Source organism: Sphaerisporangium sp. NPDC051017 (assembly GCF_040683095.1).
Lineage (GTDB): Bacteria > Actinomycetota > Actinomycetes > Streptosporangiales > Streptosporangiaceae > Sphaerisporangium.
In genome coordinates this window covers 1-57,671 of sequence record NZ_JBFBCI010000028.1, presented here as the reverse complement: position 1 = coordinate 57,671, position 57,671 = coordinate 1, and the positions used below count along the sequence as shown (strand labels likewise).

General features: G+C 69.8%; 52 protein-coding genes and 2 pseudogenes (1 of these 54 running past the window's edge). 26 read left to right on the top strand and 28 right to left on the bottom strand.

All coding sequences use genetic code 11. The annotated features are described in order from the left end of the window. Positions 1-527, bottom strand: a pseudogene (locus AB0M95_RS22390) (polyprenol monophosphomannose synthase) (its annotated part extends 214 nt beyond the left edge of the window); the annotation flags it as partial. A gap of 656 nt (positions 528-1,183) precedes the next feature. Between AB0M95_RS22390 and AB0M95_RS22385 the strand changes: the two are divergent. Continuing rightward, positions 1,184-1,708 carry a hypothetical protein gene (locus AB0M95_RS22385; RefSeq protein ID WP_363767692.1) on the top strand — a complete coding sequence of 175 codons (525 nt, stop codon included), beginning with the start codon at positions 1,184-1,186 and terminating at the stop codon, positions 1,706-1,708. A gap of 120 nt (positions 1,709-1,828) precedes the next feature. Here AB0M95_RS22385 and AB0M95_RS22380 read toward each other — a convergent pair whose 3' ends face one another. Continuing rightward, positions 1,829-3,091, bottom strand: coding sequence for a HAMP domain-containing sensor histidine kinase (locus AB0M95_RS22380; RefSeq protein ID WP_363767689.1), 1,263 nt, complete (start codon positions 3,089-3,091; stop codon positions 1,829-1,831). Beyond that, positions 3,088-3,777 (bottom strand): response regulator transcription factor, encoded by a 690-nt coding sequence (locus AB0M95_RS22375; protein ID WP_363767686.1) that lies wholly within the window; start codon positions 3,775-3,777, stop codon positions 3,088-3,090. Before AB0M95_RS22375 ends, AB0M95_RS22380 begins: the two co-directional genes overlap by 4 nt. Before the next feature lie 196 nt (positions 3,778-3,973). Between AB0M95_RS22375 and AB0M95_RS22370 the strand changes: the two genes are divergently transcribed. The 6 genes from AB0M95_RS22370 (at position 3,974) to AB0M95_RS22345 (ending at position 9,517) form a co-directional block, all read left to right on the top strand. Then, entirely contained in the window at positions 3,974-5,062 is a 1,089-nt protein-coding gene (locus AB0M95_RS22370; RefSeq protein WP_363767683.1) for a peptidoglycan-binding protein, read from the top strand. Continuing rightward, on the top strand, positions 5,059-5,784 hold the full coding sequence (locus AB0M95_RS22365) for an ABC transporter ATP-binding protein (RefSeq protein ID WP_363767680.1): 726 nt from the start codon (positions 5,059-5,061) through the stop codon (positions 5,782-5,784). The genes AB0M95_RS22370 and AB0M95_RS22365 overlap by 4 nt, the downstream gene beginning before the upstream one ends. Next, positions 5,781-6,980, top strand: coding sequence for an ABC transporter permease (locus tag AB0M95_RS22360; RefSeq protein WP_358512397.1), 1,200 nt, complete (start codon positions 5,781-5,783; stop codon positions 6,978-6,980). The genes AB0M95_RS22365 and AB0M95_RS22360 overlap by 4 nt, the downstream gene beginning before the upstream one ends. A 104-nt stretch (positions 6,981-7,084) precedes the next feature. Continuing rightward, the gene (locus AB0M95_RS22355; protein ID WP_363767677.1) at positions 7,085-7,588 is read left to right on the top strand and encodes a hypothetical protein; all 504 of its coding nucleotides are present in this window, start codon (positions 7,085-7,087) and stop codon (positions 7,586-7,588) included. A gap of 178 nt (positions 7,589-7,766) precedes the next feature. Further along, entirely contained in the window at positions 7,767-9,050 is a 1,284-nt protein-coding gene (locus AB0M95_RS22350; RefSeq protein WP_363767674.1) for an ArsB/NhaD family transporter, read from the top strand. A 29-nt stretch (positions 9,051-9,079) separates the two neighbouring features. After that, positions 9,080-9,517: a CBS domain-containing protein gene (locus AB0M95_RS22345; protein WP_358512406.1), complete on the top strand. Its 438-nt coding sequence runs from the start codon at positions 9,080-9,082 to the stop codon at positions 9,515-9,517. Positions 9,518-9,647: 130 nt separating this feature from the next. Here the strand turns inward: AB0M95_RS22345 and AB0M95_RS22340 are convergent, their stop codons facing one another. From AB0M95_RS22340 to AB0M95_RS22330, 3 genes are all read right to left on the bottom strand, one after another. Further along, the gene (locus tag AB0M95_RS22340; RefSeq protein WP_363767670.1) at positions 9,648-12,845 is read right to left on the bottom strand and encodes an efflux RND transporter permease subunit; all 3,198 of its coding nucleotides are present in this window, start codon (positions 12,843-12,845) and stop codon (positions 9,648-9,650) included. A 191-nt stretch (positions 12,846-13,036) separates the two neighbouring features. Continuing rightward, entirely contained in the window at positions 13,037-13,711 is a 675-nt protein-coding gene (locus AB0M95_RS22335) for a response regulator transcription factor (protein WP_363767667.1), read from the bottom strand. A 94-nt stretch (positions 13,712-13,805) separates the two neighbouring features. Further along, entirely contained in the window at positions 13,806-15,068 is a 1,263-nt protein-coding gene (locus AB0M95_RS22330) for a sensor histidine kinase (RefSeq protein WP_363767664.1), read from the bottom strand. A gap of 467 nt (positions 15,069-15,535) precedes the next feature. Here AB0M95_RS22330 and AB0M95_RS22325 point away from each other — a divergent pair, with 467 nt between their 5' ends. Together AB0M95_RS22325 and glpK are read left to right on the top strand one after the other, a co-directional pair. Beyond that, positions 15,536-16,348: an MIP/aquaporin family protein gene (locus AB0M95_RS22325; protein WP_363767661.1), complete on the top strand. Its 813-nt coding sequence runs from the start codon at positions 15,536-15,538 to the stop codon at positions 16,346-16,348. A gap of 63 nt (positions 16,349-16,411) precedes the next feature. After that, positions 16,412-17,929 (top strand): glycerol kinase GlpK, encoded by a 1,518-nt coding sequence (glpK, locus tag AB0M95_RS22320; RefSeq protein WP_363767658.1) that lies wholly within the window; start codon positions 16,412-16,414, stop codon positions 17,927-17,929. Positions 17,930-18,239: 310 nt separating this feature from the next. On the opposite strand, the gene AB0M95_RS22315 is transcribed toward glpK, so the two are convergent. Continuing rightward, positions 18,240-20,612, bottom strand: a complete 2,373-nt coding sequence (locus AB0M95_RS22315) for an FG-GAP-like repeat-containing protein (RefSeq protein ID WP_363767655.1) — start codon at positions 20,610-20,612, stop codon at positions 18,240-18,242. A gap of 536 nt (positions 20,613-21,148) precedes the next feature. Between AB0M95_RS22315 and AB0M95_RS22310 the strand changes: the two genes are divergently transcribed. After that, entirely contained in the window at positions 21,149-21,781 is a 633-nt protein-coding gene (locus AB0M95_RS22310; RefSeq protein WP_363767652.1) for an HNH endonuclease family protein, read from the top strand. Positions 21,782-22,137: 356 nt separating this feature from the next. Here the strand turns inward: AB0M95_RS22310 and AB0M95_RS22305 are convergent, their stop codons facing one another. From AB0M95_RS22305 to AB0M95_RS22285, 5 genes and pseudogenes are all read right to left on the bottom strand, one after another. Beyond that, a complete protein-coding gene (locus tag AB0M95_RS22305) occupies positions 22,138-23,013 on the bottom strand; it encodes a DUF3037 domain-containing protein (protein ID WP_363767649.1) in 876 nt (291 codons plus the stop codon). A gap of 17 nt (positions 23,014-23,030) precedes the next feature. After that, complete coding sequence (locus tag AB0M95_RS22300; RefSeq protein ID WP_363767646.1) at positions 23,031-23,261, bottom strand: hypothetical protein; 231 nt, start codon at positions 23,259-23,261, stop codon at positions 23,031-23,033. A gap of 17 nt (positions 23,262-23,278) precedes the next feature. Beyond that, positions 23,279-23,821, bottom strand: coding sequence for a HipA family kinase (locus AB0M95_RS22295; protein WP_363767643.1), 543 nt, complete (start codon positions 23,819-23,821; stop codon positions 23,279-23,281). 123 nt (positions 23,822-23,944) lie between these two features. Continuing rightward, a pseudogene (locus AB0M95_RS22290) lies at positions 23,945-24,076 on the bottom strand (IS5/IS1182 family transposase); the annotation flags it as partial. Positions 24,077-24,130: 54 nt separating this feature from the next. Beyond that, complete coding sequence (locus AB0M95_RS22285; RefSeq protein WP_363767640.1) at positions 24,131-24,727, bottom strand: TetR/AcrR family transcriptional regulator; 597 nt, start codon at positions 24,725-24,727, stop codon at positions 24,131-24,133. Between the two features lie 130 nt (positions 24,728-24,857). On the opposite strand from AB0M95_RS22285, the gene AB0M95_RS22280 reads away from it, so the two are divergent. Next, complete coding sequence (locus AB0M95_RS22280) at positions 24,858-25,754, top strand: zinc-binding dehydrogenase (protein ID WP_363767637.1); 897 nt, start codon at positions 24,858-24,860, stop codon at positions 25,752-25,754. Positions 25,755-25,884: 130 nt separating this feature from the next. Here AB0M95_RS22280 and AB0M95_RS22275 read toward each other — a convergent pair whose 3' ends face one another. Beyond that, a complete protein-coding gene (locus tag AB0M95_RS22275; RefSeq protein WP_363767634.1) occupies positions 25,885-26,457 on the bottom strand; it encodes a hemerythrin domain-containing protein in 573 nt (190 codons plus the stop codon). 216 nt (positions 26,458-26,673) lie between these two features. Here AB0M95_RS22275 and AB0M95_RS22270 point away from each other — a divergent pair, with 216 nt between their 5' ends. Continuing rightward, positions 26,674-28,113, top strand: a complete 1,440-nt coding sequence (locus AB0M95_RS22270; RefSeq protein ID WP_363767633.1) for a WGR domain-containing protein — start codon at positions 26,674-26,676, stop codon at positions 28,111-28,113. A 92-nt stretch (positions 28,114-28,205) separates the two neighbouring features. On the opposite strand, the gene AB0M95_RS22265 is transcribed toward AB0M95_RS22270, so the two are convergent. The 4 genes from AB0M95_RS22265 to AB0M95_RS22250 form a co-directional block, all read right to left on the bottom strand. Next, positions 28,206-29,078, bottom strand: a complete 873-nt coding sequence (locus tag AB0M95_RS22265; protein ID WP_363767630.1) for a carbohydrate ABC transporter permease — start codon at positions 29,076-29,078, stop codon at positions 28,206-28,208. Between the two features lies 1 nt (position 29,079). Continuing rightward, complete coding sequence (locus AB0M95_RS22260; RefSeq protein ID WP_363767627.1) at positions 29,080-30,153, bottom strand: sugar ABC transporter permease; 1,074 nt, start codon at positions 30,151-30,153, stop codon at positions 29,080-29,082. 136 nt (positions 30,154-30,289) lie between these two features. After that, the gene (locus tag AB0M95_RS22255; protein WP_363767624.1) at positions 30,290-31,543 is read right to left on the bottom strand and encodes an extracellular solute-binding protein; all 1,254 of its coding nucleotides are present in this window, start codon (positions 31,541-31,543) and stop codon (positions 30,290-30,292) included. 45 nt (positions 31,544-31,588) lie between these two features. Then, complete coding sequence (locus tag AB0M95_RS22250) at positions 31,589-32,704, bottom strand: substrate-binding domain-containing protein (protein WP_363767622.1); 1,116 nt, start codon at positions 32,702-32,704, stop codon at positions 31,589-31,591. A 160-nt stretch (positions 32,705-32,864) separates the two neighbouring features. Between AB0M95_RS22250 and AB0M95_RS22245 the strand changes: the two genes are divergently transcribed. The 6 genes from AB0M95_RS22245 to AB0M95_RS22220 all read left to right on the top strand — a co-directional run bounded on the left by AB0M95_RS22245 (position 32,865) and on the right by AB0M95_RS22220 (position 38,743). Then, entirely contained in the window at positions 32,865-35,081 is a 2,217-nt protein-coding gene (locus AB0M95_RS22245; protein ID WP_363767619.1) for a glycogen debranching N-terminal domain-containing protein, read from the top strand. A gap of 153 nt (positions 35,082-35,234) precedes the next feature. After that, on the top strand, positions 35,235-36,605 hold the full coding sequence (locus tag AB0M95_RS22240; RefSeq protein WP_363767617.1) for an ATP-binding protein: 1,371 nt from the start codon (positions 35,235-35,237) through the stop codon (positions 36,603-36,605). Positions 36,606-36,623: 18 nt separating this feature from the next. Next, complete coding sequence (locus tag AB0M95_RS22235) at positions 36,624-36,905, top strand: hypothetical protein (protein WP_363767614.1); 282 nt, start codon at positions 36,624-36,626, stop codon at positions 36,903-36,905. 292 nt (positions 36,906-37,197) lie between these two features. Then, positions 37,198-38,025 (top strand): DUF4253 domain-containing protein, encoded by an 828-nt coding sequence (locus tag AB0M95_RS22230; protein WP_363767611.1) that lies wholly within the window; start codon positions 37,198-37,200, stop codon positions 38,023-38,025. A 261-nt stretch (positions 38,026-38,286) separates the two neighbouring features. Continuing rightward, on the top strand, positions 38,287-38,484 hold the full coding sequence (locus AB0M95_RS22225; RefSeq protein ID WP_363767608.1) for a DUF5302 domain-containing protein: 198 nt from the start codon (positions 38,287-38,289) through the stop codon (positions 38,482-38,484). A 121-nt stretch (positions 38,485-38,605) separates the two neighbouring features. Further along, positions 38,606-38,743 carry a hypothetical protein gene (locus tag AB0M95_RS22220; RefSeq protein ID WP_363767605.1) on the top strand — a complete coding sequence of 46 codons (138 nt, stop codon included), beginning with the start codon at positions 38,606-38,608 and terminating at the stop codon, positions 38,741-38,743. Between the two features lie 27 nt (positions 38,744-38,770). Here AB0M95_RS22220 and AB0M95_RS22215 read toward each other — a convergent pair whose 3' ends face one another. The 4 genes from AB0M95_RS22215 to AB0M95_RS22200 form a co-directional block, all read right to left on the bottom strand. Then, positions 38,771-39,442 carry a hypothetical protein gene (locus AB0M95_RS22215; protein WP_363767602.1) on the bottom strand — a complete coding sequence of 224 codons (672 nt, stop codon included), beginning with the start codon at positions 39,440-39,442 and terminating at the stop codon, positions 38,771-38,773. After that, positions 39,439-39,747, bottom strand: a complete 309-nt coding sequence (locus AB0M95_RS22210; RefSeq protein ID WP_358512472.1) for a PadR family transcriptional regulator — start codon at positions 39,745-39,747, stop codon at positions 39,439-39,441. Before AB0M95_RS22210 ends, AB0M95_RS22215 begins: the two co-directional genes overlap by 4 nt. Positions 39,748-39,902: 155 nt before the next feature. Beyond that, positions 39,903-41,066 (bottom strand): acyl-CoA dehydrogenase family protein, encoded by a 1,164-nt coding sequence (locus tag AB0M95_RS22205; protein ID WP_363767803.1) that lies wholly within the window; start codon positions 41,064-41,066, stop codon positions 39,903-39,905. Between the two features lie 172 nt (positions 41,067-41,238). Beyond that, complete coding sequence (locus AB0M95_RS22200; RefSeq protein ID WP_363767599.1) at positions 41,239-41,835, bottom strand: hypothetical protein; 597 nt, start codon at positions 41,833-41,835, stop codon at positions 41,239-41,241. A gap of 555 nt (positions 41,836-42,390) precedes the next feature. Between AB0M95_RS22200 and AB0M95_RS22195 the strand changes: the two genes are divergently transcribed. After that, positions 42,391-43,512: a S8 family peptidase gene (locus AB0M95_RS22195; protein WP_363767596.1), complete on the top strand. Its 1,122-nt coding sequence runs from the start codon at positions 42,391-42,393 to the stop codon at positions 43,510-43,512. A 114-nt stretch (positions 43,513-43,626) separates the two neighbouring features. Continuing rightward, positions 43,627-44,100 carry an SSI family serine proteinase inhibitor gene (locus AB0M95_RS22190; RefSeq protein ID WP_363767593.1) on the top strand — a complete coding sequence of 158 codons (474 nt, stop codon included), beginning with the start codon at positions 43,627-43,629 and terminating at the stop codon, positions 44,098-44,100. A 1,649-nt stretch (positions 44,101-45,749) separates the two neighbouring features. On the opposite strand, the gene AB0M95_RS22185 is transcribed toward AB0M95_RS22190, so the two are convergent. From AB0M95_RS22185 to AB0M95_RS22175, 3 genes are read right to left on the bottom strand one after another with little or no spacing between them, the layout of a single operon-like run. Beyond that, on the bottom strand, positions 45,750-46,379 hold the full coding sequence (locus AB0M95_RS22185; protein ID WP_363767590.1) for a DUF4276 family protein: 630 nt from the start codon (positions 46,377-46,379) through the stop codon (positions 45,750-45,752). Continuing rightward, entirely contained in the window at positions 46,376-47,500 is a 1,125-nt protein-coding gene (locus AB0M95_RS22180; protein WP_363767587.1) for an AAA family ATPase, read from the bottom strand. Before AB0M95_RS22180 ends, AB0M95_RS22185 begins: the two co-directional genes overlap by 4 nt. 35 nt (positions 47,501-47,535) lie before the next feature. Next, entirely contained in the window at positions 47,536-47,730 is a 195-nt protein-coding gene (locus AB0M95_RS22175) for a hypothetical protein (protein ID WP_363767584.1), read from the bottom strand. A gap of 1,142 nt (positions 47,731-48,872) precedes the next feature. Between AB0M95_RS22175 and AB0M95_RS22170 the strand changes: the two genes are divergently transcribed. The 5 genes from AB0M95_RS22170 (at position 48,873) to AB0M95_RS22150 (ending at position 53,961) form a co-directional block, all read left to right on the top strand. Further along, entirely contained in the window at positions 48,873-49,262 is a 390-nt protein-coding gene (locus AB0M95_RS22170; RefSeq protein ID WP_363767581.1) for a hypothetical protein, read from the top strand. A gap of 5 nt (positions 49,263-49,267) precedes the next feature. Beyond that, positions 49,268-49,564 (top strand): hypothetical protein, encoded by a 297-nt coding sequence (locus AB0M95_RS22165; protein WP_363767578.1) that lies wholly within the window; start codon positions 49,268-49,270, stop codon positions 49,562-49,564. A 502-nt stretch (positions 49,565-50,066) separates the two neighbouring features. Next, positions 50,067-50,798: an NUDIX domain-containing protein gene (locus AB0M95_RS22160; RefSeq protein ID WP_363767575.1), complete on the top strand. Its 732-nt coding sequence runs from the start codon at positions 50,067-50,069 to the stop codon at positions 50,796-50,798. Next, the gene (locus AB0M95_RS22155; RefSeq protein WP_363767572.1) at positions 50,795-51,952 is read left to right on the top strand and encodes a 5'-methylthioadenosine/S-adenosylhomocysteine nucleosidase; all 1,158 of its coding nucleotides are present in this window, start codon (positions 50,795-50,797) and stop codon (positions 51,950-51,952) included. Before AB0M95_RS22160 ends, AB0M95_RS22155 begins: the two co-directional genes overlap by 4 nt. Beyond that, positions 51,949-53,961, top strand: coding sequence for a hypothetical protein (locus tag AB0M95_RS22150; RefSeq protein ID WP_363767569.1), 2,013 nt, complete (start codon positions 51,949-51,951; stop codon positions 53,959-53,961). The genes AB0M95_RS22155 and AB0M95_RS22150 overlap by 4 nt, the downstream gene beginning before the upstream one ends. Before the next feature lie 141 nt (positions 53,962-54,102). On the opposite strand, the gene AB0M95_RS22145 is transcribed toward AB0M95_RS22150, so the two are convergent. Further along, positions 54,103-55,455 carry a cytochrome P450 gene (locus AB0M95_RS22145; RefSeq protein WP_363767566.1) on the bottom strand — a complete coding sequence of 451 codons (1,353 nt, stop codon included), beginning with the start codon at positions 55,453-55,455 and terminating at the stop codon, positions 54,103-54,105. Positions 55,456-55,767: 312 nt separating this feature from the next. Between AB0M95_RS22145 and AB0M95_RS22140 the strand changes: the two genes are divergently transcribed. Then, complete coding sequence (locus AB0M95_RS22140) at positions 55,768-55,959, top strand: DUF397 domain-containing protein (protein WP_363767563.1); 192 nt, start codon at positions 55,768-55,770, stop codon at positions 55,957-55,959. Positions 55,960-56,072: 113 nt separating this feature from the next. Here the strand turns inward: AB0M95_RS22140 and AB0M95_RS22135 are convergent, their stop codons facing one another. The 3 genes from AB0M95_RS22135 to AB0M95_RS22125 all read right to left on the bottom strand — a co-directional run. Then, positions 56,073-56,801, bottom strand: coding sequence for an AAA family ATPase (locus tag AB0M95_RS22135; RefSeq protein ID WP_363767560.1), 729 nt, complete (start codon positions 56,799-56,801; stop codon positions 56,073-56,075). Positions 56,802-56,805: 4 nt separating this feature from the next. Further along, a complete protein-coding gene (locus AB0M95_RS22130; protein ID WP_363767558.1) occupies positions 56,806-57,351 on the bottom strand; it encodes a hypothetical protein in 546 nt (181 codons plus the stop codon). After that, the coding region (locus AB0M95_RS22125) for a transposase (protein WP_363767555.1) at positions 57,336-57,671 on the bottom strand (336 nt) is incomplete at its 5' end. The genes AB0M95_RS22125 and AB0M95_RS22130, both read right to left, overlap by 16 nt.

Genomic DNA, 57,671 nt, shown 5'->3' with positions numbered 1-57,671 from the left:
AGCTTGAAACCGGCGGTGACGTCGCGGACGCGCAGGTGGAGCAGCACGCGGACGTAGAAGTTCGCCCACGCCGACAGGGCCTTGCGGCGGAACGACCAGTCCTCGGCGAGTTTGCCGCCCGTGGCGTAGCGGCTGCCGATGACGACATCGGCCTCGGTGGACAGCAGCGTGCCGAGCATCTGCGGGATGGCCTCGGGCGGGTGGGACAGGTCGGCGTCCATCTGCACCACGTAGGCTGCGCCCTGGTCGAGCGCGTGGCTCATGCCGTGGACGTACGCGCGGCCGAGGCCCTGCTTGCCGGGGCGGTGCAGGACGGACAGCCGGTCGCGGCCGTACTCGTCGGCGGCGAGACGCTCGGCGAGGTCGCCGGTGCCGTCGGGGGAGTTGTCGTCCACGACGAGCACGCGCAGGCCGGGCAGGGGCAGCGCGAACAGGGCGCCCAGGATGACGGGCAGGTTGCCGGCCTCGTTGTACGTGGGCAGCACGATGGTGATGGCCGCGGACGCCCAGGGTTCCGGCAGTCGCACGGCGTTCGCGGCCCGGACGGCGGCGGACGGACCCGCCTCGGTCGCCCCCGGACTGGTGCCGGAGACCGCCTCGGACGCAGCTTCGGACACGGCCTCGGGCACGGTCTTGGATACGGCCTCGGGCACGGTCTTGGGCACGGCTTCGGGCACGGTTTCGGACACGGCTTTGGGCACGGTGCCGGATGCCGCCTCGGACGCAGCCTCGGACATGGTGCTGGATACGGCCTCAGGCACGGTGCGGGACACGGTCTCTGGCAAGGTGTCGGGCGCTGCCGCGGGGACGGTGCCGGGCGCCGCCTCGGGGGCGGGTTCCGGCGCGGTGCCGGGTGCGGTTCCTGGCACGACACCGGGAACGGACTCGGAGGTGGCTCGTGAGTCGCGTGGGGTCATCATTCCGGTTTCTGTTCGGGGCGTGAACTCACGGGCGGTCCCATCGCGGCACTGGTCAGGACCAACCGGTACCAGACGACCCTATCTGGCGGAGCACCCGAAGGTGTCCTCCAGCGGCGGCCCGGGACTCCCGATGGCCTGGACTCCCGATGGCCTACCCCTCGGGCTCCCTCCCGGTGGATGGCTTACCCCTCGCTAATCCCCGCCTCCGTAGACATGGGCTTGCCCGCCAGGCGTCCGGCCTGGGGCTCGAGGAGGAGGACGAGATGAGTGTCCGGCGGTTGGCCCTGGTGGCCGGTGTGGTGGTCGGCGTGGTCCCCGCGCTCGCGGTGGCCGGGTGCGGGGCGCCGAAGGAGGGGACGGGGGTCGCCTCGGCCGGGAACGGAACCAGCGCGGCGAGCGCGTCGCCGTCGGCCACGTCGTCGAGCGATCCGTTCAAGTTCGCCCAGTGCATGCGCGAGCACGGGATCGACGTGAAGGACCCGGAGCCCGGCGGCAGGATCCAGCTACGGATCACGGGCGGGGACAGGAACAAGATGGAGGCCGCCCAGAAGGAGTGCGGCAAGTACATGCAGGGCGGCGAAGCGAAGAGGGCCGACGATCCCAAGTTCCGGGACGCGGCGCTGAAGTTCGCGCAGTGCATGCGCGAGCACGGTGTGGACATGCCCGACCCCGCCCCGGGGGAGGGCATGATCAAGATCCCCAAGAGCGCGAACATGGACGGCAAGAAGTTCGAGGCGGCGCAGAAGGCGTGCGAGGAGTTCCTCCCGGGCGCCCCGAGCCGGCCGTAGGACGGTCGGGCTCGGGGACGGGTCGGCCGTCCGCGCGGCGGGAGACCTCACGTGCCGCCCCCGCCGGGGCGGTACACCCGTCCGCGCCGGGAGCGCGGTGACGATCGCGGGGGAGTACGTTCACCGTGCGGGCTCGGGGACGCGGGCCGCGGAGGGCAGGCGCACGGTGATCGTGAGGCCGCCCTCGGCGCGGGGCGCCGCCTCCACCTCGCCGCCGTGGGCGGTGACGATCGCGCGGACGATGGACAGGCCGAGGCCGGATCCCTGGGCCGAGCCGACGCGCTCGCGCAGCCGGTGGAAGGGCTCGAAGAGGTCGGCCACCTCGTACGCCGGGATGAGCGGACCGGTGTTCGCCACCCGAATCACGACATCTCCGTCTTCGGTGCCCACCTCCACCTCCACCACCCCGTCCTTCACGTTGTACTTGAGCGCGTTCTCCACCAGGTTGAACACGCACCGCTCGATCAGTACCGGATCGCCGTCCGCCACGCCCGGGCCCAGCCGCTCGGTGACGGTGATGTGCCTGCGCCGCGCCGTGGGCTCCAGCAGCTCCACCACCCCGAGTGTGACGTCCTCGATGTCCACCGGCTTGCGGGCGACCAGCTCGTGCTCGGACCGGGTGAGCATCAGCAGACCCTCGATCAGCCGCTCGTGCCGCGCGTTGGTGGCGAGCAGCGCCTTGCCGAGCCGGGTGAGGTCCTCGGAGGCGTCCGGCTCCTCCAGCGCGACCTCCAGCAGCGTCCGGTTGATCGCCAGCGGTGTGCGCAGCTCGTGCGAGGCGTTGAGAGCGAAGCGCCGCTGGGCGTCGAAGGCCCGCTGGAGCCGGTCCAGCATCGCGTCGAAGGTGTCGGCGAGGCGTTTGACGTCGTCCTGCGGCCCGCTGAGCGCGATGCGCTCGTGCAGGGTGCTCTCCGACAGCCGTTCGGCGGCCTCGGTGACGCGGTGCAGCGGGCGCAGCACCCGGGCCACGACCACGTACCCGAGGATGATCGCCAGCGCCCCGATCCCCACCATGACGAGCGCCGAGTTCTGGAACAGGTCCTGCAGCACCTGCGCCTTGCCCTGTTCGATCCGCGTCACGAGGGCCTTGGGGAGGCTGACGGCCAGGAACTTCCGGTCCGCCTGCCCCGGCGTCGGCTCGGGGAGCGGGGCCGACGGCAGGGACAGGTAGAACTCGCGGTCCAGCGCGCGGGCCGTGAGCAGGTACGTCACCCACAGCAACGTGGTGCCGGCCGCGAAGAACAGGCCGGTGTAGATGAGCGTCAGCCGGCCCCGCAGGCCGGGCGCGCGCCGCAGCGCCCCCGGCACCCGAACCGTCCGCAGCCCCGCCCGTACGCGAACCGCCCGCGGCGCCCGTACGGCGGACGGCACCCGTCCCGTCACGGTTCCCTCCCATCGCTTCGCGCCCCCGCGGGCCGGCCCACCCGGTACCCGACGCCGGGCACGGTCTCGATGACCTCGGCGCCCAGCTTCCTGCGCAGCGTGGTGATCGTCACCCGCAACGCCCCCGTTCCCGACTCGATGTTCTCGTCCCAGGCCCGCGCCACCACCTCGCGCGGCGACAGCGTGGCCCCCTCCGCGCGCATCAGCTCCGTGAGTACCGCGAACTCCTTGCGGGTGAGCGCCACCGCGACCCCGTCCCGGGCGGCCGTGCGCGCCGCCAGGTCCAGCCGTACGCCCGCGACTTCGAGGACGGCCGGCCGGGCGGGCGCGGTCCTGCGGGCCAGCGCGCGGATCCGCGCGGCCAGCTCGGCGAACGCGAACGGCTTGACGAGGTAGTCGTCGGCCCCGAGCGACAGGCCGCGGACCCGATCGCCGACGCGCGCGGCGGCGGTCAGCATGAGCACCCGGCTCGCCGACCCCGCCTCCGCCAGCCCCTGGCACACCTCGTCCCCGTGGAGTCCGGGCAGGTCCCGGTCCAGGACGACGACGTCGTAGTGCACGTACGCGAGCCGGTCCGCCGCGTCGGCGCCGTCGTAGGCCACGTCCACGGCCATGGCCCGCCGCCGCAGCCCGTGGACGATGGCGTCGGCGAGCTCCTCCTCGTCCTCGACGACGAGCACACGCATCTTCCCAGCACCCCAATCCACCGGTTCACGACGGCCTCGCGCGAGACCGCGACTGACCAGCGTGGACCATCCAGCGTTAGGCACTGGTAAGCGCGCGGGAAGCGCCGCCGGACTTATCCGCCGCTAATCGGCGCGCGGCTAGAAAACCGGCTGTGCCGACGGGCGTGGGTCCCGTGGCGCGCGGAGGTGACACGTTATGGGAGTTCGGCGCCTGGCCGCCCTGTCGGCCGGGATCGGGGTGACGGTGGCCCTGGCCGGGGCGGCGACGGCGGCGGCGGTGATGAACGCGCGGCCGGGCACGGCCGAGCCGTCCGGGAAGCCCCTGCCGGCGGGCACGGCGGAGGTCGTACGCGGCGACCTGGTGGACACGACCTCGGTGGACGGCAAGCTGACGTACGCGGGCGAGCGCCGGGTGTACGCGGGGGCGGCGGGCACGGTGACGGCGGTCGCGAAGAAGGGGACGACGGTGGCGCGCGGCCGCCCCCTGCTGAAGATCGACCGCAAGCCGCTCGTGCTGATGTACGGGACGCTGCCGCTGTACCGTCCGCTGCGCCTCGGCGTATCGGACGGGCCCGACGTGCGGCAGCTCGAACGCAACCTGAAGGCCCTCGGGTACGGGGACGACATGACGGTGGACGAGGAGTTCACCTCCGCCACCCGGCAGGCGGTCCTGGACTGGCAGGAGGACCGGGGCCTGCCCGAGACCGGGACGGTGGACGCGGCCCAGGTCGTCTTCCTCCCCGGCCCGGTGCGGGTGTCGGGCGCGGATGTCGAGGTGGGGGACCCGGCGGCCCCGGGACGCCGGGCGCTGTCGGTGACCTCGACCCGCCGCACCGTCCACGTCGACCTGGACACCGACGACCAGTCCATGGCCAGGAAGGGGGCCGGGGTGACGATCGAGCTGCCTGGGGGCGCGCAGGTCAAGGGGAAGATCAGCGAGGTCGGCACGGTGGCGGTGGCGTCCGGCGGCGACGGTCAGCCAGGCGGGGGCGGCGGGGGCGCGACGATCGACGTGGAGATCTCGCTCGCCTCCGCCAAGAAGGTCGGACGGCTGGACCAGGCGCCGGTCACCGTCGCCATGGAGAGCGAGCGCGTGAAGAACGTGCTCTCGGTGCCGGTGGACGCGCTGCTCGCGCTCGCCGAGGGCGGGTTCGGCGTGGAGGTCGTGGACGGTTCGTCCACCCGCGTCGTCGCGGTGAAGACCGGCGCGTACGGCGGGGGCCGTGTCGAGGTCTCCGGCGACGGGCTGGCCGAGGGCATGAAGGTCGGGGTGCCGGCCCGGTGACCGCCATCGTCCGCCTCACGGACGTGCACAAGACCTACGCCGGGCACGTCGAGGCGCTGCGCGGGGTGAGCGTGACGGTCGAGCCGGGGGAACTGCTGGCCATCGTCGGGCCGTCCGGGTCGGGCAAGTCCACACTGCTCCACATGATCGGCACGCTGGACCGTCCCACATCGGGAAATGTCAGCATCGCGGGGTACGAGGTGGGGGAGCTGTCGGACCGCGAGCTGTCCGCGCTGCGCGCCCGCCACATCGGGTTCGTGTTCCAGCAGTTCCACCTGTCGCCGGGGACCTCCGCACTCGACAACGTCGCCGACGGCCTGCTGTACAGCGGCCCCGGCCTGCGGGAACGGCGCGAGCGGGCCGCCGCGGCCCTCGAACGCGTGGGCCTCGGGCACCGGCTCGGCCACCGGCCCCACCAGCTCTCCGGCGGGGAACAGCAGCGGGTCGCCGTGGCCCGCGCCGTCGTGGGGGACCCGCCGCTGCTGCTGGCCGACGAGCCGACCGGCAACCTCGACTCGGCGGCCGGGGCCGAGGTGCTGGAGGTGCTCGGGGCCCTGCACACCTCCGGCACGACGATCGCGGTCATCACGCACGACGGCGAGATCGCCACCTGGGCCCCGCGCCGGGTGCGGGTCAAGGACGGCCTGATCGCCTCCGACGACGGCCCCGGCACCGGCCGACGTCCCCCGGCGAGTGCGAGGCCGGGAAGGGGGTCGGCGTGAGGGCGAGGGCCGGGCTCGTCCCGGCGCGGCTCGGATCGCGGGACGTGGTGCGGGTCGGCGCGGCCGGCCTGCGGACGCGGCCCGCGCGCGTCGTGCTGTCGGCCCTCGGCATCGCGATCGGCATCGCCACGATGGTCGCCGTCATCGGCATCTCGTCCTCCTCGAGGGAGGAACTGCTGCGCCGGCTCGACCGCCTCGGGACGAACCTGCTCACCGTCGAGCCCGGCCGCACCATGTTCGGCGACGACGCCGAGCTGCCGGAGGAGTCGGTGGACATGGTCCGCAGGATCGGCCCGGTGACCACGGCCGCCGCGACGGGCGCCGTGGAGGCCACGGTCCGCAGGACGAACCGCATCCCCGAGGAGGTCACCGGCGGCATCGCCGTCCAGGCGGCCACCATGGAGCTCGCCGCGACCCTGGAGGGAACCGTCCGCCAGGGGACGTGGCTGAACGCCGCCAACGCCGACCGGCCCGCCGTCGTGCTGGGTTCGCTCGCCGCGCGCCTGCTCGGCATCGATCGGGTGGGGCCGCGGGTGTGGATCTCGGGTCGCTGGTTCACGGTGGTCGGCATCCTCGACGCGATGCCGCTGGCCCCGGAGATCGAGCGGTCCGCGCTCATGGGCTGGCCGGCCGCCGAGCGCTACCTGGGCTTCGACGGGCACCCGACCAAGATCTACGAGCGGTCGGACGACGCGTCGGTGGAGGCCGTACGGGCCGTGCTGCCGCGCACGGTCAACCCCGAGAACCCCGACCAGGTGGACGTGAGCCGCCCGTCGGACGCGCTCGCGGCCAAGGCCGCCGCGGCGGGGGCGTTCACGAACCTGCTGCTCGGGCTCGGCGCGGTGGCGCTGCTGGTGGGCGGGGTCGGTGTCGCCAACACGATGGTGATCTCGGTGCTGGAACGCCGCCGCGAGATCGGCCTGCGCCGGTCCCTCGGGGCTACGCGCGGGCAGGTACGGCTCCAGTTCCTCGCCGAGTCGTTGCTGCTGTCGGCCCTCGGCGGGGCCGTGGGGACCGTACTCGGCGCGGGGGCCACGACGGCGTACGCGCTGGTGAAGGGATGGCCGGCGGTGGTCCCGTCCTGGGCGGTGGGCGGCGCGCTGGCGGCGACGCTGGTCATCGGCACGGTCGCCGGCCTCTACCCGGCGATGCGCGCGGCCCGCCTCTCGCCGACCGTGGCGCTCGCCGGAACCTGAGCGTGGCGTCGTGCTCGCCGGGAGCCGGGACCTGAGCCGTGCTCGCCGGGGGCGTGGGCCGGGTGTCGCGCTTGCGGGGACCTGACCGGGGTAAGCGCCCGGTAGTGAAGGTGAGACGCCGCCCGGGCGTCCCGCCTCGTGAGCCGGGCCTGCCGTACGGGTCCGTCCGGCTCACCGACGTCCTGCCGGATCGCTGGACCGCGCCGGCCGGGGCGGGGACGGGTCTCGCGCCCGGCCCTGCTCCGGCCGGCCGTCCCGGACTCAGGGGAAGTGCCATGCAGAAGTTCTCGCTCGTAGCCGTAGGCCGTCTCCAGATGAACCGCGCGGCGGATTCGTCCGGAGGGCACGCGGCGGACACGGTGGTCGGCGGGCACGAACGCGTCCTGCGCCAGACGGTGATCGCCCTGGTGCGCGGGGCGAAGATGAAGGACTTCGAGAACCCCGGCGAGGGGTCCTTCCACGTGCTGCAGGGCCGGATCCGCGTGAGCGCGCGCGGCACGTCGTGGGACGTCCTGGCCGGTGACCTGCTGGAACTGCCGGAGAGCCGCCAGAGCGTGGAGGCGCTGGAGGACTCCGTGCTGCTGTTCACGGTCGCGAAGACCGGCTGAGCGCAGCCGGACCGCGAGCGGCGGATCCGGCGTCCGGCGGGCCTCCAGGGCGTGGCGGCGCCGCTCCGGGGGGAGCGCGAAGTGGACGTTGTGCTTTAAGGTGCTATTGGTGTGCCGGGAAGTCTGGTCGGCGTCGGGTCTTTGACGTTGCTCGCGCCGATTCTCCGGGAGGCTCCCGATGACCGCCATCGCGGCCGTCGCCGTTTTCACCGTCGCCTACATCCTGATCGCCACCGAGCGCATCCACCGTACGGCGGCGGCGCTCGGCGGCGCGGGGCTGATGCTGCTGATCCACGCCGCGAACGCCCGCTCCGCCTTCTTCTCCGAGCACTCCGGCGTCGACTGGAACGTGATCTTCCTGCTGCTCGGCATGATGGTCATCGTCGGGGTGCTCCGGCAGACGGGCGTGTTCGAGTACGTCGCCATCTGGGCGGCCAAACGCGCCCGGGGCAGGCCGTTCCGCCTGATGGTCATGCTCGTGCTGATCACCGCCGTCGCCTCGGCGCTGCTGGACAACGTGACGACCGTCCTGCTGGTCGCGCCCGTCACGTTCCTGGTCTGCGACCGGCTCGCGCTCCCCGCGGCGCCGTTCCTGATCGCCGAGGTGATGGGCGCCAACATCGGCGGCACCGCGACGCTCGTCGGCGACCCGCCCAACATCATCATCGCCAGCCGGGCGGGCTTCACCTTCAACGACTTCCTCGTCCACCTCGCGCCGCTCGTCGTGGTCCTGCTGGTCGTGCTGCTGGCCCTGTGCCGGTGGCTGTTCCGCTCCGCCTTCGCCTACGACGCGGCGCGCGCCGCCGAGATCATGAAGCTGCACGAGCGGGAGGCCATCCGCGACCCGCGGCTGCTGTGGCAGAGCCTCGCCGTGCTCGCGGTGGTGGTCGCCGCGTTCGTCCTGCACCCGGTGCTGCACTACGAGCCGTCCGTCGTCGCGCTGCTCGGCGCCGGTCTGCTCGTCGCCGCGACCAGGGTCACCGTCGAGGACGCGCTGCGCGACGTCGAGTGGGCGACGCTGGTGTTCTTCATGGGCCTGTTCATCATGGTCGGCGCGCTGGTCGAGACCGGTGTGATCGGCCAGGTCTCGCAGGCCGCCGCGTCGGCCACCGAGGGCAGGCTGGGCCTTGCCTCCATGGGGTTGCTCTGGGGGTCGGCCGCGCTGTCGGGCATCGTGGACAACATCCCCTACGTCGCCACGATGAGCCCGATCGTCGCGGACCTGGCGCACGCGGCGGGCCCGCGCGGCGACGTGCTGTGGTGGGCGCTGGCCCTCGGCGCAGACCTCGGCGGCAACGCGACCGCGGTCGGCGCGTCGGCGAACGTCGTCGTGCTGGGCATCGCCGCCCGCAACGGCGTCCGCATCGGTTTCTGGGAGTTCACGAAGTACGGTCTCATCGTCACCGTGGTCACGATCGGCCTGGCCACTCCGTACCTCTGGCTCCGCTACCTGGCCGGTTAAGCTGGTCGTACGGGCGAAGGAGGCCCCTGGTGCACGCGCGTGATCTTGTCGTCGATTTCCCCGCAGTGGCGATGGACACCCCCGCGGTGGAGGCCGCACGGCTGCTGGCCGAGCACGACCTGCCCGGCCTGATCGTCGTGGACGGGGACGCCCGGCCGCTGTGCGTGCTGCCGGGCACGCAGGTGCTGCGCATGGCGGTGCCGCGCTACTGCCAGGACGATCCGGCGCTGGCCCGCGTCGTGGACGAGGGCCACGCCGACCTGTTCGTCCGCGCGCTCGGCTCCCGCACCGTGCGCGAGTGCCTGCCCGAGCAGCCGCGCGAGCTGCCGATCACCGACCCGGACGCGACCGTGCTGGAGGTCGCCGCGCTGATGGCCCGCACCCGCAGCCCGGTGGTGGCCGTCGTGGAGGGCGGCCGCCTGACCGGCGCGGTCACCCTCCACGGCCTGCTCGACCACCTGCTCTGAGATGTTGTTCGGGGCGCCTAGAGAGGCGCCCCGAACCGCCGAGCCGGAGGCTCGGCCATGAACACAGGTCAGGCGAGCGTGGACGTCGGGGAGGGAGACCGGCGCGCGGTCTCCCTCCCCGAGTGGTCGATCAGGACCTGCCCGCCCCCGTGACCGCGTGCCTGGCCGGGGCCTCCTCGACGGGTGCCGTAACGCCCTGGCGCCGCAGCCGCTTGGCCTGCCGCTTCTCCTTGCGGGTCTCGACCATCGTGTAGAGGGTCGGGACGAGCAGCAGCGTGAGCAAGGTGGAGCTGATCAGGCCGCCGATGACCACGATGGCGAGCGGCTTGCTGATGAACCCGCCGCCCCCGGTGACGCCGAGCGCCATGGGCAGCAGCGCGAACACCGTGGCCAGGGCCGTCATCAGGATCGGCCGCAGCCGTCGCCGTCCGCCCTCGACCACCGCCTCGTGCAGCGGCATGCCCTGCTCGCGGTACTGGTTGATCAGGTCCAGCAGGACGATCGCGTTGGTGACCACGATGCCGACCAGCATCAGCATGCCGATCATGGCGGCCAGGCCCAGCGACGTGCCCGTGACGAGCAGCAGGCCGATGGCGCCGGTCGCCGCGAACGGGATCGACACCAGCAGCACCAGCGGCTGGATCAGGCTGCGGAACGTGCCCACCATCACGAAGAACACCAGCGCCACGGCCGCGACCAGCGCCAGCCCGAGGTTGCCGAACGCCTCCGCCTGGTCGGCGCTCACGCCGCCGATCGAGTAGGTCGCCCCCGTCGGCAGCTTCAGTGCCTTCAGCTTGGTGGTCAGCTCCTGGGTGGTGGCGCCGAGGTTCGAGCCCGTGGCCTTGCCCGAGATCGTCGCGCTGCGGTCGCCGTCGATGCGCGTGACCTCGACGGGGCCGTTGACCCGGTCGACGGTGGCGACGTCGCCGACCGTGACGTCCCCGGCGATCTTCAGGTCGCGCAGGGCCTCCACGGATGCGGGCACGTCCCCGCCGCGCAGGATCACGTCCGCCGCCCCGCCGTCCAGGGTGATCTGGGTGATCGTGCTGCCCCGGAACGCCTGGCTCACGGCCTGGCCGACGGCGATCTCGCTGAGGCCCTTCTCTGCGGCCTTGCGGCGGTCTACGGTGACCTCGACGCGCGGCGAGGTGTCCGCCATGCTGCTGGTCACCTCGGCGACGTTCGGCACCGCGGCCATCGCGTCCTGGACGGTCTTGGTCGCCGTCCGCAGCGTGTCGAGCTCGGACGCCCGGACCACGACCTCCAGCGCGTCGCCGCCGAACCCGCCGGACTGGCCCACGCTGATCTCGCCGATGCCCTTGATCGTGCCGAGCCGGTCGGTGAGCCGCTTTTCGACGGCGCCGGCGTTCGTCCCGTCGCGCAGGGTGATGGAGTGGCTGGCGCTGGCCTGCCCGCCCCCGCCCCCGTCGAACAGGCCGCCCCCGCCGCCCACGTTCACCTGGTACGACTGGACCTCCTTGGTGCCCGCGATCACGTCCTCGACCCGCTTGGCCATGGCGTCGGCGGAGGCGAGGGAGGTGCCGGCGGGGAAGGTCTGCCGCACGCTGACCGTGTTCTGGCCGGAGTTGTCGATGAAGCTGGTCTGGAGCAGCGGCACCAGCGCCAGCGTCCCCACGAAGATCACCAGCGCGCCCGCGATCGTCGAGATGCGGTGCCGGGTGACGAACCGGATCATCGGGACGTACGCCCGCTGCAACCGGCTGTTCCGCTCCTTCTCGTCGGCCGCCCGCCGGATCGCCTCGGCGTCGCCGCTCTTCGGCGGCTTCAGGAACCAGTAGCTCAGCACCGGGACGACCGTCAGCGACACCAGCAGCGAGGCCAGCAGCGCCACCGTCACCGTGATCGCGAACGGGCTGAACAGCTGGCCCACCAGCCCGCCGACGAAGGCGATCGGCAGGAACACCGCCACCGTCGTCAGCGTGGACGAGGTGACCGCGCCCGCGACCTCCCGGACGCCGTTCTCCGTCGCCGTCCGCCTGTCCTCGCCGTAGGACAGGTGGCGTTTGATGTTCTCCAGGACGACGATCGAGTCGTCGACCACCCGGCCGACCGCGATCGTCAGCGCGCCCAGCGTCAGCATGTTGAGCGAGAAGCCCTGCGTCCATAGGGCGATCAGCGCGACCAGCACCGACAGCGGGATCGACAGCGCCGTCACGATCGTCGAGCGCACCGAGAACAGGAACACCAGGATCACCAGCACGGCCATGGCCAGGCCCAGCAGGCCCTCGGTGGTGAGGCTCTCGATGGACTTCTCCACCGACGGCGCCTGGTCGAAGATGATCGTGAACTTCGCGTCGCCGCCGAGCGACGCCTCCAGGTCGGGCAGCTTGTCCCGCACGGCGTGCGAGATCGACACCGCGTTGCCGTCCGGCTTCATGGTGATCGCCACGGCGAGGCTCGGCTTGCCGTTCGTCCTGGTCAGCGTGGTCGAGTCGGCGAGCCCCTGCTCGACGGTCGCGACGTCCCCGAGACGGACGGGCTTGGGCTGCGCGGGCGGCGCGGACACGGCCTGCGCGGGCGGGGCGCCCGGCCGCTGCGCCTGGCCCTGGGCGCCCGGAACGGCGGGGGCGGCGGGCAGGTACAGGTCGCGGATGTCCTTCACCGAGCCGAGCGCCGTCCCGACCTGGACGGTCAGCGACTTGCCCGAGTCGGTCAGCGAGCCCGCCGGCAGCGGGGTGCCGGCCGACTGGATGGCGGTGGCGATCGCCGCGGCGGACAGCCCGTGCTCGGCCAGCTTCTTCTCATCCGGGGTGATCGTGACCACCTCGTCGCGGGTGCCGGAGACCGTCGCCTCCCGGACCCCGTCGATGCCGGCGAGCGCGGGCACCACCTCGGTGCGCAGCTTGTCCGCGAGCCGCCGCTCGTCCTGCGTCGAGGCCACGGCGAGCTGGACGACCGGGATGTCGTCGGTGCTGCCGGTGAACACCAGCGGGTCCACCCCGTCCGGGAGCTGGGACTTCACCCGGGAGACGACCTGCTGGATCCGGTTCTGCGCCGCCTCGAGGTCCTCCCCGAATTCGAACTGCACCTGGACGGTCGCGTTCGACTCCCGGGACGTCGAAGTCACCCCCGTGACGCCCGCCACGCCGCGCACGCCGTCCTCCAGCGGCCGCGCCACGCGGTCCTCGACGATCTGCGGCGCCGCCCCCGGATACGGCGCGATGATCGATACGGCGGGAAACGACAGCGAGGGCAGCAACTGCTGCTTGAGCGCCGGGATGGTAAAGAAACCGAACGCGGCCACCGCGATCGTGATCAGTGCGACGAGCCCCCGGTTTGCGAGGCTCAGTCTTGCGAGTATCGACATCGGTCCACTTCTCTGTTCGGGCGGTGTCATGGCGGGCCTGCGCGTCGGTCACCACCGGACGATGACGTCGCCGCAGGCCCACCCTTACAAGGCTCGTGGCCGGGACGAGCGCGAAAGGTCCGCCGATCGGATGGTCTTCATGTACCGCGAACGTCGTACGCCCGGCGGCGCACTACCACGCGCGGGGGGTCTCAGGACAGGGACCTGGGGCGGACCAGGCCGGTCTCGTAGGCGATGACGACGAGCTGGGCGCGGTCGTGGGCGCCGAGCTTGAGCATCGCGCGGTTCGCGTGGGTCTTGGCCGTCATGCGGCTGATGCGCAGGCGGTCGGCGATCTCGTCGTTGGTCAGGCCGCTCGCGACCAGCGCCATGACCTCGCGCTCGCGGTCGGTGAGCACCTCCAGGCTCTTCGGCGTGTGCTCGGCCGAGGCGCCGGGCGCGGCCAGGAACCGCGCGATGAGGCTCTTGGTGGCGCCGGGGGACAGCAGGGCGTCGCCGCGCGCCACCACGCGGATCGCGTCCTGCAACTCGCCGGCCTCGACGCTCTTGCCAAGGAAGCCGCTCGCCCCGGCGCGCAGCGCCGCGAAGACGTACTCGTCGATCTCGAAGGTGGTCAGCACCAGGACCTTCACGCCCGAGAGCTCCTCGTCGGAGGTGATCGCCTGCGTGGCGGCGAGGCCGTCCATCTCGGGCATGCGGATGTCCATCAGGACGACGTCGGCGCGGGTGGCGCGGGCCAGCCGCACGGCCTCGTGGCCGGTGTCGGCCTCGCCCACCACCTCCAGGTCGGGCGCGGAGTCCACCAGGACGCGGAAACCGGCGCGCACCAGGGCCTGGTCGTCGGCCAGCACGACCCGGACGGTCATCGCGACTCCTCGCCCCACGCCGTGGGCTCGTGTGTGGTTCGGCCGTGGGCCGCAGGCTCGTGAATGGTTCGGTCGCGGCGGGTCTGGTGGGCGGTCAAATCGCGCTCGTCTCAGGGGCGGGCAGGACGGCGTGGACGCGGAAGCCCCGGCCGGGGGCGGGCCCGACGCTGAACGTGCCGCCCACCGAAAGGGCGCGCTCACGCATGCCCAGCAGGCCGTGACCGGTGCCGTTGGGGCCGTCCGTGCCCTCTGCGCCGTTTGTGCCGCCTTTGTCGCCCTGATTCGGGACCCGGCCGCCGTTGCCGTCGTCGGTGACGTCCACGGTCAGGTCCCGCCGCCCGTAGGTGATGCGCACGCGGGTGGACGCCTCGCCCGCGTGCTTGCTGACGTTGGTCAGCGCCTCCTGGACGACACGGAACGCCGTCAGCTCGACGGGGGAGGGCAGCGGCCGGGGCGTGCCCTCCAGGCGGCAGTCGACCTCCAGGCCCGCCGCCGTGAACGAGGTGATCAGGTCGGGGAGCCGGTCGAGGCCGGGAGCGGGTTCGGTGGGCAGGTCCTCCGCGGCGCCCGGCTGGCGCAGCAGGCCGACGGTCGTGCGCAGCTCGTCGAGCGCGGCCCGCCCCGCCTGCCGGATGTGGCCGAGCGCCTCGCGGGCCTCGCGCGGCCGCGCGTCCATCACGTGCGCGGCGACCTGCGCCTGCACGTTGATCAGCGCGATGTGGTGGGCCAGGACGTCGTGCAGCTCCCTGGCGATGCGCAGCCGTTCCTCCATGACCCGCCGCCGCGCCTCCTCCTCGCGGGTGCGCTCGGCCCGCGCCGCGCGCTCCTCGATCGCGGCGATATGGGCGCGGCGGCTGCGCAGCCCGTCCCCGGCGGCGGTCGCCATGCAGATCCACGCGACCTGCCCGACGACCTCCGGCGGCATCGACGCCAGTTCGGAGGCGACGGCGCGGGCGAGCGCGAGGACCACCGCGCACACCGTCCCCGCCGTCCAGGCGACGCGGCGCGAGCTGTGCGCGGCCAGGGTGGCGACGGCGAGGGCGGGAATGAGGTCGAGCGGGCTGCGCGCGCCGCCGGTGAGGATCTGGAGCACGACCATGCTCACGACCTCCACGGCCACGACCAGGCGGGGCCGGACGCGCCGGAACACCAGCGCGGCGCACATCACGGCGACGAGGGCCACGATCTCCGCGGTGAGCGGGACGATCTCCCTCGGCCGGTCGGACGGAGGGCCCACGACGACCACCGCGAAGGTGAGCAGGGCGATGCCCGTATCCACCACGTAGGGGCGGGAGCGGAGCGCTTCGCGCAGCCGGGTCACGCTGAGGGCCTCGCGCAGCCGGGTCACACGTGTCACGCCCCTACGGTAGGCGGCGCGCGGGACCGCTCACCTCGTCCCCGAGGACCGAACGCCCCTACCACGATCGCGGTACCCACCGGCCAAGGACCTCCGGGCGCGGTAGGCGACACTCCGGGCACCCGGCGGCGGTCAGGTGTGGAAATTTTCCCGCGACCGTTCATACTCGGGAAGGGTGATCGGTGCGGAGACCGAAACATCGCCGGACGTGTTCCACCCTGTCCGGCTTTCGCGGCAAAAATTTCTTGATCCGGGCGTGGACGTGGCTTTCGCCGCCATGGGTGCACTGTTGGTGCAGGTCACAGGCATGGCGACCCTCACGCGTCCCTCACGGCCCACCCCGGCCCACGCCGCGTCACCGGTCCCCGCCTCCCATGACGAGCCCCGGCGATCTCACCGGCGGGAGGGACGAGGAGACCGACGTCAGAGCACGCCCAGCCCCACTGGCACGGAGAGGACGGCAGAGCATGGTCAAACCTAGGGAAGCCCCCACCCTGGCCGGCGAACTCGCCGCGGAGTTCGCGGGAACACTGATCCTCATTCTTTTCGGCACGGCCGTCGTGGCGCAGGTGGTCGCGGGCGGCATCGGCGACCACGACAGCATCGCCTGGGGCTGGGGCCTCGGCGTCACCCTCGGCGTCTACGTCGCGGGCCGGATCAGCGGGGCCCACCTCAACCCCGCCGTCACCGTCGCGCTCGCCGTCTTCAAGGGCTTCGCGTGGCGCAAGGTGCTCCCGTACTCGGCCGCGCAGGTCCTCGGCGCGTTCGTGGCCGCGCTCATCGTCCGCTGGAACTACGGCGAGGTGCTCGCCAAGTTCGACCCCGGTTTCACCCTCAAGAGCCAGGGCGTCTTCTCCACGCTGCCCGGCAACGGCGCCCTGCCCGTGCACGAGTGGGGCGCCTTCCGCGACCAGGTCATCGGCACGGCGATCCTGCTGTTCCTCATCCTCGCCGTCACCGACGTCAACAACAGCGCGCCCGTGGCCAACCTAGCGCCGTTCGTCGTCGGCCTCGTCGTCGTCGCCATCGGCATGGCCTGGGGCACCAACGCCGGGTACGCCATCAACCCCGCCCGCGACTTCGGGCCGCGCCTCGCCTCGTGGCTCACCGGATACGCGTCCGCGTGGCGGGACCAGTACGGCAACCTCTACTTCTGGGTACCGATCGTGGCACCCCTGATCGGCGCCGTGCTCGGAGCCGGCCTGTATCAGACGCTCGTGGCCCGGTACCTCCCCCGCTCGAGCGAGCAGGAGCCGGGAAGGGTCCCCACCGAAGCCTGAGGCGCCCGGCGCCGCAATTCCGGCCCCCGCCCGCCGGAGGCCGCATAAGGAGGCAAACGATTCATGGCTGACTTCGTCGGAGCAGTCGACCAGGGCACGACCAGCACCCGCTTCATGATCTTCGACCACGGCGGCAACGAGATCACACGCCACCAGCTCGAACACGAGCAGATCCTCCCGCAGGCCGGCTGGGTCGAACACAACCCCGTGGAGATCTGGGAACGCACCCGCGCGGTCATCGAGACCGCGCTCGGCAAGGCGAACCTCACGGCGGCCGACCTCGTCGCGCTCGGCATCACCAACCAGCGCGAGACCACCGTCGTGTGGGACCGCAGGACCGGCCGTCCGTACTACAACGCGATCGTCTGGCAGGACACCCGCACCGACCGCATCGCGAGCGCCCTGGAGCGCGAGGGCAAGGGCGAGGTCATCCGGCGCAAGGCGGGCCTACCCCCGGCGACGTACTTCTCCGGCGGCAAGATCCAGTGGATCCTCGACAACGTCGAGGGCGTACGCGAGGCCGCCGAGGCCGGGCACGCCGTCTTCGGCAACACCGACACCTGGCTGCTGTGGAACCTCACCGGCGGCCGGGACGGCGGCGTGCACGTCACCGACCCCACCAACGCCAGCCGCACGATGCTGATGAACCTCGAGACGCTCGACTGGGACGACGAGCTGCTGTCCTTCTTCGGGATCCCGCGCGGCATGCTGCCCGAGATCCGCCCGTCCTCCAACCCCGGCCTGTACGGCGTCACGCGCGCCGGCGGCCCGCTGCACGGCGAGGTGCCGCTGTCCGGCGACCTCGGCGACCAGCAGGCCGCGACGGTCGGGCAGGTGTGCTTCGGCGTCGGCGAGGCCAAGAACACCTACGGCACCGGCAACTTCCTGCTGCTCAACACTGGCAACGAGCCGGTCAGGTCCCGGCACGGGCTGCTCACCACGGTCTGCTACCAGTTCGGCGACGAGAAGCCGGTGTACGCGCTGGAAGGCTCGATCGCCGTCACCGGGTCGGCCGTCCAGTGGCTGCGCGACCAGCTCGGCATCATCTCCGGCGCCGCGCAGAGCGAGTCCCTGGCCCGCCAGGTGGACGACAACGGCGGCGTGTACTTCGTGCCCGCGTTCTCCGGGCTGTTCGCGCCGTACTGGCGGTCCGACGCGCGCGGCGCGATCGTCGGCCTGTCGCGGTACAACACCAACGCGCACATCGCCCGCGCCACGCTGGAAGCGATCTGCTACCAGACCAGGGACGTCGTCGAGGCCATGGCCAACGACTCCGGCGTCCGCCTCGACGTGCTGCGCGTGGACGGCGGGGTGACCGCCAACGACCTGTGCATGCAGATCCAGGCGGACGTCCTCGGCGTGCCGGTGTCCAAGCCGGTCGTCCCCGAGACGACGGCCCTCGGCGCGGCGTACGCGGCCGGGCTCGCGCTCGGCTTCTGGAGCACCACCGAGGAACTGAAGCGCAACTGGAACGAGGACCGCCGCTGGCTCCCCGCCTGGTCCGACGAGCGCCGCGAGGAAGGCTACGCGGGCTGGAAGAAGGCCGTGGAACGCACCCTGAACTGGGTCGACGTCGACTGAGAAACGCAGACGACCACCTTCCGGCGGGCCCTACCCCGGCCCGCCGGAAGGCCCCGGCCCACGACCATCCGTCCTCTACATGCCGGCCGGAAGCTTTTTCGCGGGTTCTCCCGGTCACCAGAGCGAATGCCGCCGTGAGTTTCGGTGGGAGGACAGTGACGTGGAGGGCCCACGCCGCACGACTCGCGGCATCGATCGACTCGGCAGCGGTACGGCCTGGCTGTGCGCGCCGACGAAGTTGCCGGAGGCTGCCAGGCCGCACTCGCTCTTGCGGCGAACTATCTGGACCGGGCCGTCCGTAGGACGGCTTCTAGTTGCCGCCGCGGTTCAGCCAGGCGCGGACTGCGCCGCCGTCGTAGACGACCAGATAGTCGGCTTTGCCGTCACCGCTGATGTCGGCGAACTGGACGTACGGGCGGGGGTAGTTGGACGCCTGGGCCCAGTTGTAGCGGGCCTCGAAGCTACCGTTGCCCCCGCCACCGCGGTTGAGGAAGGCGTGCACCGAGCCGTCTGCGCCGACCTGCAGGTAGTCGGCTTTGCCGTCACCGTCGCCGTCGGCGAACCGGACGGCTTCCAGCGATGAGCTCCGTGTGCCGCCGGCCCAGTTGAGCCACAGTCGCCAGTCTGGGGGCTGTGGCTCGCTGCTCAGTTGCCCGCTGTTGGGGTCCCACATGTTCTGGTACACGTGGACCGCGCCCTCCGCGCTGACCCGCAGGATGTCGTCGCGTCCGTCCCCGGTGACGTCCGCGAATCGGAGGTTGTTCCGGCTGAACGATTCCTCGCTGAAGACGATCCCCCAGTGGACGAATCTAAGCTTGTTGTCCGGCCCTGGGAAGTTGATGTAGGCCCGTACCTTGCTGTCGGAACTGACCAGGAGGTAGTCGTCGCGTCCGTCCCCGTTGAGGTCGGCGAACCGCACCTCATCCCCATTGACATCGATCGGTTTGGACAGGTCGTCCTTTGCCGGGGCGTACGTGCCCACGTTCACCCAGTCGGGTTGCCCGGGGGTGCCGACGGTGTTCACCGATGCGCGGAAGCTGCCGTCCGCGGCGACCTGAAGGTAGTCGGCCCGCTGGTCGCCATTGAGCTCGGCGATGATCGTGCGGCCTATCCTGGTGCCGTATCCGGGCGCGATCACGCCCAGCGCGCGCCATCCCTCGCCGAGAGCTGTCCCGCTGGACCCGATGGGAGAGCCCGTGCCATCGCCGGACCCGACGTTAGAGTCCGTTGGGCCGTCGTCGACGGGAGAGTCCGCCGGGTTGCAGCCGTCGGCTGCATTCTCGGGCAGCGGGGTCTGAATCCAGCCCTTGGCATCCGCCGCCGATATGGCGCTGTACCAGGCGGCGGCCATCTTGGCGTAGCCCGCGTCCGTCGGGTGCGCGTCGTTCTCCAGTCCGTCGCTGACCAACACCCGGCTCATGTCCACCAAAAGTACGTGCTTGCCCTCGCTTTGCAGGTCCCGCACCATGCCGGGCAGCGCCGCGTTGTATGCGTCGATGCGCGGCTGTAGCCCGGCCTTGCCGGTCGGGATGAGCTTGGCGACCAGCACCGTGGCACGTGGCGAGTCTGTCAGCGCCTGGTTGATCAGCTTCTTGAGCCGGGTGGGCGCGGACGACAGGTAGTAGTCCTGGTTCATGTCGTTGGTGCCGGCGTGCAGGGTGATCACGTTCGGCTGATACCGCGGCACAGTGCAATAGGCGAAGGCCGCGATCTCGCCGATCCGCTTGCCCGGGTGACCCTGATTGTCCGGGTCACTCATCGAGCCGGCCTTCACCGACCCGACGAAGTCAACGCTGCTCCAGGTGTCCTTCAGGTAGGCGTACAACTCGTCGCGGTAGCCGTTCCCATCGGAACTCTCCACGCCGTAGGTGATCGAGTCTCCGAGGGGCATCACCCGCAGCGAGATGTCCTGCTCGGGGTGGGGACGCAGCCCGCCCCAGTCCCTCATCGCTTCGTCGAGGAGTCCCTCCAGTTCCTCAAGCTCGTGGCCGAGATGATCCGCCCCGTCGGCGGCACTCCTTCCGAGCCAGGAGTCGACCCAGGGCACCCTGGACCTGATCCAGGTACCGACGTTCTTGAAGGCCTTGGCGACATGGTCCTTCGCCCACGGGGAGAAATACTTCTCCCACAGGGCGCCGATGGCCAGTCCGATCAGCCCGGCGATGATGATGTCCCTGATCGACTCCTTGGAGCCCAGGGTTCCGGCGAACCCGTGGTTCACGATCGCCGTCACGATGCCGGTAACGGCGCCTTGGAGGGGGGTGCAGATCACCGGAATGGTCGCGGCGCCCACCCCGGTGGACGTCAAGCCCGCGATGCACAGCACCCTGAGCCCGTACCCCGCGGCGTAGCCGATCAGCGAGGCGGCGACCCCCGACCAGAAGCCGGCGGTGGTGATCTCCCCGGCCGGGATGGTGATGGCCAGGCCGCCCGAGGTCACGTCCACCGTGCCCTGGAAATTCGGCCACTCCGAGGTATTGACGTTGGTGTCCACCTCGCTCTCCGCGAGCGTCTGCTTGATCGCGTTGCCCAGTCCGCCGTGCTCCCTGATGTCCGCCTGCATCTCCGGCACGATGTCCCGCAGGTCGGCAGGATCCACGCCGATGTCCGAGGCGTTGAGGGTCAGGGTGATGTCCCCGGCAGCTGTCGCCGGGGGGGTCAGGCCCAGTAGCAGAGCCACCACGATGGACATGATCAAGGCCACACGGCCAGTCGTACTTCGCGTATTCACGCACACCTCCACATTCGGGGAGAATCATCTCCAGACCAGACAAGATTGACGTGAACGCCCCGTTAACACTCGCGGGGTGGTTATGACGACCGGCGGCCAGGTGGCCGCCGGCCCGCGAGAAAACCGGATGTGACGTGGCGCGTGTCGTCGATGAAGACGAGTTGGTCGGGCACCGCACACTCCCCGGTCGGGCTCTCGGCGTGGCGGCGGAGAGGTTGGGTTGCCGGGGTTAACCAACAATTCGTGGTGGTGTTAGATCGCCGTTGATGGGCGCGATGGGTGACGTTGGGTGATGTTCGGGGGGTTTGGGCTGTTCGGTGGCTTGTGGGGAAAAGCTAGCGGCAGTACCTTACCAAGCCGACCGATTCGTGTCAGCAAAGCCTGATATTTCCCGATAATCCACGCGGTGTAATCGTCCGATCTGTCTCGTCAACCCCCTGGACCTGCGGCTTCCCGCGCAGCAGGCCCGGAGACAGAAGGAGAGACTCGTGAGACGAGTCCTGTTCCTGGCTGTGGCCACCGTCCTCGCCTTCGTCGTCACCACCGTGGCGACCTCCCCCGCGAACGCGTTCACCCCGCCGAACATCCCGTCCCTCAGCACGGCGACCGCCGAGCTCAACGCGCTCAAGGTCGACATCGAGCGGAACGCCGGCACTTACGACCGCAACCTGTTCCCGCACTGGATCACGATCTCCGGTACCTGCAACACCCGTGAGACGGTGCTCAAGCGCGACGGCGTCGGCGTGGTCACCGGCTCCGACTGCTACCCGACCTCCGGCCGGTGGACCTCCCCGTACGACGGCGCCACCTGGACTCTCGCCTCCGACCTCGACATCGACCACATGGTGGCCCTGGCCGAGGCGTGGCGCTCCGGCGCGTACGCCTGGACCACGTCCAAGCGCCAGGCCTTCGCCAACGACCTCACCAACCCGCAGCTCTGGGCCGTGACCGACAACGTCAACCAGGCCAAGAGCGACTACGACCCCGCGCGCTGGAAGCCCCCGCTCACCTCCTTCTGGTGCACCTACGCGAAGGCGTACATCGACGTGAAGTACGAGTGGAGCCTGAGCGTGGACAGCGCGGAGAAGTCGGCGCTGTCGAGCATGCTCGGCCGCTGCTAGGACGCCCGCCGGCGGCACGGGACAGGTTCCCGTGCCGCCTCGGCGTCTGCGGACCGACGGGTTCGTGGAGGTCGCCGCAGACCTGCTGCCCTCGCACGGCCACGACTCGAAGCGGATCAGGACGGAGCACTGCGGGCCGACGGGAGGCTGACGGCGAGGACCGACGGGGAGGCTGACGAGGGCCCGGCCTGACAACCGGAGTGGCTGCTCCGGATTCTGGAGTAACTGGAGTTAATACTCCGTTTCAAGCGTGCCCCTACGCGGAGGAGTTCCGTGTGGCCGCTACCTGTTCATCCCCGCGATACAGGCCGTCGGTCGCAGGGATTCCGGTTCCGAGGCGGCGAGACGGCGTGCGGTCAGAGCAGCCTCCGGATGAGGTCCGCCGCTTGTACACTCACAGCGCCGACGTCCTCTACGGGATGAACGTCGGCCCCCAGCGCATGGAAGACCTGCTCCGCCTCTTCGTAGGCCGCGCCCTGTTGAGCCGTCTCCGGCGTTGCGATCACCACTTGCAGGTCCACGTCCCGGGTGACCTCACTCGATCGGCCTTGGGCGTCCACCATCCGAGCCTGATCGCCGCGGCGGAGGCGTTCAAGTGCAAAACCCCATGCCTTCACCTGCGTGAGGAGTCTCTCCAGGCCCGTGACCCGAAAAGACCACCCTTGTGCAAGTTGCACGGCTTTACCGTTTGCGATGGCTATGTCGATGGTGGAATGCAGCTTGTCGCCGATGAACACGTCCGATTTTGGTTTAAGGAGGTGCGCAGGTATCTCAGCCCGCTGATAGGCCTTGCGGAGATCCTGCACCACTCGATCCTTGCCGACGGTGACCTGCCGTGGTTGCGTGGCGGGATCGATGATCATTCGCTTGAAGATGACATCCAGGGCCGCTTCCGCGTGATTGGCGATGATCGAGGCCGGTGGACTGAGCTGCACGATGTTCCGATGATCATGATGGAGCCTCAGTAGCCAGTCGTCGGCGAGCGGGTGGCTTCCCTCGGCTTCCAGTACCTCGCGTGCCTCGGCGATTTCGCTGCTCAGGCGGACTAGAAAGCGGTCGGTGACGTCGATGGCCGCAGGGAGCGCGAACCTTTTGATCCGTTCGGTGTTACCGAGGCGCCGGACGGCCCAGTCGCCCGTCGTCGGATCACCGGCAATGGCGCCGACGTTCACGAACTCCCCGGTTCGCGGGTCAGGCAGGCAGCGAACGATCGAGTAGATGTATCTGCTCATTGGCTCAGACACTCCCTTCAGACCAGCGCTCGAAGGCGATTCGCCACCGCAGGTGCCCGATGCTCCAGGAACCAGCCCAGCGTTGCCAGAGCCTCGTCGCTCACCGGCCACGATGCCGGTACGGCACGCAAGATCTTGACGAGGGCATCACGATCTATTGTCTCAAGGGCCTCGGCAACGGCCTCGACCGCCTCTGGGGCCAACCCATTCGGGACATCCGGAAGGACGTTTGCCTCGTCGACGGACAACTTGAGAATCTCGGCATCTATGACGCCATGGTTGGGCGGAAAGTACAGGCCGTGGTCATGGGAGTAATCGATCGGTCATTGTCGAGGTCGTACAGCCACTGGGCATCGTCCCCATAGCACCAGTCGTACAGAGCGTACACCCCGACGTGGCGGACATGGTTGTGATCCTGGTTGCGGTACGCAAGGTGGTGGCGCTGCTCGTCGGCGTGTTCCAATGCCTTGCTCGCGTGAGCGATCCCTGGAACGAGTGGGATGCCGGGGCGGATGTCCTCGCCCCTGAACTCTTCAGGTATTCGGATCAAGGTGCTGTCGCACACCGGCGCGCCGACCAATTTGCCTGCTTTTCCCACGATGTATTCGGCGGCGATCGATCCTCTTGCCCAGTCTCGCCGGCAGGACTCCAAAGTCTTGACGAAGTAGTCGTTTCCATCGTCGGCGATCGCGCGAAAAGGGCTGGCCCAGCTTTGTCCGCCAGGGGTGACGATCGCGACCATGTGAAGGGCGTCGTAGTCGTCGGTGCGACCACTGACCAGACCACGCCACTCGGCGAGTTCGACCAAGACCGCCTCCGTTCGTTCGTCGCTGCCTCGGCGGCAGCATAGGGGGACATGAGTACGGTGGGCGGCCATTGCCCAGAAAGAGGCATCGCAAATGACGTTTTCTAAGACCGACCGGCAAATGGATCACTTCAGGCGTCGGGCGGTGGGGCGGTGGTCCCAGCGGTAGCGGGTCGTCGAGCGTCGGATGAGCATGCGGAGCGTGACGAAGGCGGCGGCGAGGTATAGGTAGAAGTCCACGGCGCTGCTGCTCTTATCCCTGTGGGTGAGCACGTCCAGGCCCTGTTCGAGCCCGGGCGGCACAGAACGAGCTCATGCCTCCAGGCTGAGGGCGGAGTTCATGGTTGAGCAGGCCCGGCGCAAGAGCGCGGGCAGTTCGCCCGGTGTGCAGTCGGGCAGCCATTCGTCCAGAGCGCAGCGCCAGGCGGCCACGAAGAACTCGATGAGGAGCCGCAGTTCGAGACGGTTTTGTTCGTCAAGTCGGCACGCGATCTCGGCTTGGACTTCGGCGCAGTGCCGCAGCGTGTACCCGTCGAGTGCGGCGGAGTCGGCGATCAGCTGGAGCGTGAGCGGGAAGCGCCGGTACCAGTCCTCGTCCATGCGCTCCAGGGTGGTCAGCATGGCGGCGAGGAAGACATCGGCCAGCGGCCCGGACTTCTCGATGCCGTCGAAGACTTCCAGGTAGATGTCCCAGAGCTGCTTGACGGCGGTGAGTGCCACGTCCTCCTTGGAGTGGAAGTTGCGGAAGAAGGTCCTCCGGGACACCTCCACCTGCTCCAGCAGCGCGTCCAGTGGAGTGTTGTCGAATCCGCGTTCACCGAAGAGCGTGATGGCGGTTTCGATCAGTGCCTGGCGAGTACGCAGCTTTTTGCGTTCGCGCAGGGTGGCGGGCTGTTCAACGGTCGTCATCGCGATCACTGTACCAAGTACGCCGAGATCACGCATATGCTCTACTGGAGCAAACGCCACACTGTGGCATTTTGTGAAAGGGAATCTTCCTGTGCGTGCACTCGTCGTGGATCACACCTCACCTGGACACTTGTCACTGACGGACGTCCCTGCTCCGCGACCCGCCGCCCACGAGGCGCTCGTGCGGGTCGAGGCGGTCTCGCTGAACTTCGGTGAGGTCCATGGGGCCACCCGTCCGGAGCTGCCGGACGGCACCGTGCTCGGATGGGACGCGGCCGGCGTGGTCGTCCAGGCGGCCGCCGACGGTTCGGGTCCGGCCGAGGGGGAGAGGGTTGTCACCCTCGGCGGGGAGGCCGGCTGGGCCGAGTTGCGGGCCGTACCCGCCGCCCTGCTCGGCACCGCGCCAAAGGACGCCGATCCCGGCGCGTTGAGCACCGTTCCCGTGGCCGGGCTGAGCGCCCTGCACGTGCTACGTCAGATGGGATCGCTGCTCGGTCGCCGCGTGATGGTCACCGGTGCTTCCGGCGGCGTCGGCCGCTACGCCGTCCAGTTGGCCGCCCGCGCCGGCGCGCACGTCGTTGCCATCAGCCGGAGCGCCGCTCAGGCGGACGGGCTGCGAGCCCTGGGCGCCCACGAGGTCCACCCCGAGCCGGCCGCCGTGCAGCAGCCCGTGTCGGCCGTTCTTGACAACGTCGGCGGACAGCACCTCGTCGACGCCTTCGCCTCCCTGACGACCGGCGGCAGCCTCATCAGCGTAGGCCGCTCCTCCGAGGTCGACGCGGTGCTGTCACCGGATGCCCTGCTGGGCAACGGAGGACGGCACGACCGGTCGATCCGCACCTTCTTCCTCTTCGGCGACCCCACCACCGACTTCTCTTCGGATCTGACCTGGCTGGCCGGAGAGATCGCCGCAGGCGGCCTCGATCCGGGCATCAGCTGGCGCGGCCCCTGGACTCGCCACTCCGAGGCGGTCAAGGTTCTGCTCGACCGTCGCCTCCACGGTAAAGCCGTCCTCGATCTAAAGTAGCCGGCTGGTGGGCGGTCGCGGTGATCGCCGAGGGTGCCGGTACCAGAGCGGTCGTCGCGGCCTCCGTCGCGTCCCGTTTCCTGACGAACCTGGGCACGGCAGATCGAGGATCGCTGTGCTCGCGGGGAGCTTAGCGGCTTCGGCCGGTGACCAGGTCGCGGATGCGGTCGGCGGCGCCCATGAACGGGCTGGCGGCCTTGAGCAGGCCCGGCTTGGGCGGGGTGTGCGGGTGCGGGCGGGTGGGGGCCATCCTCTTGGCCCGTTCGATCTTCGCGCCCAGTTCCGCGGACCGTTCGGGGCTGATGACCAGGCGCAGCTCGGGCCAGACCTGTTCCTCCTCGAACGCGATGTGCTCGCGCGCCTCGCTGATGAAGCCCATCAGCGTGTCCTCGGACCGGGTGTCGCCCGGACGGTAGTCGATCAGTGAATCCAGGATGAACTTGCCCCGCTGCTCCTGGGCGATGCCGTGGTCGGCCATCTCGTTCCCGCCCGGGACCAGTTCGCGGATCACCGGCCAGAAGTACTCCTCCTCGACGGCCTCGTGCTTGGACTCCTCGGTGATGAGCTGGTCGACCTGCCGCCTGCGGTCGAGCATGCTCTCACGCTCGGCGCTCCCCGTCAGCGGCGGCCCGGACTCCAGTTCGAGCATCAGGCGCTTGACCATCTCGTGGTCCCGTTGCAGGACTTCGAACACGTTCGCCATGGCTTGCCTCCCGTGCCGGTGGCGCAATTCCCTCCTTTGGGCGTTGCCCGCATCGCCGCAGGTAAACATGGGTTTTCGGATCGGCCCTCGCTGTCCTGGGGACGGTTCGCGCGGCGCGGACGGGGCCGGGCGTACGTGGCGATGTCCTGGATATCGCATGAAATGTCGGACGCTTCCCGTACGCTCCGGGGCAATCGATCAAGGAAAGGGACGCCGATGTCGCCGCGAAGCACGTATCTGGAGCTGTCCGAGGACACCGGGAGCGCGCACAAGTTCTACGAGGTCGTCGTGACCGGCACCCAGGTGGCGATCACCTACGGCAGGATCGGCGAGCAGGGCCAGACCAAGGTGTCCGCCTTCGCCAGCGCCGAGAAGGCCGAGGCGGCCGCGGCGAAGAAGATCGCCGAGAAGGTCCGCAAGGGGTACGCGCCCGCGGTGCGCGGGGTGCGGCAGCGGCGCACGGTCACCCACCGCCAGATCGTGAGCATCCGCTCGACCGCCCGCCAGGCCCCCGTGCTGTGGCGCTTCGCCAGCGGGGCCGCCGCGTTCGGCATCTTCGTGGACGAGGAGCGGTGCTGGGTCGGCAACCAGAACGGCGACGTCTACACGGTCGGCCACGACGGCACGGTGACCGGCCACTTCCTGCTGCCCGACGGCGTGAAGTGCATCGTGGCCGACGACTTCTGGATCTACGCGGGCGCCGACGACGGCAACGTGTACGACCTGAGCGGCAAGATCCCGCGCGTGGCGTACGAGATCGCCGAGGACGTCGACATCTACTGGCTCGACATCCACGACGGCGTCCTCGGCGTGTCCGACCGCGCCGGGCGGATCACCACGATCGACCACGAGGACGAGTTCCAGTGGGCCAGGAAGGGCGAGGGCGACTCGGCGTGGATGGTCCGCTGCGACGGCGACGCGGTGTACCACGGGCACTCGCGCGGCGTGGCCCGCTACGACGCCGCGGACGGCACGCCGGTCTGGCAGACCTCCCTCGGCGGCCAGGTGCTGTTCGGCTGGCAGGAGCGCGACGTCGTCTACGCCGGTACGCACGACAACAAGGTGTACCGCCTGAACAAGCGCAACGGCGTGGTCGGCGCGGTCTACGACTGCGACGGCGCGGTCTTCTCCTGCGCCTCCGCCCCAGACGGGCGGTTCGTCTTCGCGGGCGACAACCACTCGTCCATCTACTGCTTCGACCGCGGCGGCGAGCGGCTGTGGAAGCTCGGCACCGGCTGCGGCTCGGCGTTCTCCATGCAGTTCCTGGACGACCGGCTGTACATCGTGACGACCAACGGCACGCTGGCCTGCATCGACGCGAGCGAGGAGGCGATCAGGGCGGCCCAGGAGGGCAGCGTCCCCGAGCCGGTGGACGTCAAGGCGGCGGCCGGTCTCGCGGTGGTGCAGCCGTCGGTCGTGCTGGAGAGCGTCCCGGCGAGCGCGCTGCCCGACGGCGACGGCATCGTGGTCGAGTGCGTCCGCGAGGGCGACCGCCTGCGCGTCCACGTGGTCAGCCCGGGCTACGAGCCGCTGTGGAACGTGCAGTTCCCCAAGGGCGTGCGCGAGGCGGGCGCGCGTTACCTGGTGCAGGGCGTCCGCTCGTCCGAGCGCGGCGGCTTCTACCGCGCGTACGGCGAGATCAAGCGGCTGCTCTGAGGGCCGCCGGCGAGCCGGGAAGGGTCGGGAAGGGCGGGGAAGGGCCGGGACGACGCGCGTCCCGGCCCGGCGCACTGGCCTCTCAGCCCTTCTCAGCCCTTGTCGGCCCCCTCGTTGGCGCCCCGGACGAAGTACCGCTGGAACACCACGAAGATGATGGCCACCGGGATCGTCGCGAGGACGGCCGCGCCGAGTTTGAGCGGGTACTGCGTGCCGACGCCGAGCGACCCGCTGACCAGGTCGGCCAGCCCGCGCGGCAGCGTGAACAGCTCGGGGCTCTGCACGGCGACCAGCGTGTGCGGGAACTCGTTCCAGCTGCTCTGGAACGAGATGATCGTCAGCGTGATCAGCGCGGGCCTGGCCATGGGCAGCACGACCGACCAGAACGTGCGGAACACCCCGGCGCCGTCGATCCGCGCCGCCTCCTCCACGCTGACCGGGATCGACTCGAAGAACTGCTTCATGATGAAGACCCCGCCCGCGTCCGCGATGATCGGCAGGATCAGCGCCGCGTAGCTGTCGTACATCCCGAGCTGGTTGAGCACCAGGAACTTCGGGATGAACAGCACCACTCCCGGCACGGCGATGACGGCGACGATCGCGCCGAACACCTCGCGCCGGCCTCGGAAGCGCAGCCGCGCCAGCGCGTACCCGGCCATCGAGTCCAGGAAGACCCGCCCGACGGTGATGATGATCGTCACGAGCAGCGAGTTGCCCAGCCACAGCGGCAGGTCGGTCTGGAAGAACACCCGGTCGTAGGCGCCGAACGACAGCGGGCCGGGGACGGGGGACAGGGGGTGGGCCGTCGCGTCCGCCTCGGTCTTCAGCGAGTTCGCGATCTGGATGACGAACGGGTACAGGAACACCAGCGCGAAGAAGACCAGGACCGCGTACCCGCCGAAGGTGGACGCCAGCCGCCGTCCCTCTCCCGGCCGGCGCGGGTTCTCCCGCGCGTGCGTGGACATGTCACGACCTCCCCGGCCGGATCGTCGGCGTCCGGTCCCGCATCACCCAGCGCTGGACGAGCGTGAGCACGACGATGACCGCGAACAGGACGAACGAGATCGCCGTCCCCGTCCCGTAGTCGAAGTCGCGGAACGCCTTCCGGTACGACAGGTACGCGGGGGTGAGCGTGGTCTTGGCGGGATTGCCCTGGCTCATCACGTACACCTGGTCGAAGACCTGCCAGGTGGAGATCAGCCCGAGCGTGAGCACCAGGAACATCGTGGGCTTGAGGATGGGCAGCGTCACGTACCGGAACCGCTGCCACCGGCCCGCGCCGTCCAGCAGGCTCGCCTCCTCCAGCGTCACCGGGATGCCCTGCAAGGCGGCCAGGAACATCAGCATGAACGTGCCCGAGGTCGTCCACACGACCAGCATGATGATCGTCACCATGGCGACGCTCGGCCCCGACAGCCAGTCCCACCACGACAGCCCGAACGGGCCGCCGCCGGTCAGCGCCGCGGGCGGCGCGTTCGGATCGACCAGGCCGAGCCCGCCGAGCAGCAGGTGCAGCAGGCCACGCGAGTCGGAGAACCACTCCGGCCCTCTGATCCCGAACAGCCCGAGCAGCCCGTTCACCGCGCCGGAGTTGGCGAAGATGAACAGGAACACCACGCTGATCGCCACCGAGCTGGTGACCGACGGGAAGAAGAACGCGCTGCGGAAGAACGTCTTGCCCTTCAACACGCGGTTGTTCACGATCAGCGCCAGCCCGAGCGCGAGCGTGGTCTGCGCCGGTACGACGATCGCGACGTAGTAGATCGTGTTGCGGATGCTCGTCATGAAGTCCTGGCGTGCCAGGTCGTCCTGGGCGAACAGCCGCGTGTAGTTGTCGACGCCGACGAATGGCACCTTCCCGGTGAACGGGCTGCCCTGCCCGTTCCAGGAGGTCAGGCTGACCCACAGCGCCATGAGGATCGGCAGCAGCATGAACAGGGCGAGGATGACGACGACGGGGGCCAGGAACAGCCAGCCCGCGAGGTTCTCCCTGGTCGCGGACCTTCGCCCGAGACGCCGCCTGCCGGACGTGGTCTCCACCTTCGCTCCCTCCTTCCGATGGGCGTGCCCGCGCCCCGTCCCCCTCGCCTCTCCGGGAGGCTCCGCCTGGAAGCCTCGCGGGAGATCACGCCGGAAGGCTCGCCGGAAAGCGGGGACGGGTGCGCGGAGCGGGGCCTCAGCCGAGGGCGCTCTGGGTGTTCTTCTGCAGCCGCTCCAGGAGCGTCTTCGGCTCCGTGGTCGTCAGGTTCTGCAGGCCGGCGTCGAAGTCCGCCAGGACGCTGTCCATCTTGGGGGCGTTAACCGGGCCCTGCGCGTACGCGGCGCCGTCCACGAACGGCACGTCCTCGGGGAACGCCTGGGCGAAGGCGTCCTTGGCCGACTGGCGGGACGGCATCACGCCGAACGCGCGGGCGAACGCCATCTGCTGGTCGGCCTTCGTCATCGCCTCGACGAAGGAGATGGCCTGCTCCTTGTGCTTGCTCTTGGCCGCGATGCCCCAGCAGTTGGTGAAGGACAGCGTGCCCTTGCCCTTGGGGCCCGCGGGCAGCTCGTGCGCGGTGTACTTCAGGTCGGGGTAGTCGGCCTTGATGGCGCCCTTGATCCAGTTGCCCTCGATGGTCATGGCGGCCTTGGCCTTGCCGAACGCCTCGCCGCTCCAGCCCGCGTCGAGCTGCTTGGGCGTCTTGGCCAGGCCGTCCTTCAGGAGCGACTTCACGTAGTCGAGGGCCTCGACGTTCTCGGGGCTGTCCGCGGTGGCCTGCTTGCCGTCCGGGCTGATGATCCAGCCGCCGGCCTGCACCATGAAGGCGCCCATGCGGTCACGGGTGTCGCCGAGCGCCAGCGGCACCATGCCCTTGGCCTTGATCTTCTTGGACACCTCGGTGAGCTGGTCCCAGGTCGTCGGCACGTCCGCCTCGGCGAGGCCCGCCTTCTTCCACAGGTCGTCGTTGACGATCAGCGCCAGCGTGGAGAAGTCCTTCGGGACGCAGTAGAACGTGCCGTCGCGGGTGAACGCCGTCCGCAGCGTCTCGTAGAAGTCCGTCGGCTGCGAGATCTTGTCGCCGTACGGCTCCAGCGCGCCGACGCTCGCGTAGTCGGCGAAGCGCGAGGCGTCCACGTAGAACACGTCGGGCGGGTTGCTCCCGGCGAACGCCTGGCCGAGCTGCTGGGTGAGGTCCTGCGCGGGCGTTACGGTCGCGGTGTTGCCGCTGGCCTTGGACCACGCGTCCGCCGCGTCGCGCACGGCCGTGGTCTCGGCGTCGCCGGAGGAGCCGATGAGGATCTGCAGGGACGCCGGCCCGCTGCTCTGCGGGGCCGAGGAGCTCTGCCCGGCCGTGTCGTCGAACCCGCTGCCGCAGGCCGCCGAGGTGAGAAGGGTGCCGCAGGCGGCCGCTGCCAGCGCCGCCGTCCGGAGGTTACCGCGCATCATCGTGCTTTCCTGACTCGATGGTGATGGGGGAGGGCCTCGGGGCGCTCACGCCGACCTCCGGTGGACCAGCGCGGGTTCCAGCAGGATGTGTGCGGGTGAGTCGCCCGAGGTGGTGGTGCGCGAGGGTCCCCGAGCCCCGGCACCGTCGTTCGATGGGTCGTCCGGCGGGGCGTCCGCGTCGCCGGGCGTGGTCTCCTCGTCGCGGGGCCGGCGGCGGGCGGCGTCCCCGTCGAGCATGTCCGTGAGCAGGGCGACGCAGCGCGCGGCCGCCTCGCCGAGCGGCTGGCTGACGCTGGTCAGCCCGACCGCCCTGGCCACGGGCGTGTCGTCGAAGCCGATCACCGCGATGCCGTTTCCGGCCTGGAGCGCGCCGATCGCCAGCGAGTCGCTGACGCAGACCACCGCCGTCACCGGTCGTTCGGCCGCGAGCAGCGCCGTGACCGCCGCGGCCCCCTCCGGCACGCCATCCTCGGTGCGGTGGTCCAGCTCCGCGAGCTCGTCCGGGCCGATCCCCGCCTCGGCGAGGGTGCGCGCCCAGCCCGACCTGCGGTCGTCGCCGACGCCGGAGCCCTCGGGCCATCCGAGGAAGCCGATGCGCCGGTGCCCGGTCGCCAGCAGGTGGCGGGTCGCCATGGCCGTGCCGGCGGCGCCGTCCACGTCGACCCACGGGTACTTCTGGCCGTCCGGCACGCCCCACGGCCGGCCGAACGTGACGAACGGGATGCGCTGCTCCAGCAGCCAGGCCGCGCGCGGGTCGTCGTAGTCGGTGCTGGTCAGCACGAAGGCGTCCGGCACGTACACGCCGAGCAGGTCGTCGAACGTCGCCAGCTCGGCGTCGTGGTCGTCCGCCGTGTACAGCAGCACGCGGTACCCCGACCGGGCGGCGGACTCGGTGATGCCGTGCAGGAACCGGTCGAAGACCGACCCGTTGATGCCGTCCTCCTGCGCGGGCTCGATGCGCGCCGCGATCAGGCGCGAGCGCCCGGTGCGCATCTGGCGGGCGGCCTGACTCGCCCGGTATCCGAGCGCCCTGACGGCTTCCCGGACGCGGCGGCGGGTCTCCTCGCGGACCACCTCCGGGGAGTTCAGCACGTTCGACACCGTCTGCCGCGAGACGTTGGCGTACCGCGCGACATCGGCGATCGTGACCTTGTCCGCCATGGGTGCCTTTCAACATTTGATCGTTCAAGACGGACTATGGCACGATTGGATCGTTCAAGTAAAGAGAATGTTTCGCGAGCCGTATGCGACGGTCATGTCACGGACCGCATCGCGATGACGTCCCCTCGCTCCCCACTGCTCTTCCCCCGGAGGCCCTACGGTGTTCGACGACTTCGACGACGCGGTGACCCCCGAACCCGCCGGTGTGACGGACCCCTCACCCACCTCCGACCCTGCTCTCCCCGCCCCCGCCGCCGCGGACGGGCACCGGGAGGGCCGGGCGGCCGTGCCCGGCGACGGTGAGGCCCCGCGCCGCTACCAGCCCTTGCTGCACGACCTGGTGATCGCCGTGCTCGCCCCCACCAGCGCTCTCAGCGGCGCCGACGGCCAGATCCGTCCGGGCGGCGTGCAGGGGCTCTTCCACGCGGACGTCCGAGCGCTGTCCCAGGCCACCCTCCTGCTGGACGGCCGCGAGCCCGAGCCGATCGCCCACGCCCTCACCGGCCCCGGCGGCGCCCGGTTCGTCGTGCTGCCCCGCTGGCTCGGCGACCCCGGCCCCGACCCCACGGTCCGCGTCGACCGCACTCGTCAGGTCACCGCCGAGGGCATGACCGAGACCGTCGAGATCGTCTCCGCCGCCGGCGCCCCCGTGACCACGACCGTCACCCTCGACCTGCGCTGCGACTTCGCCCCGATCGAGACGGTGAAGTCCGGCGGCGACGCCTCCCCGTCCCCGGCGTGGACCGACCGCCCCGGGTGCCTCGCGTGGGAGTCCGAGGACGATGTGCGCGTCACCGTGACCGGCGACGGCGCCCACGCCGACATCAGTGCCCCCCGCCTGCGCTGGGAGGTCACCCTCGCCCCGCGCGGGCGGGTCACCCTGCGCTGGCAGGCCGAGGTCGACGACCCCAAGGCCGTCGTCACCACCCCCGCCCGTCCCGTCGAATGGGGCGCCGCCCGGGTCACGGCCGACGACCACCGCCTGACCCGCCTGTTCGACAGGTCGCTCGACGACCTGCGCTCGCTGCGCCTGGCCGAGGTGAGCGCCCCCGACGACACGTTCCTCGGAGCGGGCGTGCCGTGGTTCCTCACGCTCTTCGGGCGCGACAGCATCTGGGCCGCCCGTATGCTCCTGCCGCTCGGCACCGGCCTCGCGGCGGGCACGCTGCGCGTACTCGCGCGTCGCCAGGGCGTCAAGCTCGACCCCGCGTCGGGCGAGGCTCCCGGCAAGATCATGCACGAGCTGCGGCGGCACGAGTTCGTCCTGGCCCAGCACGGCATGCGCCTGCCCACCGCCTACTACGGCACCATCGACGCCACGCCGCTGTGGATCAGCCTCCTGCACGACGCCTGGCGGTGGGGCATGCCCGAGCACGAGGTCGCCGACCTGCTCCCGGCCATGGAGGCCGCTCTCGAATGGCTCGCGGGCGACGCCGACGCCGACCGCGACGGGTTCCTGGAGTACATCGACACGACCGGCCACGGCCTCGCCAACCAGGGCTGGAAGGACTCCGGCGACTCCGTGCGCTTCCGCGACGGGCGGCAGGCGGAAGGCCCGATCGCCCTGGTCGAGGTGCAGGGATACGCCTACGAGGCGGCCAGGCTCGCGGCGGAGCTGCTCACGGCCTTCGGACGCCCCGGCGCGGCCCGCTGGCAGGAGTACGCCGAGGCGCTGGCCGACCGGTTCCGCGCCCACTTCTGGGTCGACGGCCCGCACGGAAGGCACCCGGCCCTCGCCCTCGACCGCGACAAACGCCCGGTCGACGCACTGACCAGCAACATCGGCCACCTGCTCGGCACCGGGCTGCTGTCGCGGGAGGAGTCCGCGGCCGTCGCCGCCCTGCTGGGCTCGCCCGCGATGGCCGAGGGCTTCGGGCTGCGCACGATGTCCTCCGGCGACGGCGGCTTCAGCCCGCTGTCCTACCACTGCGGCTCGATCTGGACGCACGACACCGCCATCGTGATCGCGGGCCTCGCCCGCGCGGGGTTCGGCGCCGAGGCCGCCCGCCTGGCCGAGGGGCTGCTCGCCGCGGCCGAGTCCTTCGACTACCGCCTGCCCGAGTTGTTCTCCGGCGACGCCCGCGACGCCGTGATCCGCCCCGTCCCCTACCCCGCCGCCTGCCGCCCGCAGGCGTGGTCGGCCGCCGCCGCGGTCACGATCGTCCAGGCGGCCCTCGGCCTCCACCCCGACGTCCCGCGCGGCACCATCTCCCTACGCCCCCTCCCAGGCGCCCCCCTCGGCGCCGTCACCGCCAAGGGCCTCAGGGTGGCCGGGGCCGAGGTGACCGCCGCGGTGGACGCCACCGGCCGCGCGACCGTGTCCGGCCTGCACCCCGAGCTCACCACGATCACCCAGGACCTCTTCCCGGCGGGCTAGGGCGGTCCGGCCGAGCATGCCGACGGACCCAGAAATGTAACTGAAACCCGGGGGAATGTAACCAGTGTGTGGTTACATTACCGGGTGGACCAGGATCTGGACGAGCTGGTCGCACGGCTGCGTGCGACCAGAGGTGACTACGACGACGTCGAGGTGAAGTCGGCCGCGGGTGGACTGCCGCAGTCGCTCACGTCGACCCTAAGTGCTCTTGCCAACCATCCAGGCGGTGGGACGATCATTCTCGGCCTGGACGAGGCGACCGGCTTCCGGCCGGTGCGGCTCTCCGACCCGCAAGCCCTGAAGCAGGGGTTGGCAGGCAAGGCGCGCTCTTTCTCGCCTCCCGTCCGGCTTGCCATCCGTGACGCGGAGGTGGACGGCATCCCGGTCATCGTCGCCCGCGTTCATGAATGTGATCCGTCGGCCAAGCCGTGCCGGGTCGCCGCGTCGGGTGTGGCCTACATGCGGGGCCACGATGGCGATTTTCCCCTGTCCGCCCTCGAGGAGCAGGCGTTCCTCGTCGCTCGGCAACCACCCCTGTTCGACCGCAAGCCTGTGGAGGGCGCTGCCCGGGAGGACCTGGACGAGGAGCTCGTCGCCGCCTTTCTTCGCTCCGTCCGGGAGCGGGATCCTCAAGGGCTGGGCCGGTTCAACGAGGATGCCGAGTTGCTCCGGCGCGCGGGTGTGACTCTCCCCGACGGCACCCCGACGGTCGCGGGGGTGCTGGCCATGGGAGTGCATCCCCAGGAGTGGTTCCCCCGGTTCGTCATCCAGGCTTCGGCGGAGCCATTGTCATCGGATCCGGCGGGGGCGCGAGCCCGTAATCAGACGACGATCAGCGGCCCCATTCCTCGGATGCTGGACGCCGCCATGGCATGGGGGAGACGGGTCTTCGACACGACGATCGTGTCCACACCTGATGGCACGGTTCATGATCGGCCCGCGTACCCCTACGTCGCCTTTCGTGAGATCATCGCCAACGCTCTTCTACATCGCGATCTTGATCACTGGTCGGAGGGCATGGCTACAGAGGTGAGGCTCCGCCGGGATCGGCTGATCGTCTCCAACCCGGGGGGGCTGTACGGCATCACGGTGGAGCGGCTCGGCAGGGATGCCGTCACCTCAGCACGTAACGCCCGCCTGGTCGCGATCTGTCAGCACGTTCGTACCCCGGAGACCGGTGCACGAGTCGTCGAGGCCCTGGCGACCGGAATCCCGATCGTCAACCAGGTGCTCGCCGAGGCCGGGCTTCGGCCCGCTCACTACATCGATGCCACCATTCGTTTCACGGTCGTGATCCAGCAGGCGGTGCCCCCTATGCGGCCAGGCGAAGACCTGAACCAGACCGAACTGCGCGTTTACGACGCCCTGGCGGCCGGCGGCCGCAGCGCGGCCGAATTGAAGCACGAACTGGGCCTGTCCGCCCCCAATGTGCGCAAGGCGTTGCGCGAGCTGAGGTCGAGAGGGCTCGTGGAACAGCTGGGCGGACCGGGGCGGCCCACCACCTATCGAAGACTCACGGATTAGCCCTCGACTCGGCTTGCCGTGACTGCCTCGATCAACGCGTGCGTGAAGGCCGAGCTGTTCCCCACACACGTGCGCGCGCTCGGCGTCGCCCTGCCGTACGCCATCGCCAACGCCCTGTTCGGCGGCACGGCCGAGTACGTCGCGCTGTGGTTCAAGAACGCCGGCGTCGAGTCCGGTTTCTTCTGGTACGTCGCCGGCTGCGCCGCGGTGTCGCTGGTCGTCTATACGACGATGCGCGAGACCCGCGACGCGGCCCTCACCCGCTCGGACCGCGGCGGCGACGTCCCCCAGCCCGCCTGAAGGGGGCGGCGGGCGGTCCAGCGCGGCCCGTCCCGCACGCTTATATCACCCCATTATGTATTCGTCCATGTCGTCCGTGACCTGCGGTTCGGGGGTTGATACTCGGTGTAAGAATGGTTGATCGAACAAAGCGCCGATCGAGCCGCATTTCCGTACGGTAGAGATCATGGCCGGGGGCGTGAGACAGGACGGGCGGTTGTGCGGTACGACGGAAGGTGTGACGGATCCCCCTCGCACTACCATCTCGGCTTACCGGAATGCTTTTGGTGTGCTCGGTACCGGATCGGTTGAGATGGACGATGGTGAAGGCCGCATGCTGCCGGCCGCCGTGTGCCGGTTGTTCGACGACGGCGGCGGCGGGCGCACGCTCTCGGTGGATCTCCCGCCGGGATCGCTGGTGTGGCCGGATCCGACGTACGCGCGGTTCCCCGCGCGCCGGCGCCCCGCCTTCTGGCTGAGCGAGACGCCCGCGACGGGGGCGCTGTGGACGCGGCTGCGCCTCGAGCACCCGAGGTCCGGCCTGTGGCCCGTCCTGCTGGAGGAGTCGGTCCAGCCGTGGTCGGTCGGCCAGATCGCGCCGGACGCGGCCGCCGAGATCGACAACTACAACGTCGGCGCGTTCATGGACGAGGTCTGGTCCGACTGGATCGAGAAGGCGCACGAGGACCAGATCGAGATCCTCGACCCCTTCGGCCCGGCCTGCCCCGGCCCCGCGGACCCCGGCGAGCTGAAGACCGACCCCGACACCCTCGCCGACCGGTACGCGGCCATGCTGGCCGAGCAGGGCACGCCGGTGGGGCTCGCCGCGGTGCAGCGCGGGGCGGACGCGCTGGCCGTCATGGGCTGGCAGGGCGCCCTGCACCACAACGAGTGGAACGTCCCGCTCGCCGCCGTCGTACGGAGCTGGGAGGACCGCTTCGCCGCCCGCGTGGTCGGCATGGGGTTCAACACGCTGGAGCTCAGCGTCGCCGCGCCGCCGCAGACGCCGGCCCACGCCGTGCACGTCGCCGCCGAGCACTGGGCGTTCTGCCCCGATGCGATCGTCCAGAGCGCGGGCACGCTGATCGACTACGCCGAGCAGATTGTGGGCAAGTACACCTGGTCGTTCTGGTGGGACTGATACTCCGCACATTAATCGGCGTTCATCGACAAATGCGGCTAAATACCACTGTCCGTGTCGACACACTTGCACCTCGAAGTCAGTTCATGTCAGGACAGCCGTATGAAGCCGAACGGCCACCCATGAGATGATGTCCGCGTGCTTCGCCGGATCTCGGCGTGACGTAATCGGGGGCGGGGGCAGGCCACCGTCGTCGGGCGAGCGGTCACGCGCGCGTGCGAGGCCCAGTGGTAGCCCTATCAAGAGCAGCAGGAGGTCCGCATGACCGCCAACGCACCGGAGCCGGAGGCCGAGACTCCGGACGACGAGCTGAAGCGCAAGTTCCGCGAGGCCCTGGAACGCAAGCGCCAGACCCAGGCGGAGTCGAACGCCGCCGCCCGGGGCAAGAACGCCTCCAAGATCGGCGGCGCGCACGGCCCCGCGGCCGGCAAGCGCTCCTTCCGCCGCAAGAGCGGCTGACCCCCGGAGCCACTTTCCCGCGAAAGGCCCGTCCTCAGCGAAGCCTGAGACGGGCCTTTGCCCTTCCCGGAACCCGCCGCCCCGCCTCTTCAACGGCCGGGTGAAACGGGGATATGTCCGGGTGTACAACAGCACCAGCACCAAGTTCGTCAAGAACCTGAACGTCGCCTGGCGGAACTACCGCCGGCTCGCCTCCGGCCGGTTCAACCCGAACCTGTTCCCCCTGATCAAGCGCATGTCTTTGAGCAAGCACTGCTGAACCGAATGCAGGTGGTCATCGTCCATCTCATACCGTCCGCGCGTTCTTGGCCGCCCGCCGGGCTCGGGCGATCAGCCCGCTCGCCACCGACAGCCCCGCGCCGGCAACGCCGAGGAAGATGGTGAGCGCGGCCAGGGCGAACAGAAGGTTGACGTTGACGTAGGCCCGCATGGATGTCATTCCGCTGTGCGCCAGGCCGTCGATCTTGGATTGCTGCCGGCCGATGGTGTCGAGGAAGACGTTGTCGATCACCAGGTAGGTGGTGACGGTCAGCGCGCCGACCAGCGCGCCGGCGATGGCGCCGGCCGCGGCCAGGCCGCGCGGGCCCGTGGTGGTCCGGGCGGCCAGGACTCCGGTGAACGCCGGCGCCGCGAAGACGCAGAGATAGGAGACGAGCACCGCGAGGCCGTCATCGTCTCCGGTGGTGGGGAAGACCACGTTGGACAGCACGATCTCCACCGAGAGCGCGCCCCACACCACGAGGGCGACGAGGACGCCGCGTCGTACGGCCATGCGTGTGTCCCTGGTCATCCGGGCCTCCTTGGCGAGGTGGGCGTCGAAGGCTCCGCGCAGCAGATCCGCGCCGACCGACAGGCGCGCGCGGAGGGACGTCGGCCCGAGGTCGTCGATCAGGCGGCTCATCTCGTCGCCGTACCGGCGCCGCCATCGCGGCGGATACAGCAGGATCAGGCGTTTCACGCGAACGCCTCCAGCCGCGTGAGCCCGGTGGCGGTCACCCGGCGCGCGTGTTCCAGGTAGGACCGCAGCGCTTCGGCTCCCGCGGGCGTCATCCGGTAGGGCCTGCGCCGGTCCGTTTCCGGCAGGGCCTCGATCAGCCCGCGCCGTTCGAGGCGGCCGATCGCCCCGTACAGGGTTCCGGGGCCGAGGGTCGTCTCGGCGAGCCGCTCGATGTCCTTGATCAGCGCGTACCCGTGTTTCGGGCCCCCCGCGAGGCTGGTCAGGATCAGCACGGCCGGATCCGCGAATCTCCCAAGCCCGTCCATGCTCTCCTCTATCTATATCGTGCGACGTTATATCGTGTGACGTAATAGTAGGAGGGCGCGCACCGCCGCCACAAGGCCCCGTGTGACGGGCACGGTACCGCTGCGGGGCCGCACAGATCACGCTCACAGCGCCGTCGGCGGCGGTGGGCGTTCGCTCAGCGGAAGGCGTCCAGGCCGGTGAGGGCGCGGCCGAGGGTCAGGGCGTGGACCTCGGCGGTGCCCTCGTACGTGGCGACCGTCTCGAGGTTCACCATGTGGCGCATCACGGGATACTCGAGGGTGATGCCGTTGGCGCCGTGGATGCTCCGGGCCGTGGCGGCGACGCGCTGCGCGGCGCGGACGTTGGCCAGCTTGCCGAAGCTCACGTGCGCGTGGGTCGCCAGGCCCTCGTCCTTCAGGCGGCCGATGCGCAGGGCGGTCAGCATCGCGTGGTTCACGTCCACGAGCATGTCGGCGAGCTTGGCCTGGGTGAGCTGGAAGCCGGCGATCGGCCGGTCGAACTGCACGCGGTGCTTGGCATAGTCGATCGACGCCATCAGGCAGGCCCTGGCCGCGCCCGCGACGCCCCAGACGATGCCGTACCGGGCCTCCGACAGGCACGACAGTGGCGCCTTGAGCCCCTCCGCGCTGGGCAGGATCGCGTCCCCGGGCAGCCGTACCCCGTCCAGCACCAGCTCGGAGGTGATGGACGCGCGCAGCGACAGCTTCTTGTGGATCACGTTCGCGGAGAACCCGGGCGTGGAGGCGGGCACCAGGAACCCGCGGATGCCCTCGTCGGTCGCGGCCCAGACGACCGCGACGTCCGCCACCGAGCCGTTGGTGATCCACATCTTGGTGCCGTCCAGCACCCAGTCGCCACCGTCGCGGCGGGCGTGGGTGCGCATCGAGCCGGGGTCGCTTCCCGAGTCGGGTTCGGTGAGGCCGAAGCAGCCGAGCGCGTCGCCCGTCGCCATGCGGGGGAGCCACTCTTCCTTCTGCTCGGGCGAGCCGTACCTGTGGATCGCCGTCATCGCCAGCGACCCCTGGACGGAGACGAAGCTGCGCAGCCCGCTGTCCACGGCCTCCAGCTCGCGGCAGGTCAGGCCGTAACTGACGGCGTTCGTGCCCGCGCATCCGTACCCGGTCAGGTGCATGCCGAAGACGCCGAGTTTGCCGAGCCCCTTGGCCAGCCCGCGCGGGTCGGGCAGCGTCCCGGCGTCGTACCAGTCGGCGACGTGCGGCAGCAGTTCGGCGCTCGCGTAGTCGCGGACGGCGTCGCGGATCGCGCGCTCCTCGTCGGATAGCTCGCGATCCACCTCGAGAAAGTCGTGGGCGTTAATGCCGATCACCGTCCCGGGTTCGTGGGGGTGTCTGTTTCGTACCCTCCTGTTAGTCAGAAGCCAATCACAGCGCTTCCCGCCCCCTCCAACGCCCCCGGCGAAGCGCCGGGCGGGGTCCGCGGCAGTGCGCCACGAGACCCCGTCCGACGGCCGGCCCTCCGGGAAGGCGTGACTACCGCGCGCCTGCCGCCGAAGCGCCGGGCCTCTCCGCCTCCGGGAGACCGGGAACCTCGCGGTTCGGGGCCTGAGCCGCCTGCCCGGCGGCCGCCGGCTGCGGGGCCGACGCCTGGATCGTCACCGGGTTCCGATGGCCGGGCGGCCGCGGCAACTGGGGCCGCGGGTACGGGACGGGGGGGTGGTGATGGTGGTGATGCTTGCCGTACCACCCGTAGGGCGGCCAGGCGGGCGTCGGGTACGGGTACGGATACGGATACGGGTTCGGATACGGATACGGGTACGGGTACACCGGCAGGACGACCGGCTGGTTCGGCGTGGTCACGGTCCCGTCCGGGACGCATTCGTACTGAGGGCAGGGCGTGGTCAGGCACTGCTTGGGCGCGTACACACAGACGTAGCCCTGCGGGCACATCACCTCGGCGCAGCCCTGCGGCGCGCACGCGGGCCGCAGGGCCGGAGCCGCCACGGTCGGCGATGCCGCCGGCCGCGCCGACACCGCGGGCGTGAGGCGTGCCGCGTGGGCCGGCGCGGCCACTGCGGAGAACGTCAGCCCGGCCATGGCGGCCGCGATGACGAACGCTTTTCGGAACATATTCACCCGACTTTCCTTCGGTCGATCCATGGATTCACGGGCGGAAATGCGCAGGACATCGCATGGAATCGTAGGGCATTTGGTATGTCAGCCTTTCGACCTACCGCGATGCTCGCATTATGTGGCCGTCGCACGTCGGAGGCGGCGAGCGTGGGAAGGCCAGGAATTGGTAAGAATGGCGGTCGTCGTCCAGGCTCGGCGAGCCTGCCCGCCTTCGCGGACGCCGCCACCGGCATTTCCCTGCAAAGCGGGACATTTACGGGGGTGCGGAAATGTCCGCCGGTAGCCGTACGGCGACCGGCGCCCTGACGAATTTTGACCCGAACGGACGCGGCGCGCCGAGCGGCACGGCGATTACGCCGGACGGGTGATCGTTACTGTCGGATGGCGAGTGAAACTCACGACGGCGACGATCTCTGAAGGGATGCGATATTCATGCGCCGCGCACGCGGATTTCACAGGATCAGGGGACGCGCCCCGCACGCGCTGATCGGGCTTACGTTCCTCAGCGCTTCGATCGCAGTGGCCCCGGCCGCCCAGGCCGATACGGTCACCATGCGGCGAACCGCGATAGAGGTAACGGTTCCTCCAGGTGCGAGCGCCATCCCGGGCCAGTACATCATCAGGCTCAAACCGGGCGTCCTCGTCTCCGGTGTGATGAGCCCGCTCGGTATACGCCCCCTCTACACCTACGAGCACGTGATCAACGGGTTCGCCGCCCGGATGACGACCGCGCGGCTCAACGAGATACGGACGCATCCGGCGGTCGCCGCGATCGAACAGGACGCCGTCGCCACGGCCCTGAACGTCCCGGAGGGCCCCGCCGCGCCGGGCACGCGCGTTCCTCCGGTGGCGCCCACCACGTCCTGGGGGCTCGACCGCATCGACCAACGCCGTCTGCCGCTCAACCGTACTTACAACGCCGCGCACACCGGTGCCGGGGTGACCGCGTACATCGTCGACAGCGGCATCGACAAGACCAACAGCCAGTTCACCGGCCGCGTCGTCCCCGGGTACAGCACGGTCGGCGACGACAACGGCACCAACGACTGCCTGGGCCACGGCACCATGACCGCCGGCATCGTCGGCGGCGCCACGTGGGGGGTCGCCCGCGCGGTCAAACTCTCCCCGGTACGCGTCCTCGGCTGCGACGGCACCGGCGCGTACTCCCAGATCATCGCCGGCCTGGACTGGGTGGCCGCGCACGCGGTCAAACCCGCGGTCGCGAACGTGTCCCTCGGCGGCCCGAAATCGGCCGCGACCAACGCCGCCGCCACCGCGCTGGCCGACGCGGGGATCTTCGTCAGCGTGGCCGCCGGGAACAGCGGCGACGACGCGTGCGACTCCTCGCCGGCCGGCGCTCCTCGGGTGCTGGCCGTCGGAGCGTCCGCCATCAACGACACGCTGTCCGTCTTCACCAACGTCGGCCCGTGTGTGGGCCTGTACGCCCCCGGCACCGACATCGTCTCGGCCAGGCTGGGCGGCGGCAGCGCCCAGGGCAGCGGGACCTCCTTCGCCGCGCCCTACGTCACCGGAGTCGGCGCGCTGTTCAAGCAGACATACGGGGACTACCCCACGGCCACCGTCAACAAGTGGATCAGCGACGCGTCCACGAGCGGTGTCCTCACAGGCCCCTACGCCGCCAACAGTCGGCTGCTGTACTCCGCGGGGCTGTAGCCCCTTCCCCATTCGTGCCCGGCCCGGCCGGCACCGCGGGCGCCCGGCATCGAACGCCTCGAGCGCCCGCCCGAAAGATCCGCAACGCTGCTCTTCAACCCATCGGAGGAAATCGTGGGACCACGTCTCAGTCGTGTGGCCTGCCTCGCCGTGACCCTCGCCGCGACGGCCGGGCTCTGGCAGACGGCCGCCAACGCCGCTTCGGCCGCCGACGACCCGCCGCCGAAGGACTCCGCCGTCACTTCCGGAACACCGCAAACCACGCCGTCCCCCCGCGCTCTGGTACTTCTCATCGGTCAGGGGCAGGACGTCGTACCGCCCTCCACCGGCGTGGTGCTGCAGTGCGCGCCGCAGCAGGGCGGCACGCATCCGCGGGCGAGCGAGGCGTGCGCGCTGCTCGGGACGGTAGGCGGCGACCTGCGCAAGCTCAAGGCCCCCGAGGGGCGGGCGTGCCCGGCGATCTACGCGCCGGTCACGGCGGCGACGGCCGGCGTCTGGGACGGCCGCCTCGTCACGATCGTCCGTACCTTCGGCAACAACTGCGAGATGCGCAACACCCTCGGTCCGGTGGCCGACCTCCCGTCGTGAACGCGTGAGCGGGGGCTCCGGCCGGCGCCGGTCCCCTCCGCGTTTCCGTGGAATGTCCGGCGGTCCCGCATCCGGCCGCTATTCGCTTCATTAATTCAGGCAATTCGCTACAGGTGTCGTTATGGGTGCTCTGGCGGGTGTCCCGGAATGGCCGGGCAAAGAATCGCGCGGCGCCGGGCAGGGAAGTTCGCCGTGTCGGAAATGATTGGGCATCTAGAACTCCATCACAGAAATTCTTCGTCGTGCAGGTGCTTTTCACGGACCCTTGGGAAGAGAGCGGAAGTGGCTATGCTGATGAAACGGACCCTGCTGGGCGGCGCGCTCGGCGGGGTCGTCCTCCTCTACTCGCCCGCTCCGGCGGGCGCGGAAACAACGACCATCCTGCCGCCTGATCGTGCGGTGGGCGACCATACGGGAATGGGCATAAGCGAAGAAGCGCGTGCCGGGGTCCCATCGACCCCTTCGTGGCTTTTCGCGGGTCCCGCCGACTGTATTCCCTATCTCTGCGCGGTGCCGTCGGGTATGGCCGTCCAATGGGTCGAGTCGCCCGAAACCGTCGGGGCCGAGCCTGGGACCATCCCGCTCTGCAGATGGCTTCACGTGCCCGAAATCCTCTGCAAGGTGCCCCCCGGGCCCCGCGGCCCCGCGGGTCCCCCCGGACCTCCGGGCCCCGCGGGTCCGCCTGGACCTCCGGGTCCGCAAGGACTCCCCGGCCCGGCAGGGGCCGACGGCGCGCCAGGACCCGCCGGTCCCGCGGGTCTCCCCGGCCCCATAGGCAGGCCTGGTCCTGCCGGCCCTCCTGGAGCCGACGGCCCTGCGGGTCCCGCGGGCCCACCTGGCCCTGCCGGCCCCGCCGGTCCTGCCGGTCCTCCTGGTCCTCCCGGAGCGGACGGCGCCGCGGGTCCCGCCGGTCCGCCCGGCCCGCCCGGGGCCGACGGCGCTCCGGGCCCTGCCGGTCCCGCCGGTCCTCCGGGGGTCGCCGGTCCTGCGGGTCCTGCCGGACCTCCGGGTCCCGCCGGGGCCGATGGCGCTGATGGTCCCGCGGGCCCCGCGGGTCCTGCCGGGGCGATTGGGCCCGTTGGCCCTGCGGGTCCTGCCGGTCGTCCGGGGGCAGACGGCGCCGCCGGTCCTCCCGGCCCGCCGGGAGCAGACGGCGCTACGGGACCCGCCGGTCCTGCGGGGCCCGCCGGTCCTCCCGGTCCGCCCGGGGCCGACGGCGCCCAGGGCCCTGCCGGTCCGCCTGGACCACAGGGACCGGCGGGGCCGCCCGGGCCCCAGGGTCCTCCCGGCCCGCCCGGAACCCCGGCGGCGCAGGCGATCTCCAAGGGACCTGCTCAGCTCCCCGTAACGTTCGTGACGTATCCATGCGCCAGATCGATCTACTCCCCGTGCGGCTGATCACCGCCGAACGGACGAGATGACCGAAGGGGTGCGCACGGCACGCCGCCGGTGCGCACCCCTGTCGGTGCGAAGGTCATCTGATCGGGCCCATTCGGCATGGGAATCGGCACACCAGGGCCATCTAGGCAATTTCCGCCGATGCGGCACTCGCTATGACAGATACGGGACCGGCTTCAGAATCTTGGCCGGGAAAGGATCACCATGGGGCCGGTAGGCCCCCAGCGGCTCTCGATCACGGGGCGCCGCCGTCAGGAGCCACTTCGCAGCAGTCGTTCGATATCACGCCAGAACTTGTCGAAGGAGGGCGCGGTCTTACGGGCCTGCGTCATGTCGAAGGCCTCGGCAAGACCCGCCTGGTCCACGGTCGGCTTGTAGGGTGTTCCGTTGGTCTTGCGGGCGGAGAGCCATTCCTTGGCGCCGCGGATGCTCTCCGGATCTGAGGGAGGATCCAGCGGGTCTGCGAGGCCGCGGCGTCCCGACAACGAGGCGGCGGCTGCCAGGAACCATGCCTCGAACTCCCTGTGGGCGACCACCACGGAGATTTCCTTGTCGCCGCGCGTCCGCAGTGCCCGCTCCAGCAGGTCCGGGCCGAGTGAGGCCGGGCAGTCGTCATCGGAGTCGATCAGCACTAAGACCCCGCCGGCACCGGTGACCTGGTAAGAGGCCTGGAGATCGGCTCCCTCGACTCCACCGGGCGCGATCAGCTTGCTGCGCGGGATACGTCGAGGCGCGGGAGTGCGCACATTCCAAATCGAGAGTTCGCCGGCAATCCTGCGGAGCAGCAGGGGGAGTGCGGACACCTCGCCCTCGCCTTCCACGACGGAGGCGATCGTGATGGGACCGGTCACTCGGAACGATGGGCTGATCGGGCCGGTCATTCGCCCGCCCCCGGCTGGAGCTGGCCGCCGCGCATCAGCTCGCCCAGAGTGGTTCGTCGATCTTCGACCAGGCGACGGCTGACCTCGTCGATCTCTCCGATCACAGTGACCCCCTCGGTCATCGTCACCACTCGGACGAAGTCCGGGTCGACCTCGTCACGGTCGAGCAGGTCGGCGCTCTGTGTGGTGACGATGACCTGGACGCGCTCGCCGGCCTCGGTCAGTGCGTCGAACAACGCCCCCGCCGCCGCGGGGTGGAGGGCGGTCTCCGGTTCCTCGATCGCCACCACTTTCGCCTCCCCGTCCAATACGGCGGGTTGGAACAAGGCGGTGAGTACGCCCGCCGCGTGCAGCGTCCCCACGGAAATGGCTTCGGGTCCGAACGGCCGACCCCCGTCGCGGGTGCGCAACTCCACTGTGGAGTACTTGTCGACGACCCGCTCGTCGATTCCCAACGCGTCCGGGACGATCGCCCTGAGATAGTCATCGATGCGGGCCTTGAAAGCGGGATATCTGAACGCGAGCTCCCCTAGCACGGGTCCGATGTGCTGTCCCGAGTACCCGATCCTCCCGGTCCGTTGGTCTGAGTGCAGCTTTCGCATCTCATCGGTATCCAGATGGTGAAACAGCATGTCCCGGAGGTCGTAATAGACACCGCTGAAGTCTTCTCCGGTGGCGGCCAGCGGAAGGTAGAGTCGATCTCGCTCGATTCCTCCCCCGTCGAGGACCAGGCCGTCAGCCGTGTGGAACTGGGCCGGCCGGGACCCCGGCTCGCCCTCCACCTGATGGATGACACAGTGTTCTTCTTTGACCACCAGCGGTCGGCGTCCTGTGGAATCACGGCCGATGGTGAATCCGTACTCGACCGGTGAGGACCGGCCTTCCCCGCTGACAAACTCGAGATGAATGGAGAACTCGTCCACGGCCTCGGGCGCCTGCCGAAGCACTTCATTCAGGCCACCCCGTTTGGCCACGGCATCGGCCGGTGTCGTATTCAACGCGTCCGCCACGAACCGGAGCGCGTCCACGAAGTTGCTCTTCCCCGCTCCATTGGGGCCCAGGAGTACGAGCAGCGGTGTGAAGCCGACATCGCAGGAGGCGATGCTCTTGTAGTTCCTCACCCGCACCCGCTGTAGAAACGGCACAGTCCGCCCCATCACACTTCCAGCTTGCGAGTCGGCGCGATTACGTTCACCATCCGCCGTGGCATGGTGAACGGCAGGATCACTCTGCAGCGCCTTTGCTGCCCGGCGTCACCGCGCGGCAGATCGGCCACCTTCCAGACGAGGCCCGGCAACTGCCTGTGGGTGCTTTCCACGTCACTCGCCTTCCGGAACAGGGTCGAATACACCGCTGGTCAGATCGTCGCGCCCAGGACGCAGGACATCATCACCGAGAACCGCCAAGGTGCGCAGCACGTCCGTGAACTCGGACAGTCGCCGGAGCCGTCCCCAGCGACCTCGTCGCCTTGATCTGATCGTCTCCTGATCTGCCTGAACGTGACGACGCTACCGCCGCGTCTCGCCTCCTGCACGATGGCACCAGCCCGAATCGACATCGAACCCTACACGGCGTCGACCGCGCTCGCCCTGCTGATGTTCGCCATCGGTAGCTACGCGTGCCCGCGAAACGGGGTGAATTCGCGGTTCCGGGTCGGCGGCGCGCTCGGCGGGGTCGTACTCCTCTACTCGCCCGCTCCGGCGGGCACGGAAACAACGACCATCCTGCCGCCTGATCGCGCGGTGGGCGACCATACGGGAATGGACAGTCATGAGCGAAGGAGCGCGTGCCGGGGTCCCATCGACCCCTTCGTGGCTTTCGCGGGTTCGGCCGACTGTATTCCCTATCTCTGCGCGGTGTTTCGCGGCCCCGCGGGTCCCCCTGCCCGCCCGGGCCTGCCGGTCCGCCGGGGGCCCACGGCGCTACGGGACCCGCAGGTCCTGCCGGGCACGCTGGGCCCGCGGGCTCTCCAGGTCCTTGTGGCCCGCCCGGGGCCGATGGTGCCCAGGGTCCTGCCGGTCTGCCGGGACCACAGGGGCCGACGGGGCCGCAGGGTCCTCCCGGTCCGCCCGGAACCCTGGCGGCACAGGGAGTCTCCAAGGGGCCTGGTCAGATCCCTGTAGCGTTCGTGACGCATCCATGCGCCAGATCGATCTACTCCCTGTGCGGCTGATCGCCGCCGAACGGATGAAATGACCGAAGGGGTGCGCACGACACGCCGCCGATGCGCCCCCTTCGGCTGGCGATGTCCTCTACCGTGCCTGACCCGGCCGGGAGACGCCCAGCCCGTGCCAAGCAGTCCGCCTGCTTGCGGATGTCCGGTTGGTGCGAGGGTCATCTGATCGGGGCCGTCCGGCATGGGAACCGACATACCTGGATGATTTAGGTAATTTCCGCTGATGCGGCACTCGCTATGACAGATACGGTGTCAATAAAAAATGCGGCCCCTTACGGGGCCGCCCAGTTGGCCGTAACCAACTTCGTGTACCTCCCATGATAGCTACGATCAGCGTGGCAGGCCAACACTGGAGGTACCCGCAGGTGGATGTGGTTGCGTACGTCGACGGCTTCAACCTGTACCACGGGCTGAAGAGCAAGTACGGCCGCGCGTACCTCTGGCTCGATCTGGTGGAGCTCATACGACAGACCCGTCGGCATGATGTGGTGATCAAGGTGAGGTATTTTACGGCGATCGTCAGAGGCGAGCCTGATGCGGCGCTCCGGCAGGAGACCTATTTGGGCGCCTTGGCGGCATCTCATCCGGAGCTGGAGATCGTCCGTGGGCATTTCAAAAGAAGACCGCGCGGTGTAGGCATTGTGGCTCTCGATGGACATGCGCCTGCGAACCATCCCAGATCTTCCATACTTACGAGGAGAAGCTGACGGACGTGGCCCTGGCCGTCGCCATGACGATGGACGCGGCGTCCCGCTACGGGGACATGTCGCTGCTCGTGTCGACCGACACTGACTTCCGCCCCGCGGTCGAAGCCTCGCTGCGACTGGCTCCCAGCCGCCCGGTGATGATCGCCTGCCCGCCCGGTCGTGTAGGTCCCAAGTACGACTTCTCCGAGCAGGTCCTCGCGTTCGCCATCCCCGAGAAGCACCTTCAATCCTCGCTGCTCCCTGATGTCGTGAGCACTCCCGACGGTCGCGTCTACAGACGCCCAGAGAAGTGGGGTGGATGACGCGCCTCGCTGTCCCCCGGCAAGCGCCCATGCATCTCGCCGTACCGTCTTTCGGGCTCCCCGAAGGGGCGTGGTCGATGTGAACCTCAGGGTAGCGCTCGGCGGGCACAGCGGAGGAAGTCGCGTTCGGCCACGTTGCGGGCGAAGGTGATCGCCGGGTTGTAGGCGTGGGCGGGCTCGGGTTCGGTTCAGGCGGCGGAGCAGGTCGGCGCGGAGGGCGTGGAACACATCCGAGCGCGAGGGGTACGGGGTTCCTTGTCCCGGTGCGTGGTGAGCCCACAGCCAAGTCTGGACCTCGGGCGACCCACACGGGTTTCCCGTCGGACTGGTCAATTCACCTTCTCGGATCAGCACTCCATCGGACCTGTGCACGGCCTCGCTCTGACGTGGTGCATGTCTCCACCGTGCCATGCCGAATGCGCATGATTCAGGGCTTCCTGTCAGTTTGACAAGAAGCTACGGTGTACCCGTGAATGACGACCAATGGGAAGCTCCGAAGGTCTTGCTCGCGGCCGACCTGGTGATCCTGACTCTGCGTGGTTCGCGCCTGCATGTGCTGCTCGTGGAACGCGGCGTCGAGCCCTATCGCGGCGCGCTGGCCCTGCCGGGAGGCTTCCTCCGCGATCAGGAAGAGGACATCCTGGCGGCGGCACACCGGGAACTGGCCGAGGAGGCCGGACTGATCGACGTGCCGCACCTTGAGCCGCTGGGTGTGTACGGCGAGCCCGGGCGGGATCCCCGCGGACGTGTGGTCTCGGTCGCCTACCTGGCGATCGCCCCACGCCTCCCCGAGCCCGTGGCGGGGACGGACGCGGTCGGCGCGTGCTGGACGCCTGCCGAGCAGGTCATGTCCTCGCAGCTGGAGTTGGCGTTCGACCATCGGCGGATCGTCGCGGATGGTGTCGAACGCGCGCGCGTGAAGCTCGAGTATTCGGCGCTGGCGGCGGCGTTCTGCGGCGAGACCTTCACGATCTCGGAACTCCAGCAGGTGTACGAGGCGGTGTGGGGAGTCCGGCTCGACCCCCGGAACTTCTACCGCAAGGTCCAGAGCGCGCGCGGATTCATCGTCGACGAAGGCCGTACGCGACGGACGGAGAACGGCCGCCCCGCGCGACTGTTCAGGGCGGGCCCGGTTCAAGTGCTGAACCCGCCGATGGTCCGTTCGGCGCACACCACGCCGGAGGGCCCCGACTCTCTGGCGGCCCAGATCGTGTCTGAAGGAGACCGTTCATGAACGACCGTCCCATCGTTTTCCTTACGGCGCTGGATCTGGAGTACCAGGCCGTTCGGCAGAAGCTGACCGGTCTGCGGGTGCATCGTCATCGCGCCGGTACCCGTTTCGAGGTCGGACGTCTCGCGGATGGCGGGGGCCGGGCTGTCCTGGGGTTGGCCGGCAAGGGGAACCAGCCCGCGGCGGTGCTCGCCGAGCGCGCCATCGCCGAGTTCGACCCGTCCGCCTTGCTGTTCGTCGGCGTGGCCGGCGCCCTCTGGCCCCACGTCGCCTTGGGTGACGTGGTGGTCGCGACCCACGTCTACGCCTACCACGGCGGCACCAGTGAGGACGATGGATTCAAGGCGCGCCCTCGTGCCTGGGAGATCTCACACGAGCTGGACCAGGTCGCGCGTCACCTCAAGCGGAGTGGTACGTGGAGGCGGCACCTTTCTCCAGGTGCCGCCGTTCCGGAGGTGCGTTTCGGGCCGATAGCTGCTGGCGAGGTCGTGCAGGATTCCGCGATCTCCGCGCACGCGCGATGGGTTCGCTGGACCTACAACGACGCGCTGGCGATCGAGATGGAAGCCGCCGGAGCGGCGCAGGCCGCGCATCACAACAGGTCGCTGCCGATGGTCGTCGTACGTGGTGTCAGCGACAGGGCCGACGGCACCAAAGCGGCCACCGATGGCGCGAACTGGCAGGACAGGGCCGTGGCCAATGCGGCGGCGTTCGCCACCGCCCTCGCCGAAGAACTGGCCCATGAATCACACCACGGTGTGTCCGGGAACGTGACACGAAAGGAAACCGAACAGGTGACGGAGCGCGTGAGGAACATCGCCACCGGCAACGCCCGGGTGGGCGTGCAGGCCGGCAACGTCCACGGCGGCATCTCGATCGGACAGTCGCCGGGAAGGGCCCCGGACATCGCGGCGCAGCTCGCGGAACTCCGCTACCGGCTCGGACGGGCGCGCAGGACCGGGGAGGTGGACGAGGCGACGTTCACCGCAGCCGAGGACGAGATCGCCGCTGTGAACGAGTCCCTGCCGGTGAGCAGCGAGAAGGGGAAGAACCGGGCGATGATCGCGCTCAAGAAGTTGCACGGCCTGCTGGCGGACGTCGCCGACCTGGCGTCGAAGGTCATGTCCATCATCGTCACCCTGCGGGGCATGTTATGAGCCACCCGAACGACACCATGGTGAACGTCGCGGAGGGGTCGGCCACGGTCGGCATCCAGACCGAGGCTGTGCACGGCGACGTCAACGTGTACCAGCTTTCCCCCGATCCCTCGCCCCAAGAACGGTTCGAACTGGGCGTCAGTTATCTGCACGGCGGCATGCCGGGGAAGGCCAGGGAATACATCGGCGAGGCCGTGCTCAACGGTTATGTGACGACCCGTTCCTGTTTCTACCTGCTGCTCGCCATGCTGAGCGGCCGGACGTTGCAGCAGGTGTCGAAAGAGGAGCTTTACGCCCTGCGCTACGTGGAGGGGAGCATCGCCCGGCAGCCCGAGGACGAATGGACCGGCGCGATCAGAATGATCGTCTGGCTGCTGGCGGCGTTACGCGCGGGCCCGGTTGATTCCTCCGTCATCGACGGGGAGATCAGGAAGCTGGGCGCCCACCAACAGGATGAGATCCTCCAGCACCTTGAGATGTTTCTGAGCGGTCCGATCCAGGACGGGCTCTGGGCGCGGGCGTTCGACTTGGCGAAGAGCGACCGGTGCGACAGAAGGCGTCTGGACCGGGTCTGGCGTTTCTTCCAGCCCGAGCCGATCGGTGCACGGGTACGGCCGCCCCGTCCGATCCAGACCACGAACGGCGACTGGGGCCGTACGATCGCGACCACCGCTGTGTCCCTGGCGTCCGCCGGCCTCGTCGGCGCCCAGTCGTGGCGGTACGACTGGCCGTCGACCGCGCTCGCCCTGCTGATGTTCGCCATCGGCAGCTACGCGTGCGCGCGAAACGGGGTGAATTGGCGGTTCTGGGTCGAGCGCCGCCGGGCCAAGGACCGTGAACATCTGGCCAGAGGACAGCGGACGCCCGCCCCCCAGGGCGGCTTCGCCGCCGCCATCGATCGGCAGTTCGACCACTACTTCGCGAGGTACGTTCCCCCAGGCGTCGACAGGGGGCAGTGGCTGGCGTATACGGCCGGCATTCGCGAGTCCCTGCGCGACGAGGTCGTCTACCTGTACCGGGAAAGCAGAACCGAAGCCAAGCGGGTCGCCTGGCTGACCCGATATCTCGTCAGCGATGTCAGAAGGCGCTGGCAGGCGGGCACGCTCTGGGAGTATCGCGACCGTCTGCGCGTGCCCCTGTCCACGAAGATGCTGTTCGCGCTAGGTGCCGCCGCGGTGGTCGCGAGCGCGGGCGTGGTGATGGACGCCGCTTCGCGGGCGGAATCGGGCACGACCCTCGTTCCTGTAGTCATCGCCCTGGTGAGCGGCTGGGCCGCCGTCCGCGGCTGGCTGCGTGTCGTTCTGGAACGGAAGAGATACGACGCCGAAGAGACGGAGGCCCGGACGCTGCTGGACGAGCGCCGGGCGGCGTTCGCCCGGTGGAAGGCCAAGCTCGCGGACAAACCCAGCGACATCGAGATGGCCCACTGGCTGGACTGCGACCGCAAGGCGTTCCTCGAAGAGGCGATGCGCCACTACAAGCTCACCCCGCGCGATGTCGTCGCCCACGGCTTCATCGAAGCGCCCGCCGCGCCTTACGACCGCGCACGGGTCAGGAACGGTCCCTGGCGCTATTCGCGATACCGGTTGGTGGTCTTCCTTCTCACCGCCGACGGCGTACGGCAGGTGACCGCCGAACTCGACTTCGGGAAAGCCGAACTCCATTTCCGGGGACGGATCAACTACCGTTACGATGCCGTCGCCGCGGTCCAGGTGACCCAAGCCGACGACGGGCGCAGAACGTTCGAACTGACACTGGTGAACGGTCCCGCGATAAGGATCGACGTCACCGGGCCTCCTCTGCCCATGGACACGTGGGAGCCCGACTCGGGAACCGTGTCGCAGGTGACGCTCGACTCCGCGGGTCTCGAGAACACCCTGCACGTCATCGAAGGCGTCGCCGCCGAAGGAAAAAGGTGGATCGACTACGAACGGCGCCGTGAGCGGGAACGATTGGCCGACCTCACGGACGCCGTCGGCGGCCTCTTCGGCCGGCCGCCGATGGGGTGACCATCCGATAAGCGGAGAAAGCCGCGGCCCCGTAGTGCGGACGGGGCTGGGGCAGTCGGCCGCTTCGCTCATGTGGCCCACTCGCGGGCCGCTCGGCGAGGTGCCATTGGTAGACGCCGGGCGGATACCGTCACCGTGCTTTCAGGCCGTGGTCACCGTGCCGAGGACGTTCTTGGCCGGTTGTAGGGTCAGGGCGGCCTTTGCCGGTAGGGCGCCGGGGTCTACGTGCAGGGAGAAGCGGCGGGCCACCGTTGCCAGTACCAGGGCCGATTCGACCAGTGCGAAGCGGGCGCCGGGGCAGGCGCGCGGGCCGCCGCCGAAGGGGAACCACGCGTGGGCGGGCAGGACGGCGTCGAACTCCTCGGTCCAGCGCTCTGGCCGGAACGTTTCGGGGTCGGGGAACCAGCGCGGGTCACGGTGGGTGACCCAGGGGCTGGCGTAGACGCGGCTCCCCGCGGGGATGCGTACGCCGCCCACGGTGGAGCGGTCGGTCGCATGGCCGTACACCAGCCACACCGGCGGGTAGAGGCGCAGGGTCTCCTTGATCACCTGCTGGGTGTAGGTCAGGCGCGGGTAGTCGTCGTGGTCGGGGAAGCGGTCCCCGAACACCTCGCGTGCCTCCGCGACGAGCCTGGCCCGCACCTCCGGGTGGCCGGACAGCAGGTACCACGCCCAGGTCAGCGTGGTGCCGGTGGTCTCGTGCCCGGCGATGTAGAGCGTCACCGCCTCGTCGCGGATCTCGCGGTCTGTGAGCGACCGGCCCTGCTCGTCCCGGGCCGTCAGCAGGCGGCTGATCAAGTCCTCGCGCTCCCCGGCGGTCCCCTTGTGTTCCCTGATGAGCCGGAGCACCTCGGCGTCCAGTTCCGCGATGGCGGCTTTGAGACGGCGTCGTCCGGGGGTGGGTGCCCAGCCCGGCACCATCGAGGCGAAACCACCCAGTTCAGCCCCGACCTCCCGCTGGGCGACGTCCATGGTGCGGGCGACGGTCGCCTCCTGTTCGGCGGTGTCGGTGCCGAACAGCGTGCGCACGGCGATGCGCTGGGTCAGCTTCAGCATGCTCCGCCGGACGTCGAGGCGTTCGCCCACCGTCAACCCCTCGGCGAACTCCTCGGCGCACTGCGCCATCGTGCGCGCGTAGGACCGCACCTGGCGCGGGCGTATCGCGGGCTGGACCAGGGCACGCTTACGCCGCCACTCGTCCCCCTTGCTGTTGACCATCCCCTCGCCGTGCAACAGGAGGAAGGTGGGCGGCATTTTGGCGTGCTCGAAAGTGCTCTCGGCGCCGCCGAGCAACTCGCCGACGTGGTCGGGCCTGGAGAGGAACAGGCACCGCTGCCGGCCGAGCCGCCATTCGACCATGTCGCCGTGGTCGTCGCGCAACCGCGTGAAGAAGGCAAGCGGGTCCCTGGCGAACTCGGGCAGATTGCCCAGCAGCGGAACTCCGGAGGCCGTCACCGGCCGGACCGGTTCGGTGAAGACAGGGGCGGTGGGCACGGACATACGGTCCTCCGATAAGTGAACGCCGCTCACCCCCACTATCGCCGTACTCTACGATCTTGGCAATCCTTGAATGTCATGAAATCCAACCCACCTAGTCAATCCACCTGGCACTCAGCCATCCGAGCCTTCCGGCGTTCTACGGAGATCATCGAGGCACGGTTGACGACATCGAGTTGTACCCACAGGTTCGGGCATGAGGAGACGCGCCCCTCCGCGCCCTGCCGCCCGTGCGCGGCCAGGACCGAGCCCCGCCCTGGCCGCATCGTTCAGCCGTAGAGGGGCCGGCGGCGCCTTTGCGGTGCGGCGATGGGCGACGTGATTCACGAGTTCGACGATGTGGTGTGGCGCAAGTCCAGCTTCTCCGGCGGTGACGGAAGCAGTTGCGTGGAGGTCGCTCGCGTGTTCGGTGGTCGTCGGGCCGTACAGGACAGCAAGAACCTGGACAGGGCCGTGCTTGTCGTGCCTGGTGCGGCGTGGGGGCCTTCCTCGACGATGTGAGAGCGGGAACCCTATGAGTTCTCGTCGACGATTTACGTGATCTCGGGTGCTGTTCCTTCCAGAGGCGTATCTCAGGAAGAGCGCAAACGGTTCTCCCTGGCGTATTAGGCTACTCAGCCGTCGTCCAAGACGTGCCTCAGATAGGACTCTGGCTTGACCAAGAAGCGCCGCCAGTGGTCGACCAACTCCAACTCGTCCCATTCGGCGATACGGATGCCGTGATCACCGAGCTCAAGGATCTGTGCGCCCGGAAGGCTCGCGAGCACGGGTGAATGCGTGGCGCAGATGATCTGTCCACCTTCCTTGGCCACTTGGTCGATCAGCCCGAGGAGGCGCAGGCAGGAGCCAAACGATAGGGCGGCCTCAGGCTCGTCCATGAGGTATAGGCCCGGACCGGACACCATCCGTTCCAGTACGGTGAAGAACCCCTCCCCGTGGGATCGCTCGGTGAGCTTCTCCTCCCAGAACCCGTACAACCCTGAGACTTTCTGGCCGAGGTTGAACAGGGTTTCGGCGCGGAAGAAGAACGCACGACGTTTGGTGCGGATACCGCGGATGAACCGTAGACCCGAGGAGGTCAGCTCGGCCTCGAGGACCTTGCCGAGCGGTGTCGCCGTTCCTGTGCTCGCGTACCGGGTGCCGGCCTTGCCGCCTTCCGCGTTGATACCGCACACGTCGGCTATGGCTTCGACGATCGTCGACTTGCCTGAGCCGTTCTCCCCGACCAGAAACGTAACCGGGGCGGTCAGCTTGACGCCGTGCGTGAGATGTCGGACGGCCGGAAGAGTAAACGGCCACCTCGCCGGAGGGTTTTCGGTAGCAGTGAGCCCGGTGATCAGCATCAGGTCACGCCTGCCCGGCATGGTCAAGCAGCCGTCTGACGTGGCCGCGGACCGCATGACGCAACTGGGGGTAGTCACCCATGCGGTTGGCCCTGTCGAGAATGTGGGAGGCAGCGGCGAGCTGGGCCAGCCGGCCGGTGGGGGTGTCGAGTAGGTCGATGAAGGCCTCGTGCACCTGGGCTGCCATGGCAGGGACGAGCAGGCTGTGGCAATGCAGGAGCGCCGCACCGTAACCGGCGGGGGCACTTCCCCAGTATTCCCAGTCCAGCAGGCACAGCCGGGGGTGGGTGAGGTTCGCCCAGTGCAGGTCTGTGTGTTCGGTCCGCAAGGCGGGGGCAGGAAGGCCGAGCGGGTGACCGAACAAGTCTTCCATCTCCCGGAGGTAGACATCCGGATCGTGATCGCCTCGGCTGGTGGGGTGCGCGGCGAGCGAGTCGAACGCGCGGCGTAGGCCGGTCCACCAGGAGTCGGGGAGCGTGAGGGGCTCGGTGAGTTCGGGAGTGGACGAGCACGGCGCGTCGGGGACGTAGGTCATCAGCTCGGCGTACATGACAGCAGGCGGCTCGTCCCATTCGGTCCGGGCCAGGAGCGTAGGTTTGGGGACGCCGGCGATCGCAGCGGCGTCACGGTTACCGGTCCACACCTCGCCACTCGCCCAGTCATGATGTTCGGCGGTTGCTCGCAGCCAGACCTGATCTCGCGCTCGGCCGCGTTGTTGTCGAAGGGCACCCGTTGGTCTCGGGTGAACCGCAGGTAGTCGTCCTGGCGGGCAAGCATCCGGGTGGCCAGGGCGTTGTGCTTCTTCATCAGCGTGCCCGACCGCGCGGCCGTGTCGTTCCTGCCGATCAGTGCGGCCGAGCGCCACAGGCG

Bases quoted from the DNA above. Each gene is read 5' to 3' on its own strand.
- AB0M95_RS22195 (WP_363767596.1), top strand. From the start codon at position 42,391: ATGCGGCGAACCGCGATAGAGGTAACGGTTCCTCCAGGTGCGAGCGCC.
- AB0M95_RS22230 (WP_363767611.1), top strand. From the start codon at position 37,198: ATGGACGATGGTGAAGGCCGCATGCTGCCGGCCGCCGTGTGCCGGTTG.
- AB0M95_RS22225 (WP_363767608.1), top strand. From the start codon at position 38,287: ATGACCGCCAACGCACCGGAGCCGGAGGCCGAGACTCCGGACGACGAG.
- AB0M95_RS22305 (WP_363767649.1), bottom strand. From the start codon at position 23,013: ATGAGCAGATACATCTACTCGATCGTTCGCTGCCTGCCTGACCCGCGA.
- AB0M95_RS22130 (WP_363767558.1), bottom strand. From the start codon at position 57,351: ATGTACGCCGAGCTGATGACCTACGTCCCCGACGCGCCGTGCTCGTCC.
- glpK (WP_363767658.1), top strand. From the start codon at position 16,412: ATGGCTGACTTCGTCGGAGCAGTCGACCAGGGCACGACCAGCACCCGC.
- AB0M95_RS22375 (WP_363767686.1), bottom strand. From the start codon at position 3,777: ATGCGTGTGCTCGTCGTCGAGGACGAGGAGGAGCTCGCCGACGCCATC.
- AB0M95_RS22200 (WP_363767599.1), bottom strand. From the start codon at position 41,835: ATGTTCCGAAAAGCGTTCGTCATCGCGGCCGCCATGGCCGGGCTGACG.
- AB0M95_RS22210 (WP_358512472.1), bottom strand. From the start codon at position 39,747: ATGGACGGGCTTGGGAGATTCGCGGATCCGGCCGTGCTGATCCTGACC.
- AB0M95_RS22350 (WP_363767674.1), top strand. From the start codon at position 7,767: ATGACCGCCATCGCGGCCGTCGCCGTTTTCACCGTCGCCTACATCCTG.
- AB0M95_RS22275 (WP_363767634.1), bottom strand. From the start codon at position 26,457: ATGGCGAACGTGTTCGAAGTCCTGCAACGGGACCACGAGATGGTCAAG.
- AB0M95_RS22155 (WP_363767572.1), top strand. From the start codon at position 50,795: ATGAACGACCGTCCCATCGTTTTCCTTACGGCGCTGGATCTGGAGTAC.
- AB0M95_RS22255 (WP_363767624.1), bottom strand. From the start codon at position 31,543: ATGATGCGCGGTAACCTCCGGACGGCGGCGCTGGCAGCGGCCGCCTGC.
- AB0M95_RS22140 (WP_363767563.1), top strand. From the start codon at position 55,768: ATGGGCGACGTGATTCACGAGTTCGACGATGTGGTGTGGCGCAAGTCC.
- AB0M95_RS22370 (WP_363767683.1), top strand. From the start codon at position 3,974: ATGGGAGTTCGGCGCCTGGCCGCCCTGTCGGCCGGGATCGGGGTGACG.
- AB0M95_RS22325 (WP_363767661.1), top strand. From the start codon at position 15,536: ATGGTCAAACCTAGGGAAGCCCCCACCCTGGCCGGCGAACTCGCCGCG.
- AB0M95_RS22385 (WP_363767692.1), top strand. From the start codon at position 1,184: ATGAGTGTCCGGCGGTTGGCCCTGGTGGCCGGTGTGGTGGTCGGCGTG.
- AB0M95_RS22265 (WP_363767630.1), bottom strand. From the start codon at position 29,078: ATGTCCACGCACGCGCGGGAGAACCCGCGCCGGCCGGGAGAGGGACGG.
- AB0M95_RS22150 (WP_363767569.1), top strand. From the start codon at position 51,949: ATGAGCCACCCGAACGACACCATGGTGAACGTCGCGGAGGGGTCGGCC.
- AB0M95_RS22340 (WP_363767670.1), bottom strand. From the start codon at position 12,845: ATGTCGATACTCGCAAGACTGAGCCTCGCAAACCGGGGGCTCGTCGCA.
- AB0M95_RS22250 (WP_363767622.1), bottom strand. From the start codon at position 32,704: ATGGCGGACAAGGTCACGATCGCCGATGTCGCGCGGTACGCCAACGTC.
- AB0M95_RS22270 (WP_363767633.1), top strand. From the start codon at position 26,674: ATGTCGCCGCGAAGCACGTATCTGGAGCTGTCCGAGGACACCGGGAGC.
- AB0M95_RS22135 (WP_363767560.1), bottom strand. From the start codon at position 56,801: ATGCTGATCACCGGGCTCACTGCTACCGAAAACCCTCCGGCGAGGTGG.
- AB0M95_RS22185 (WP_363767590.1), bottom strand. From the start codon at position 46,379: ATGACCGGCCCGATCAGCCCATCGTTCCGAGTGACCGGTCCCATCACG.
- AB0M95_RS22335 (WP_363767667.1), bottom strand. From the start codon at position 13,711: ATGACCGTCCGGGTCGTGCTGGCCGACGACCAGGCCCTGGTGCGCGCC.
- AB0M95_RS22170 (WP_363767581.1), top strand. From the start codon at position 48,873: ATGATAGCTACGATCAGCGTGGCAGGCCAACACTGGAGGTACCCGCAG.
- AB0M95_RS22285 (WP_363767640.1), bottom strand. From the start codon at position 24,727: ATGACGACCGTTGAACAGCCCGCCACCCTGCGCGAACGCAAAAAGCTG.